Consider the following 56,783-nt stretch of genomic DNA (forward strand, 5'->3'; position numbering starts at 1 on the left):
TTCCGACGCCCAGCAGCCGACCAGTTTCACTGCGGCGTCATCGACGGCCGTTCGCTGCTCCAGACAAGCCATGGCAGTGGCGACAGTGCGCACCCGCACGGTGAACGTGATCAATTCGTACAGTTTCATGACAACCTCGATTCAGGACCAGACAAATGCATGGATGACCTGCATCCACCACGGAAAAACCGACGCAGCCATAACGGCGCGCCGGTTGTGCAACCAGGTCGTGAAGCTGTCGCGATCACACGTCAGCTTCCGCGCTCAGGACGTTGCCACGCCACCGTTGAACACCGGCGACAGCCCCATCAACTCAAGCTTGCGGGTGAACTCACCCAGCCTCTGCAGTTTGTAGGCCTCCAGGTCAACGTCCTGGTAATCATAAAAACCCTGACCTTCGCGCAGCCCGTTCCGCCCTTGCGCCATGTTCTCGGCAATGACTTTGGGTGGCAGGAAACGTGGATCGATGGCTTCAGCCAGGTAATGGGAGGCATAGAACAGAATGTCGCCGCCGCCCCAGTCGATAAACTCAAGCATCCCCAGCACGGAGAAACGCAGACCGAAACCAACGCGAATCGCGGTGTCGATGTCCTCTGCACTGGCCACCCCCTCCTCGACCATTCGAGCCGCTTCATTCATCGCCAGTGCCTGGATTCTCGGCACGATGTAACCGGCTGCCGGGGAGCATTGCACGGGCACTTTGCCGATGCGCTTGAGCAATGCCATCAGGCGTTGCACCACCTGCGGGCAAGTGTCCTTGCTGCGGCTGACTTCGACCAGCGGCATCAGGAGCGCCGGGTTCAGCCAATGGGCATTGACGAAGCGTTGCGGGTGCGTGACCAATGCCGCCAGCTGCGTCACCAGAAAGGTCGATGTCGTCGATGCAATCACCGTTTCATCGCCACACGCAGCACTCAGCCAAGCGAACGTCAGGGCCTTGAGTTCAAGCACTTCAGGCACGGCTTCGAACACGACAGTGGCACTGTGCAAATCGTCGCCACTGCCTTCGCGATCACTCAAGCGTAAATGGCTCATCGCCTGTTCGACTTGTGCCGGATCGAGTGATCCCAAACGCGCAAGCGATGCCAGTTCGCCGCGCAAGTGGCCCTCGATCTGGCGGAAGTAGCGGTCCTGCGCCACGGGCTCGCGTTGCTTGATATCGATCAGGGTCACCGGCAGTCCGGCGAACATGAACGCCAAGGCAATGCCCTCGCCCATGCGCCCCGCGCCGACGATACAGATGCGTTGCGGATCGGCGCTCATGCCTGCAACCCCTGGTTCATGCACTGCGCCATTTCGCTGCGGCTCAGTTGATCCAGCCCGAGGTTTTCCAGGGTTCGACCCTCGGCGTACAGGTCGATGCCACTGACCACGGTGGCCAGGTTCAACAGGCCCTGAGCGACCGGTGTCGGCACGCCGGCCCAGCGCCCAACCGACACTAGAAACGACAAGCCCAGTCGTGTGTCTTCAAGCATGTAGCGGTGCTTTTGCAGGTCGATGTCTTCACGCCAATCGCCGCTATCGGTCAGTTTGCCGTGAGCGCCGCGACCGTACATCCACTCATCGCCGTCGGTGGCGTAATGATCAGCCAGCGGGAAATGCGGTGCGCCATAGCCCAGTGCTTCACGAACGGCGATACGCTCGGCGTCGAGGGCATTGGTCACGCGACGAATCGAAGGTACAGTCCCTTCGTTGTGAATGTCCCACGTCTCGAAATGCTCAAGTGGACCCGCGTTCATAAGGATCAACGGCGGATGAATGATTGGCCCGGCGTTCATCAGCGCGCCGCTGAGTGCATCTTCGATCGGTTCGACGCTGGGGTAAGCCTCGCGCAATACGGCGAACGCCGACTCGCTCAAACGACTCGGAAAAACTCCGGTCGGCAGACGGGTCGCGTAGCCGCTGATCACCACCTGGTTATCGCCATGCTTACGCGCCAGATAGGGCAAGGTGCCGGTCTCCGCAAACGCCACCTCGCTGTGATTCCCCGCCTTCGCCATTGCCTGGGCGAACATCATGCTGCCAAACGTCCCCGGCGGCAGGAACACCACTTGCCCGTCGCGCAACAAGGGAGCCAGTTCGCTGGCAAGGGCTTCGTGGGAGGTCGACGGCAAGGCAATGACCAACAACTGAGCATCGGCCACGGCCTGTGCCAGATCGGCCGTCAAGGTCAGGGCATCCCCGACCTGCCCCAGGCTCAAGCGTCGTTCGCCACGAAAGTCGCGCACGAGCAGATGGCCGAGGCCTTGCAGTTTTTCCAGCGCGGCACTGTCTCGGCGCCACAACCGCACCGAATGGCCTTTCTCCGCCAACTCTATCGCTGCCGCGTAGCAACCGTGACCGCCGCCGATAACACTGATATTCATGAAAGCACTCCTGTAGAAGAGCCTCGATCCTAGCAACGGCCCCGGCGAGCCACTGCGCGAAACGCGCAAGCGTCATTCCGATTCTGCAACGCAATAAACTGGTCGAGTGCGACCACGATCAGTGTGGGAGCGGGCTTGCTCGCGAAGGGGCCGGTACATTCAACATTGATTTCGTCTGACACGCCGCCATCGAGTAAGCTCGCGCCCACAAATGCTCAAGCGCGTCGTCGCTCGAACACGCTGTCGCTGTCAAGGTGGTTTAGGTGGGTGCAGCCCATCAGGTTCATGGTCCGCGCCAGTTCTTCCGTCAATACGTCCAGCGCCCGGCCAGCACCGTCTTCACCTGCCACCGCCACGCCGTAAAGGGTGGAGCGCCCTAGCAGCACGGCATCGGCCCCCAGCGCGAGCGCTTTGACGATGTCGCTGCCACGCCGGATCCCGCCATCCAGCAGCAGGCTGAGTTTGCCTTTCGCCTGAGGCGCGATGGCCGCCAGTGCATCGAGGCTGCCGAGGGCACCGTCCAGTTGGCGGCCGCCGTGATTGGACACCACCACACCGTCAAGCCCGAGGGCGATGGCTCGCTCCACATCGGCCGGATGCAACACGCCCTTGAGCAACAGCCGCTCGCCCCATTGATCACGCAAACGCGCCAGCATGTCCCAATCGAGCAAGGTGTCCATCTGCTTGCCGACAAACGCCATTGATCCCAAGGGATTGCGCTCACTCGGCGGCAAGTAAGGTTCAAGGTTGCCCATGCCAGGCAGCCCCGATGGCCACATCACTTGCTTGAGCCAACGCGGGTGACGGACAACGTCAAACTTGTTGCGCCATGTCAGCTGTCGCGGCCTGGCGAAACTGCGTCGGTCCCACTCGCGATTGCCTAGCACCATCGCATCACAGGTCAACACCAGAGTCCGGCAACCGACAGCGGCGGCGCGCTGCAACAGGTTTTTTTGCACCGCCGGATCGCGCATGGCGTACAGCTGAAACCACAGGTCGACATCAGGCGCCGCCGCGACGAGGTCTTCCAGTGAAGTGTTGGACGCGGTGCTCAGGCTGAACGGCAAACCACGTGCCGTTGCAGCCTTGGCCAAGTGAATGTCGGCATCGCGGTGCAACAGACCGTTGTAGCCCGTCGGCCCGATCAGCATCGGCATTGGCAGCACCTTGCCGAACAACGCGCGAGACGTGTCGGGCGCATGGCAGGGCACCATGGCTCTGGCGTGCAGGCCATAAGCACTGAACGCGTCGAGATTATCCTTGAGCGTCAATTCGGCTTCCGCGCCGCCGCTGAGGTATTCCCAGACGAAGTAAGGCACGCGTCGCCGAGCCATGTCGGCCAGTTCGGCAATGCTGTGCACACGATTCAAGTCAGAACCGGTATAGAAACGACGCATAGGTCATCCTCGTAGGGCGGATAAAAACCGCTGCGAAAAAAAGCCCGGAAGGAGCGATCCGGGCAAAGGAAAACCAGTGTTGAAAAACCTTTGCCCGATGCGCGGGCAACCCGGAAGCCGCGAACGGCTCCCGGGGGATTTCAGAACTTCCAGGTGTAGGTGGTGATCAGGCGGTTCTCCTGATAGTCCGCACCCGACGCACTGCCATTGCCATAACGCGTCTTAACGTCAATGCGGCGCCATTCGAAACCCACATCTTTGAGCGGACCGCTTTGCACCACATAGCCGAGCACGATGTTGCGTTCGCTTTCGACGTTTTGGTCGAGGGCATTGTTGCCCCGGTCGACACCCGTGCCGCGCATGTAACGCGTCATCAATTTCAGACCCGGCAAACCGATGCCCGCGAAGTTGTAGTCATAACGCAATTGCCAGGAGCTTTCGTTCGGCTTGACGAACGCCACTGTCGACCAGTTCACCAAGTAAGGCTGCGGTGCATAGCCGTTGAGCGTCGGGAATGTCGACTCGCCAAGCATGCGCTGATAGCCGACACCGAAAGCATGGGCACCCTTCTTCAGGGTCGTCATGATCCCGTAGGACCTGTTGTCGATGTCGCCGTATAACGCCTTGCCGTCCTCGCTGTTATTGAAGTAACGGAGGTCGGTCTTCACGCCGTAACCGGCCCCCAGATCATAGTTATAAGTCAAACCGAGATAGTGTTGTTTGTAGATATCTTCCAACTGGCCGAAGAAGTAAGTGCCGGACAAGTTCGGCGTAAACGCATACGTGGCGCCCCCAAAGTTCAAACCGTCACTGCGACGTTTAACGTCGGGCCCATTGAACAAGTACATCTTCTCGGTATTGGAAGACTCCCGGGAGCTGATCTCGGTAAAACGGCCACCGGTCAGCGTCAGGTTGTCCACGTCTTTCGATTCGAGCTGCACGCCGTGATAGGTGGTGATTAATTGCCGGGAGTCGTCGATGTAAGCCACCGGCAACGTCGGTCGAAGTTCACCTATCTTGAGTTCGGTTTTGTTGTAACGAACCTTGCCGGTCAGCGCCGCACGGCCATAGTCCCGGACTTGTTCGCCCTTGCTGGTGTCGTACGGAATGATGCTGTCCGGACCACGGCCACCGCCGCCGTCCAGGCGATAGGCGTACTGCGCCGAGAGGTCCAGGCCAAACTGTAGCGTGCCTTCGGTGTAACCCGAGATCGCCCGAAAATCGAAGCCTTGGGTCCAACTGCCGATCCGCGATTGCGGCGCATCATGCTGTTTGAAATCGCGGTCGATATAGAAGTTGCGCATCCCCAGACTGACTTGGCTGTCGTCTACGAAGTCAGCCTGCGCAACCACAGGTGTGAAGATCCCCATCACGGCCGCGGTGGTGACGCCACGGCTTACCCAGCTCTTCTGGAACATCAAACTTTCCTTCTTTTTTACATGCACGAAGGCACGACTAGTGGAAGCAGATCAATTCAGCAAAAGTGAAACTTTGGCAGTCAATCCGCAGTATTATTTTTATAACCACTTACTGCAAAAAAGTCGTAACGCAGTCGTTCGCCAGAACAGCGAAAACCGCTTTATAGTTATTTTAAACACTCAACGATCATGGAAAGTCTTATCGTTTTTTTGGGGCAATCCAACATCAGGAAGTTGCTTTAGAGGCATCCCCCAAACGGTGGTAGGCGCGATTGAAATACACAAGGCCTTCCTGGCTGTCGCCATTACGGATGCCCAATACTTCGCAATAGAAAATTGTGTGCGATCCCACTTCATGAGCCTGGGCGATACGGCAGTCGAAACTGACCAGTGACTCATCAAGCAACGGCGCACCGCTCTCCAGGGTGCTCCATGATGCGCAGGAAAAGCGCTGTTCGGTATCGAGATTGCGGTTGGAAAAAGCCCCCGACACCTCCTGATGCCCAGGGGTCAGCACGTTGACGCTCAGCACACCGTTGCTCTTGAAATGCACGTTGGAAAACGACGAGCGATTCATGCACACCAACAGCGTCGGTGGCTGGTCAGTCACGCTGCACACCGCCGAAGCGGTAAACCCGAAACGACCCGCAGGACCATCGGTGGTGATGACCGAAACCGCGCCACCAAGCATTGCCATTGAGTTACGAAATCCAGTTGTATCGACCATGGTCTTACCCTCCGGTCTATCAGATATCCAGCACCAGTTTCTTGGACTTGGCCCGGGAACAGCACACCAGAATCTGGTCATTGGCAGATTTTTCGTCATCCGTGAGATAGATGTCGCGATGATCCGGTTCGCCTTCGATAACGTCGCACAAGCATGTGCCGCAAACGCCTTGCTCACACGACACTTCAATCTTGATGCCCACGGCAGTCAGCGCATCGACGATGCTCTGGCCCTCGGCAACCTGTACGGTCTTGCCGCTGCGCTGGGCGACCACTTCGAAACCGGCGCCCGAAGCGTCGACTTCGACCTGGAAGTATTCGCGGTGCACATGATCGTCGGCGTACCCCGCTTCCAGGACCTGGGCAATGACCCAGTCCATGAAACCGGCCGGTCCGCAGACATACACGTGTACGCCAGCTTGTGGAGTGCCCAGCACTTTTGGCAGGTCGAGTTTCTGGTCGGCGGCTTCGTCGTCAAAGTGGGTGTTCAACCGCGACGCAAACGCAGCGTTACCCAGCTCCTCGAGAAAGGCGCTGCGGCTGCGTGAACGACCGCAATAATGCAGTTCGAAATCGCTGTCGTGGGCATTCAGCGCGTAAGCCATGGCCACCATCGGGGTGATGCCGATACCGCCGCCGATCAGGATCGAACGCCTGGCATCGCTGGCCAGCGGAAAGTGATTGCGTGGCAGGCTGATCTCGATTTCACGACCTTCCTGTAGCAGTTCATGCACCGCCACCGAACCGCCACGCGAGGCGGGATCCTTGAGTACGCCCAAGCGATAGGCGCCTGCGTTGGCCGGATCACCGCACAGCGAATACTGGCGAACCAGACCGGTCTTGAGGTGGATATCGATATGCGCGCCCGCCTCGAAGGCGGGCAAAGGCTGTCCCGCAGGATCACTCAGATCCAGTACGACAACACCTTCGCCCTGTTCTTCGCGCTTGCGCACGACGACTTTCAATAATTGATCGCTCATACAGGACCATCCCGATTTCGTTGTAAGGAGGCGCATCTGGGCACCCCCGACTGCTTTTTCAAACCGTGTAACCGTGGCCTCAGCGCATGAAGATCCCGCCGTTCACATCCCAGGTCGCCCCGGTGGTGAAGTAGGCGTCTTCGCTGGCCAGTTGCACAATCAACTTGCCGATGAACGCGGCGTTACCCAATTGTTTGACCGGGATCGCCTCTATCAGTTTTTCCAGGCGCTCGGGCGGCACGGCGGCGCGCACCGCCGGTGACTCGATAGGGCCCGGGGCGATAGCGTTGACCGTGACACCGGACGCCGCCAGCTCCTTGGCGAAGATCTTGGTCAAGGTAATGATGGCGCCCTTGGATGCGGCGTAATGCGCGCCGGTTGCGGTGCCGCCGTTCTGCCCGGCCAGGGAAGCCATGTTGATGATCCTCCCGTAACCCTGGGCCGCCAGATAGCTGCCGAACACCTGGCAGCCGACAAAAGTGCCGCGCTGATTGACGCTCACAACACGGTCGAACTCTTCCGGGCTGATCTGCATCACCGGTGTGGTCATGGTCATCGCAGCGTTGTTCACCACCACCTGCAATTCACCCCAATGCGCCACGACGGCCGCCAGCGCGTCTTCGAAATCGGCCTTCCTCGATACATCGAGCTTAAGCGCCAGGACCCGTTCACCCGTGGCATCGAGTTCAGTGGCGGTGACCTGTGCTGATTCCAGCGAACGGTCGCTGATCACGACCCGATAGCCGGCGTTCAGCAGTTGCTCGGCAATACTTTTGCCCAGCCCCAGGGCCGCGCCGGTGACCAATGCAACCTGTGTCATGGCAACGTCCTCAGAGGATGTAGCCGATACCGGCGAGGGTATCGGTGGAGTTGATCAGCTGGATCACCTTGCGCTGAATCTTGAAACTGTCACCGCTGCGCACCAGTTCAAACGTGACATCGGCGGTGTACTGCTTGAGCACATCCTTGCGGAACTCACGCAGGTTCTGCGCACAACGCACGGTGACAATTCCGTCTTCATCTGAAAGCACGCGAAAGCGCGACTGACTGCGCACGGTGCGTGCCCGCGGGGTGGTCGAAATCGATTCGCCGCTGGTCAATCGGGTGACACGCAACTGACGCATGTGGTGATCATCGTAGGCGTAGTTCAGGGTGTTCTCGAAGTCGGTTTCCAGCGGATCGATCGGGATGATGTAGGTCGCGTTCTCGGTCCACAGATCGAGCCAGTCGACGAAATCGCCGTGATCGAGCATGTCCGCTTCCTGCCAGATGAAAGCGCTGACTTGGTTGAGCAATTGCAGGTTGTTCATGGTGTTCTCCGTCACTCAGGCCGACATCATCTTTTTCCACTGCTGGTAACCAGCGCGCATGCCGGTCTCGGCGCTCACATCGCTCACCCGCCCATCTTCGGATGCCTTTTCACCCGGCAAGCCGCGGTTGAGCATGATCCACAGATCAGTGCCGGCACTGGCGCCGCGCTGTACGCGCTCCCAGGCTTCGGAATCGTCCGGAGTACCAAAACCCATCGGGCCCTGGAAGTGCTCATGCAGACGCAGACGATAACGGTTGGCCACCGCCGGGCCACCGTCCATGGTGATGACGGCGTGATGGATTTCGGTTTCGTTCACCGCGATCGGTTGCAACACCCGGAAGAACGCCATGGAACAAGCGATGTTCGGGAACAGGTTGAGGTTGAAGCCCGAACCGCCGACCGCACGCACGATGCGACGGACCGATTCTTCGTCCTGGCCTTCGGCGCGCAATTGCGCGGCCAGGTCTTCGAAACGCTCAGGGATCGGCAAGTCGAGGTTGGCTTCCAGGTCGACCAGGTCAGGGATCATCACCATCACGCTGTGTCCGTTGCCGAGGTCTTCGACGTAGCCCGGTCCTTCGACGAAGTCGAACAGCTTCAGGGTCTGTTCATCCACGGACGACAGGAACGACTTGTGCACCAGCGGGAAGTGGTAGGCGTCGGTGGTGTTTTCCAGCTGGATCTTCCAGTTGCCGGGGAAGCGGAAGCGGTGCTCGCCACCCACTTTGACGGGGTAGCCGGCGCCCTGCTTCATGAACAGGTCGATCCACTTCTTTGCCGGGCCGAGGAAATCAGCGAGGGGCTCGATGTCATCCTTGAAGGTGGCGAAGATCATGCCGTTGTATTGCTCGACACGCAGGCTGACCAAAGGCAGTTCGCCCTTGTCCAGGCAATCGGCGTAGCTTTCCGGGTGCGGCACACCGCGCAAGCTGCCATCCAGGGCATAGCTCCAGCCGTGATAAGGGCAGACAAAACTGTTGGTCTTACCCTTCTTGTGTTCGCACACCGTTGCGCCACGATGGCGGCAGCGGTTGAGCAACACATGCACTTCTTTCTTGCGGTCGCGCACGACGATCACCGGCTGCTTGCCGATATAGGTGCTCTTGTAGCTGCCGGACTCCGGGATCTCACTCCCGTGAGCGACCCAGATCCAGGTGCTGTAGAAAATCTTGTCCAGCTCCTGATCGAAGATCTTGCCGTCGGTGTACAGCGACGTGTGAACGCGGTCATGCAGGACCAGATCGGAAGGACTGGCGTCGAGCGTTACGGTGTTTATCAGGTTACTCACGATCACTCCTCGTCGGCATTATTCGCCGACTCTAAGAATTCTGGGTGTTACTTTCAGGACTGGCCGGACTTACCAGGTACGGGCAGGTGCGCGGCATTGTTCCAGGTGTCTACCGGTCGGCTGAACAGGTTCTCGGTCTGAAAATGCGCCATGTGCCACTGCCCTTTTTTCTGGGCGAACCGCACGGTCAGGCGGGCGCTGTTGAGGTGCGAGGCACCCGAGGCAAAGGTCGAAGTCTGCAACATCACCCAACTGGCATCTGCGGTCTCACCGCTGACCCGGATCAGTTCCGAGGTCAGGAAGTGCACGTTCAGCGAAAAGTGCGCCGGTTCGACCATGTAGGTTGCGAACATCGCTTTGATCGCCTCACGCCCGTGGTAACCGCCAAAGCTATTCTGGTACTTGGCACCCTTACCTTCCCAGATCGCCTGCTCGGTGAACAACCCGGCCAGTTCCTCGAGCGGGGAATCCACGCCCAGCTCGTCGCACAAAGACATGTAGCGATTCATGCAGGCGCGGATCGCGTTCTCGCTTTCCAACTGCTCGAGCCGCTGTTCCAGTGCGCGCAAATGCTCTTGTGATGACATGGCGACTTCTCTCGACTCAGCGCTGGATGATCAGTTCGCGACCGGTACGGGCCTCGACCTTGCAATACTTCCAGAGTTTGTAAGGGCCATTGCCGACATCCGTGGTGCGAAACAGATTGCAGGCGGCGTGGACGGTTTCGATGTCGGGTACATCGGCCAGCAAGTAAGTCGTCCAGGGCCAGCCGGCAGACGGGCCGACCATGCTCTGATCGTCGTCCATGTTGCCCAGCACGGTGACGCCTGGCAGGTCGGCGATGCCGTTCCACATGGCGCCGAAAGCGGCCCAGACTTCCAGCGCTTCAGGACGCGGAGCATCGAAAAAGTTTTGGTTGATGCCTATGCAGAACAAAACTCGCAGGGCTTTTTTATCGGTCATGGGGTTCACCAATCAGTAGGAAAAAATTACAGGTAGCCAGGCAGCGGCTTATTGCCGAAGAAGATCGCGCCCGCGTTCTGGTAGGTCATATCGCCCATGAAGGCGTGCTGGGTAATGACTTGGGTGTCGTTGACAAAACGCGACAGAGGACTGGTGCGGTACACCCCGCTCATTCCCGATAGCATTTGCGCGGTGCGCGCAACATCGGCGGCGACACGCGTGGCGTGGGTCGAAGACAAGCGCAGCATATTGGTCTGCTCGACGCTCACCGGGTCGCCGGCCAGAACGCTGGTCCAGGCATCGTCGATGGACTGGTAGAACCACGAACGTGCAGCGCGCAGCGACGCTTCGGCCTTGGCCATCTCGACCTGGGCCAGCGGCCGGTCGGACAACGACGGCGCACCGGTCACGGAGATTCGGCCACTGGCCATGCCGCTCAACTCATCAAGTGCCGCACGAGCAACGCCCAGGCCAACCACAGACAACACCTGTGTGGCGAACGACAGTGACGGATAGCGGAAGAACGGCTCGTCAAGACTCGATGGACCGCCGCGTACGAAGGTCCACTCCTCCGGCACCACCACGCCTTCGACGACGACATCATGGCTACCAGTGCCGACCAGGCCGACGACATTCCAGGTTTCCTCGATTCTGACCTTTTCCCGAGGCATCACCGCCAGTCGTGGCAGGCCGAGCATCTCGCCATTTTTCGGGCTGATACCCACGCCGATGAGCGACGCGCCCATGCAACCGCTGGAAAATTTCCAGCGCCCATTGACCTCCAGGCCACCGTCAACAAAGGATGCAGGCTGCGGAGGGAAGATCCCGCCGGCGAACACCACGTCAGGCGAATCGGCATAGATTTTCTTGATGGTTTCCAGCGGCAACGCCGCCAGGTAAACCGGGCTCATACCGAAGCTGGCGACCCAACCGGCGGAGCCATCGGCGAACGAGATATCTTCCACCATCTGGCAAAACTCGGCCGGCGAACGCTCGTCGCCGCCGAAGCGTTTGGGCACCAGAGCCCGATAGACGCCGAGCTTGCGGAACTGCTCGATAACGTCCTGCGAGATGAATTTTTGTTGGTCGAATTCTTCGCTTCGAGCACGCGCACGAATCTCGACCAGCAGTTTCTGAAACGCTTCATTCGCCGTGATCGGCACGCAGCGCTGGTGATTCAGCTCGCTTGGCGCAGTCATGGGTTTCTCCATAGTAAGCATCACGATTACTCTTCCAGGCGCCGGACCAGTTCGCGGGCGACTGCACACAGCAGTTCGTCCGCGCCATGGGCGGCAATGAGTTGAAGGCCGACCGGAAGTCCCGAGGCGCTTTCCAGAGGAATGCTCAGAGCCGGATGACCGGAAAGGTTGAAAGCACGCACCAGGGAGGTCATGCCCAGGGCGGCGCGAGTGTCGGCCGCGTCGGCGACCAGCAACGGGAAGTCGGGCATGGTCGGCATGGCCAGAATCGGGGTGATGGCCAAGGCTGCGTCCACTTCTGCGATAAACGCGCGACGGATGATTTCGGCTTCTTCAACGGACTCGGCCGTGGTCAGACTGGCCGCGCGCAGACGGTCGGCGACATCGCTGCCAACCCGACCGGTTTGCAGAAGATGGCCACACGCTGCCCAGGTTTCGGCGTTGATGATCACCATGCCGGCGTCATACGCGGCGGCCATGCCAGGCAGCTTCTGCTCAAGTAACTTGAAGCGCGAACGGCCCAGCGCCTGGTTCACCACCGAGTGGATTTGTTCGTTGGCCTCTACCGCGACCACGCCGATAGCAAGATGCTCAGGCACCGGGATGGAGGCGAACGAGGGATCAATGATGTGCATCGCTTCAATCAAGCGTTCCATATCCCGTGCCAGGGGACCTACGCAATCGAGGGTACTGCGCGCAGGCATCACACCCTGACGGCTGACACGACCAAAGGTTGGCTTGAGACCAAATACACCACAGCACGCCGCTGGAATCCGTACCGAACCGCCGGTATCGGTGCCCAGCGCGAAGTCGCAAAGGCCTGCCGCCACCGCAGCTGCCGAACCACTGGAAGAGCCGCCCGGTATATAGCCCGGATAGCGCGGATTGGAGGCCGTGCCAGTCCATGCGTTGAGGCCGGTGGTGCCGAATGCCAATTCATGCAGGCTGGTTTTACCGGTGATCCGGCAGCCCGCATCCAGAACAGACTGGACCACGCGTGCATGTTCGCCTGCCGCCGGCGCATCGGCCAGGGCGCTGCTTGAAGCGCGGGTCGGATAGCCGGCGATATCGATGGTGTCTTTCACCATGACCGAAAGGCCATTCCCTCCTAAGGCTAAATCCTCAACAACGATCGACATGTTCTTTACCTGCTCGTTATGTGTCACCAGAACGGATGACCTCGGCACGAGGGCCGGGGAAAACGCTTAAATCTAAAATCGTAATATTTACGTGAAATGTCAATTGAATTTTACCAAATAAAAGAGTGTGTATTTTCGGTGCAGACTTTCTCTTTTCGCACCAACGGCGTGCAGTTTGGTAACACTGCCGTAAAAACGAAAAATCCTGAATATTTTATATTTTTACCTTATAAATCAGTTAGTTAATTGTATTTAACGAACAGAAAGCATCGAAACATTCAGAAAAATATTGAGCAGAGGCCTCGCTGAAAAAGCAAACAGGAAAAAATAAATCAGCCCAAAAATTACAGCCAAAAACAGCGTAAAAAATCACTGTTTTTTGATTTTATTATCAGGTGGTTTTTGGTCATTTGAGCGCTTCCTTGATCCAGATCAAAGCCTTGTTTGATATGGCGTGCTGCGGGTTTTTCCCGCCCTTAACATGCCCCACTGCCAGCCCTTCGGATCACCTTGGCCGGCCCGCCTCAAAGCGTTCGCATCAGGCATCGCAGTAACGGCTTTCTGCCTTGCACCGAAAAATTTCTGGCATGCAATCTGCTTTTGCCCTCTTCGCCTTCGACCGATCGCTCATGGTCGAGCAGCACCCTGATGGCTCGGTAACAAACCATGGGTGTCGCCACAGTTCGATAACTAAAACAGGGCCGTACTCGCACCACGTCGTGGTCGGGAAGGCTGGCCATTAGCCTTTTGCAGCGTTGCAACTCTTCGGAGAAAGTCATGCTTTTCAGAAAAGCCGTGCCCACGTTGTTGTTGAGTGCCGCCTGCGCCGCCGCTGCGCAGGCGGATGTGAAAGTCGGTGTCATTACCTCCTCCACCGGACCGATCGCACTGGTCGGACTACCACAGAAAAACACCGTGCCGTTGCTGCCGACCCAGGCCGGCGACCAGGTGGTGAAATACATTTCTCTGGATGATGCGAGCGACCCGACCGCTACGGTGAAGGCGCTGAAGAAGCTGATCGACGAAGAAAATGTCGATGCCATCATCGGCCCGAGCGGCTCGCCCAACGCCATGGGCGTGATCCAGTTCGTCGCCGAGGCAGGCGTGCCATTGCTGGCACCGGTCGGCACCGCTGCAGTGGTGCTGCCAATGACCGAGCAGAAGAAATGGGTATTCAAGACCACGCAGAACGATGACCTGATCGCCAAGGCGCTGTTCGAACACATGTCTAAAAAAGGCGTGAAAACTCTCGGCTTCATCGGCACCGGCGACCCTTATGGCGAGAACTGGGCCAAGGTCATGGCCGGCCTGGCAGCGCAGCAGAATATCAAGGTCGTGGCCAACGAGCGCTTTCAGCGCCAGGACACTTCGGTCACCGGGCAGAGCCTGAAAATTCTCGCCACCCGCCCCGATGCAGTGCTGGTCGCAGCGCCGGGCAGTTCGGCGGTGATGCCGCAGACCACCCTGTTCGATCAGGGCTATCGCGGCCAGGTCTACCAGACCCACGGCGCGGCGCTGCAAGACTTCCTCAAGCTGGGCGGCAAGAAAGTCGAGGGCACCATTCTGGCGGCCAGCCTGATGCTGGTACTGGATGAAATCCCGGACAGCCATCCTTCGAAGAAAATCGCCAGCAACTACACCACGGCCTACGAAAAGCTCAACGGCAGCAAGCCGGCGACCTTCGGCGGGAACACCTTCGATGCCGGTCTGCTGCTACAGCAGGCGATCCCGATTGCAGCCAAAAAAGCGGCACCGGGCACTCCCGAATTTCGTGCAGCCCTGCGTGATGCGCTTGAGCAAAGCCACGAACTGGCCGGCACCCAAGGCGTTTACAACATGACGCCTCAGGACCACAGCGGCTTCGACGAGCGCGGTCGCGAATTGATCGTGGTGAAGAACGGCAACTGGATGTTGTTGCACGACAACTGATCGAAACCCGGGCGCACAGCCCACTGCGCGCCCTGCCCGATTGCCGGCGAGTCAACCCGCGCCGGCAATCGGGCCTGATATTCAATCTGTAGAAAAGAGCTCTCATTATGAATTTCCAGATAGCCATGCTGCTGGGCCAGGACGGTATGACCAACGGCGCGATCTATGCGCTGTTGGCCCTGTCGATCCTCCTGGTGTTCACCGTGACCCGGATCCTGTTGATTCCCCAGGGTGAATTCGTGACCTACGGCGCCTTGACCATGGCCACGTTGCAGAGCGGTCACCCGACTGCTCTGGTCTGGCTGCTGCTCGGCCTGACGCTGATCGACTGTGCACTCGATGTATGGGGCGCGGCACGTTCAAGCCAGGCCTTTCGGTTCCCCGTGCGCATTCTCTTCAAGCTTGGCTATACAGGCCTGCTGGCGGTGTTGATCAACACCTTGCCGTTGGCCGAATTGCCGATGGCGGTCCAGGCTTTGTTGACGCTGGCGTTGGTTGTTCCGCTGGGCCCGCAAATCTACCGACTGGTGTTCCAGCCGATCGCCTCGGCCAGCTCATTGGTCTTGCTGATTGTATCGATCGCCGTGCACGTCAGCATGGTCGGTATTGCGCTGTTGCTGTTCGGCCCTGAAGGCGCCCGCACCCAACCGTTCTCCGAAGCTGGCCTGGAACTGGGCCCGGTCACCTTCAACAGCCAGACGCTCTGGGTGCTGGCCGTGTCCCTGGGGCTGATCGTCGGGCTGTACCTGTTCTTCGAGCGCACGCTGTATGGCAAAGCCCTGCGTGCCACCGCGGTCAACCGCATGGGTGCCCGGCTGATGGGTATTTCGCCGACCCTCGCGGGCAAGTCGACCTTCCTGCTCGCCGCGCTGATCGGCACGCTGTCGGGGATCCTGATCGCGCCGATCACCACGCTGTATTTCGATTCCGGTTTCGTCATCAGCCTCAAAGGCTTTGTCGGCGCGATCATCGGCGGACTGGTTAGCTATCCGGTCGCCGCGCTCGGCGCTCTGGCGGTGGGCCTGATCGAAGCATTCTCGATGTTCTGGGCCAGTATCTACAAAGAGATCATCGTGTTCACGCTGATTATTCCGTTCCTGCTTTGGCGTTCGTTCACCAGTCGTCATGTGGAGGAAGAAGAATGAATTCGCGCTATCTGTTGCTTGCCCTGTTACTGGTGGTGGGCGTCGCGCCGCTGCTGTTGCCGCCGTACTACGTCACCCTGCTCAATTACATCGGCATGTACGCCATGGTCGTATTGGGGTTGGTGCTGCTCACGGGTGTCGGCGGCATGACCAGTTTCGGTCAGGCCGCGTTCGTCGGGCTGGGCGCCTACACCTCAGCCTACCTGACCACCACTGAACAACTGCCGGCATGGTTGGCCTGGGCCGGAGCGTCACCGTGGCTGACGCTGCTGGCGGGCGTGGTGCTCACCGCCTCAGTGGCACTGATTCTCGGCGCCCTGACACTCAAGTTGTCAGGGCATTACCTGCCGCTGGGAACCATTGCCTGGGGCCTTTCGCTGTACTACTTGTTCGGCACCCTGGAATCCCTCGGCGGTCATACCGGCGTCGGCGGCTTGCCATCGATTTCATTGTTCGGCCTGAAGCTGGATAAGGGCGAGAATATTTTCTACCTGATCTGGGCCCTGCTGTTGCTGGCAATCGTCGTCACGCAGAACCTCCTGAATTCTCGCGAAGGCCGCGCCATTCGCGCACTTAAGGGAGGCCAGGTAATGGCCGAGTCGATGGGGGTCAACACCTTCCGCTCGAAGATGGTGATCTTCGTCATCTCTGCGGTGTTCGCGGCCATTTCCGGCTGGCTCTATGCGCACACCCAACGCTTCGTCAACCCGACGCCGTTCGGTTTGAACATGGGCATCGATTACCTGTTCATGGCCCTGATCGGTGGTGTCGGCAGCGTGTGGGGCGCCCTGCTCGGCGCGGGCGTCCTGACCATGCTCAAACAATGGTTGCAGGACTGGTTGCCGCACTTGCTGGGTAACACCGGCAACTACGAAATCATCGTATTCGGCATCCTGATCGTGGTGCTTATGCAGCGCGCACCGTGTGGTCTGTGGCCCTTGTTGACGCGCCTGATACCGGCCCGGTTCAGGGTCCGCGCCAAGGTCCTGAATGTCGACGCCAAGGCTGCACCCCTTCCCCGCCGGCAACTGCCCAAACATGGCGAGCTGATCCTTGAGGCGCGGAATGTGACCAAGCGCTTCGGCGGACTGGTGGCCAACAACGACATGAGCCTGGAAATCCGTTCGGGTGAAATCCTCGCGCTGATCGGTCCCAACGGTGCCGGCAAAAGCACCATGTTCAACCAGCTCTCCGGCGTCGATACACCGAGCAGCGGCGATGTGCTGTTCATGGGTCAAAAGATCAACGGCCTGAACTCCCGGCAAGTGGCGCGCATGGGCATGAGTCGCACCTTTCAGCACGTGAAGCTGCTGGGCAACATGAGCGTGTTGGAGAACGTCGCCATTGGCGCGCATTTGCGTGGCCAACAAGGCGTGCTGGCGGCGGCCCTGCACCTTGATCGTCGCGAGGAAGCCGAACTGCTCGGCGAAGCCAGACGTCAGCTTGAGCGCGTAGGCCTGGGCGACTATTTGTATGAAGAGGCAGGGAGCCTGGCACTCGGCCAACAGCGGATTCTAGAAATCGCCCGCGCCTTGTGCGCCGATCCGTGCCTGCTGCTGCTCGACGAACCCGCCGCTGGCCTGCGACTGAAAGAAAAAGAAGCCCTTGGCATCCTGCTCAGTCGCCTGCGCAGCGAAGGGATGGCGATTCTGCTGGTCGAGCACGACATGGACTTCGTCATGGGCCTGGTCGATCGCGTGGTGGTCATGGAGTTCGGTCAGCGGATCGCCCAGGGCTTGCCCGAAGACGTACAGAAGGATCCGGCCGTGCTGGAAGCCTATCTGGGAGGAGTTGAATGATGAACATGCAAGTGGAACCGCACCTCGCACCGCGCAACCAAGTCGACGACGCCGTGCTGGAGATCAAAGGCCTGAGCGTGGCCTACGGCAAGGTCGAAGCGCTGAGCGACGCCAGCCTGACCGTCGGCAAGGGCCAGATTGTGACGGTGATCGGCCCCAACGGCGCCGGCAAGACCACCCTGCTTTCGGCCATCATGGGCGTGCTTGGCTCCCGGGGTCAGGTGCATTTCGACGGCAGCCTGGAAACCTTGCCGGAAGTTGAAGTGATGGTCTCGCGGGGCCTTGGCCTGGTGCCGGAAAAACGCGAATTGTTCACCAGCATGAGCGTGGCCGACAACTTGCTGCTCGGCGCTTTTCAACGCCATCGCCGGGGCGACCGTCGCTACAGAGAAACGCTTGGCGAAATCTACGAACTGTTCCCGCGCCTGTGGGAGCGCCGCGAGCAATTGGCGGCGACGTTGTCCGGCGGTGAACGGCAGATGCTCGCCGTGGGCCGGGCGCTGATGGCCAAGCCCAAGCTGCTGATGCTCGACGAGCCGAGCCTGGGCCTGGCGCCGCTGATTACCCGGGAGATCTTCCGCATCATCACCGCGCTGCGTGAGCAAGGGGTATCGATTCTGCTGGTCGAGCAGAACGCGCGTGCCGCCCTGCGGGTAGCCGATTACGCCTATGTATTGGAAACCGGTCAGATCGCCATGCAAGGCCCGGCGCAGAAACTGGCTGATGACCCACGCGTGATCGAAGCCTATCTCGGCCTGGCCAGCAAGCATCAGGAAATGCTCGCCAACTGACACCGCGCCCTTGCAGGAGCTGGCTTACTAGCAAGCCGGCCTTCCTACAGGGGACTGTTGTTGTGTTCAACAACCTATCGCCCCCTTGTGAATAATCCGGAGTCACGATGAACGCTTCCTCCTTGCGCATCGGCATCGCCGGCGCCGGTGCCATCGGCTGCACCCTAGCGGCCCGTCTTGCGGGTAACGGCCATACGGTCAACGTACTGGCCCGAGGTGAAACCCTGACCGCCATCCGCCGTGACGGCATCCACTTATCCGATCTGGACGGTCATCATCATGTGCGAGTCGAGGCCAGCGACAACGCTGCCAGCCTTGGCGTGCAAGACCTGATTTTTCTCTGCACCAAGGCACAAGCCCTGGCCAGCCTGCTGCCACAACTGCAACCGATGATCGGCGCCGAGACGGCGGTGATCCCGGTGATCAACGGCGTGCCGTGGTGGTACTTCCACGGTGAAGGTGGACGCTACGAAGGGCAACGGGTGAGCGCGGTTGATCCGCAGTCGACACTCAACCAGGCCCTGGACCTGCGCCACGTGATCGGCTGCGTGGTGTTCATCACCGCGCACTGCCCGGCCAACGCCGTGGCTGAATCGAACACCCCGCACCTGATGATTTTCGGTGAGCCTGACAACCGCCTTAGCGCCCGGCTGGAGCGTGTGCGCGCACTGATCGAAAGTGTCGGCATAGAAGCACGAGCCACCGACCGCATTCGCGACAATCTGTGGACCAAGATCATCGCCAACCTCACCTCCAACCCGCTCTCAGTGATTACCGGCGCGACGCTTGATCAACTTTACAGCCTGCCGGAGTTGCGCGACCTGGTCAGCAGTTGCCTGCACGAAGCCTTGCTCACGGCCGCCGCGTACGGCGCGCGCGTGAGCATCGATCCACGGACCTTTCTCGAACTCGGCGCCGGCATGGGCGCGGTGCGCACCTCGATGCTGCAGGACTATGAAAAAGGTCGCCCTCTGGAGTTGGCCGCCATCGGCGACGCAGTGCTGGAGTTGGCCGATGGCATGGCGATCCCGATGCCCGTTACTCGACACCTCATTGCCCTGGCACGCTTTCGCGGCGAACAGGCCCGTCACTGACTCACTACGACAAGGACTCCGACATGGACCACACCCTAATGGCAAAACCGCATGCGTACAGCGACGAGGAATGGGCACTGCGCGTGCAACTTGCGCACTGCTACCACCTGGTGGATTTCTTCGGCTGGACCGAGACGATCTTCAACCATATTTCCGCACGCCTTCCTGGCCCGGCGCACCATTATCTGGTCAACCCGTTCGGCCTCAATTACACCGAAGTGACGCCAGAGAACCTGCTTAAAGTCGACCTGCACGGCAAGAAGCTCGAGGACTCGCCCTACGACGGTAACCCAGCCGGTTTCGCCCTGCACAGCGCGGTGCACGGTGCCCGTTCGGACATCCAGTGCCTGATCCATACGCACACCACGCCGATATCGGCCATCGTCATGAAGAAGGCCGGTTTTGCCCATAACGACTTTTACGGTGCGCAACTCTACGGACGGATCGGTTACCACACCTTCGAAGGCATCACGCTGTTCGACGACGAAAAAGCGCGGATGATCGACAGCCTTGGTGACAAGCACATCCTGGTGCTGCGCAATCACGGCATTGCCGTCGGCGAAAGCAGCATTGCCAAGGCGTTCTTCCTGCTGTGGACAGTGCAGCGCGCCGCCGAAATCCAGTGCCAGGCCGGCGCTCTGGGCGGTGAGGACAATCCGCTGCCTGAAGCGATCAGCCAGAAGTGTGCCGAACTCACGGCCATGCTCATTCGGGACAGCGGCTTCGCTGTAAAATTTTTCGACGCCATGGTTCGCAAAATGCGCGCCGAACGCGGCCAGTGCTGGTAATCGCGGGAGCATTCAGTGGCTAAGTCAAAGGAATACACGCCACCGGTCATCGTTGCGGCGCAGCCAGAAATCCCGATCTCGCGCCTGGATACTCTCGGCCATCTGATGGCCTGCAACGATGCCTATGTGGCGCTCAGTGGTTACGCCCGAGAGGAGCTGCTGAACCAACCGCACGAACTGATCAATCATCCGCTGATGCCCAAGCGAGTCATTGATCGTATGTGGGAGACCTTGCGCAGCGGCGTGCCCTGGACAGCGCCCATGATGGGTCGCGATAAACAGGGCACGACGTTCTGGTGCAATCTCTATGTGGTGCCACTGCTGGAGGGCGGTCAGCTGAATGCGCTGGGTACGGCGTATCACCCGATGGACGCCGCCCAAAGCCTGCGAGCGGAAAAACTCTATCGACGCTTGAATGACGGCCACGGCCCACTGACTTTTGCCCGGCGCATGCAGGAGCATGCCAGCACTCAGGGCATCGCCTGGCTGCTGGGGTTTGGTGTCACGGGCGCCATGGTTGTCGGACAGATCGACCTGGCACCCGGCCTTCTGGTGCTCGGCGGAGTATTCGCCGCGAGCTGGCAATGGCGAGCCAGACAACATGCGGACGTCCGCCGGATCATGGCCCGGCACGATCAGGTCTACAGCGACGCGTTGCTGGCCCCGCTTCAGGAAGGCAGCGCCAGCGTTGCCAACCGTTTTGACATGGCCCTTAACAGCCAGAACACGCGGATGCGCACGGTCATGTCGCGCATCCGGATCAACGGCGAGACCGTGCGTCAACGCGCGCAAGAATCGTCGACACTGGTGCAGACCCAATCCGGGCACCTGCAACGGCAACTTGAAGAAGCCGAGCAGTCCGCCGCGGCGGTCCATCAAATGAGTGCCACGATCCAAGAGCTGTCGCGCAACCTGCAACACGCGGCCGAAGCCACCCAAGCCGTCGACCGCCTGGCTCGCGATGGTGACCGGATGTCCGGGCAAAGCCAGCGTTCGATGACCGGCCTGTGCACCTCGGTCGAGGAAATTGGCCAAGCCGTCAGCCGCCTCGCGGAATCGATCGAATCAATCAGCGGCGTCGCGCATGTGATTCGCAGTATCGCCGAACAGACCAATTTGCTGGCGCTGAACGCGGCCATCGAAGCGGCACGCGCCGGCGAGACCGGACGCGGTTTCGCAGTGGTCGCCGATGAGGTACGCAGCCTCGCGACCCGCACCCGCGAATCCACTGAACAAATCCAGCGCTCCATCGAGCAGTTGCGTGAAGGCAGCGCCCTGGCCCTCGCCACAGCGCAACGCGGCGAATCGGCCGCGCGGGAATCAAGCGAAGACGTATCGCAGGTCCAAACCGCGTTGCGGCGCATCTGCGAGGAAGTCGGACAGATCTCCGGCATGAGTTTGCAAATGGCCTCGGCCATCGAACAGCAAGGTCAAGTCGCGCAAGAGATCAACGGCCAGATTTCCCAGATCGTGAATTTGGCGCAAACCAGCAGCGATCAGTCCCGACGCAGTACCCAGATCGGCGAGGAGCTGCATCAACTGGCCAACTCCCAACTCGACCTGGCCCATCGGTTTCTACAGGGCTGAACGATTCATCCTCATGCATCAGGCCTGACGTCGCAGGGTCTCGGAAGGCAGGCAGCCGTACTGTTTGCGGTACTGCATGGCGAAATGACCGAAGCTGGCGACAGCGTGACGCAACAGGATATCCGTCACGCTGTCGGTCGGGCCAGCCTGCTGCAGGGCTACGTGAACCAAAGCCAGCCGACGAGTGCGGACATAGTCGCTGGGGGTTTGCTGAAGAAACCGCGTGAAGCCATTTTGCAAGGTGCGGATCGACACGTCGCAGAACTGCGCCAGGCCCGCCAGCGCAATCGGTTCGGCCAGGTGCTGTTCGATGAAGTCGCGGGCCTTCTTGACCTGGTGAGGCATTGGTTGGCGCTGGTCTTGCAGCAGATCGACCGAATAATTGTGCGGCAACTGCGTCAGCAGCACCGACAGCAGATAGTCCGACAGGCTCCCGCCCATGGTCGAGGTCAGCAGCGTCTGGCTGGCGTCGCCATAGAGCTTGCAAATGTAATCCAGGGTGGTCCTTACCGTCGCCATGCCCTGATGCTCGGCGTCGACCTGAATGTCGAACAGCAACGGCTGACGCAAACGCCGGTTGAGCAACACTTGCAGCTGACGCTCGAGGGCTTGGCGATCGACGCGCAAAATCAGGTTGCGGCAGTCCTTGTCGATACGAATAAAACTGCGTTCAGAAGGCGAAGAAATGGTCAGCCCACCCTTGCGCAAAATCGCGCTCTGCTTGCCCAGGCTGACCATGCCGCTGCCTTCCAGGGTGACCCGAATCAGGTAGTAGCCACTGATATCCCCGGCGTCGATTTCCACCGGTGCACCGTAGTGCAGATCGAACAACGCCGAGCTGCCGAAAAACACGCCATACAGCTGCGATTGCAGGGCGCCGCCCTGCTGCATTTTCATCTGGTGGGGCTACAGGTAATGACTGACCCGATCCTTGACCTCGCCAAACCCGCCGGAACTCAGAAGGCAATGATGACGGAGCGAAGAGTGTTGATCGAACATGCTGAAGCACCTCCAGAAAATGACACCGTTACCCGCAGGCACGTCGATAATTTAGTGGAAATGGAAAGCAATTTTCACGCCACGCAAACGCTTTCTGCGCGCCCGGAACAGCCTCTGCGCCTGATGCATAGAGTCAAGGCAAACAAGGGCTTGAAGCTGGATGCGGCGGGTAATGTCCACGCGCCCAGCATGAAACAGGCATTCAAGTTCCTGACAGTGCACCGCAAGACCTTTTTCTGCCACTACCTGGGGTTTTCGTTCTACGCGATGACACTGTTCTGCATGCTCAGCTGGACCCCGGCCTTCTATATGCGCAAATTCGGCCTTGCCCCTAGCGATACCGGCTACATGCTCGGGATCGTGGTGCTGCTGACCAACACCAGTGGCGTGTTTTGTGGCGGTTGGCTGATCGACTGGCTGGCGAAAAAAGGCTACAGCGATGCGCCGATCCGTGCGGGAGTCATCGGAGCGATCGGCATGGCCGTGCCCGCCATCGCGTTCACCAAGGTCAGCGAACTGTGGATGTCCGTGGCGTTGCTGGCACCGGCGATGTTCTTCGCTTCGTTCCCAATGCCGGCCTCGACCGCGGCCATGCAAATCCTGCCGCCGAATCAGATGCGAGCGCAGATCAGCGCGCTGTTCCTGCTGATTTCCAATCTGATCGGCCTGGGTCTTGGTACCACGCTGGTCGCGCTGCTCACCGACCGGCTATTCAAAAATCCGGCCATGGTCGGCTCATCGATTTCCCTGCTAAATGCCTTCGCCGTCGCACTCACCCTGCTCTTGCTGATCAAGGGGTGCCGCCACTTCCGTGAGAGCCTCAAACACGAAGGCCTGGCCTGACGTCCTCACCTGAGGCACGCTACGGCGTGTCTGCTGGTTTTTTGCCGCGGGCGGCGCGACAATGACGCCCGCTATCAAACCCGCTCACCTGAAAGACTACGCCAACCTTTATGACCACCCCGAAAAAGCGCCTGAGCCGATACAACCCCGCCAGCGAAGACTTCAAGAAGGAAGAGTTTCCCTTCTACTGGCTGGCTCGCCTGCACGGTCGCTACTCCATGGCCATGGAGAAAGCGCTGAAAAAAATCGATATGGACATACCGCGCTGGCGGATTCTGTTCATCCTCAAGGAAAATGGCGAGTCGAGCATTTCGGAAATCTCCATCCACGCCATCGCGAAGCTCTCGACCATCACCAAAATTGTCTATCGCATGAAAGCCGACGGCCTGGTAGAAACCAACACCAGCGCCAGCGACGGACGCGTGACTCAGGTCTCACTCACCGATGTCGGCCGCCATACCATTGAAGAAATCCAGCACGGCACCAGCGATATCTTCCGCACCAGTTTCAAAGGCCTGACCGAAGCCCAGATCACCAAACTGAACGGAACGCTGGAAAAAATATTCAATAACCTGCCGGAAGACTGACCCGCGATGGGCATTGGCGATAGTTTGCACGCCTTGAATAGCGGCCGTGTACAGCAGAAATCCGATGATTTAGATTTCTGCTTTTTATGGGCACAGCATTCACCATCGATAGCTGATCCCTTTACAGGCAATCGCGCAGTGCGTGAATTACAGAGCGACCAAAGACATGACCTTGCAGTACTACTACGGCGACGGTGTCACCAAAGGCAAGGTCGACAGTCGCCTGAGCAGCGCGCAATTCACCTACCTGGTGAACGGCCCCACCTTCGCCGCCGGCCTGCAACAAGTCAGCGGCGACAGCGATGCAGTCTGATTGAGCCAGGGCGACGGCTCGACCGCCTGCTTCATGACTGAATCGATGATCGGCAAGTTCCAGCGCGCCGGGGAAACCACTTGGCTGGCTCGCCATAGCTATGACTTTGCGAAAGTCGGGATTCCCGGCCCGAGTTTCCTGGGCATGTACGAAAGCGACTCAAACATACGTACTCCCACTGGCGACAAAAGTGAGTGGGAACGTAACCTGACCGTGAGCTACGTGGTCCAGTAGGGCCCGCTGAAGGACCTGAGATTGCCCTGCGCCACGCCTCACTGCGCACCGGAGTGTCCACGCAACGGGACAGCGATGAGCATCGCTTCTGAGGAGGCTCTTACCGCTGGATCGCGCTGCATTAGCGTGGTCGAAATCGTCGATCCAGCTCACTTATCAAGCTGGACCAAAGCCCTGCCCGGAACAAACACCGACCTTGGAATCAGCTGAGGATTCCACCCAGAGCCAGTCGTTTTGTAGGGGTAAAAACGACCAAAAATAAAAAAGGGTCGCGAGATAAAATCTCGCAACCCTTTGAATTATATGGTCGGGACGGAGTGATTCGAACACTCGACCCCTAGCACCCCATAAAGGTGAATAACCGTCCAATAGAGCCCTACAAAATCCAAGCTTACAGCTTACCCCCTTGAAATTACTGGACAATCCTCTTACATACGTCCATTGGCATCCGCTATCATCCGCTTAAAGCTCCTCTCAATTCACTACCAATTCACTACCAAGGATATAACCGTGGCCAATCTCACAGATAAGGCGATGAAGGCGAAGCCTGGCCACACTCATAAATGGATGAGTGAAGTAGCAATTTGGGGCCATGGCTCCCTTTTGGCGCGAATCACCCCGGCCGGGGATCGCCTTTTCTATTTCCAATACACAAACGAGGCAGGCAAGCGATACGCTCTGCCAATTGGTACGTATGGTCCGGGGGACGATGCCGCTACCATGACTCTGTCGGATGCACGACAAAGAGCAATGGAACTCGCGAGCCTGCACAAAACAGGCATCAAAAATATCCGTGAACATCTTGAGTCCGAAGAAGCCGCACGTATCGCTGCCCGCGACGCTAAGGTGGCACAGCTAAATGCTGAGAAAGCTACTGCAGCAACCGAGCTCGCCCGCCAAGCTGCCCGAAAGAGCGTTACTGAACTATTTGAACACTGGGCCAAAGTCGATTTGATCAATCGCAAGGACGGAGGCGCGGAGGTGCGCCGAATGTTCGAAAAAGATGTACTACCTTTTCTAGGCAACATCGCGGTAGCTGACGTGAAAAAGGGACATATCACAGAAGTAACTGATGTAATGCTCTCGCGTGGCGTCAATCGTGCTGCAAAAATAGCCTTCTCCCTTATGCGTCAGATGTTCCGATTTGCAGTAGATCGCGACCTGATCGAACACGATCCCAGTGCTGGGATTCGCAAAGCCAAAATTGGCGGTAAAGATGTCGAGCGTGATCGAGTCTTAAATGATGACGAGATACGCAACCTTTCCCAAAAAGCTCCGGAAGCCGGTCTGCTGGTGACAACCGAAGCGGCCATCTGGATTGCACTATCCACCTGCTGTCGTATTGGTGAGCTGCTGAGCAGCAGATGGGAGCATATCGATCTTGAGCAGCGCACCTGGTTAATTCCCAGCGAAAACAGTAAGAATGGAAAACCACATCTCGTCAGCCTGTCGAACTTTGCAGTTGCCCAGTTCAAGCGAACACAACAGATTAACGGCAAATCAACCTGGTGCTACCCAAATACAGATAACAGCGGCCCTGTCAGCTCCAAGACCGTGACCAAACAACTAGGGGACCGTCAACGCCAGCCTGAACAAGGGACTCTGAGCCGGCGCAGCTCCAAAGCCCAATCCCTGCTACTACCAAGTGGCAAATGGACACCGCACGACCTACGTCGCACAGGGGCCACTCTGATGACGGCACTGGGAGTATTACCAGAAGTAGCTGAGCGCTGCCTGAATCACACTGAAGATAACAAAATGAAACGAATCTATCAGCGGCACAGCTACGCCACCGAAATGGCCACCGCCTGGAATTTACTTGGCGAGCACCTGGAAACACTCAGAAACTTTGAAGCGGGTAACCCTCACGCGCCAATATCGATCTCCGCTGAGACGGAGAATTAATGCGACCGTTCTAATCGAAGCGCCTGTTGCTGCACCCGCTCGACGAGGAGATTCGTAAATCCCAAAACGGCAAGATCCGCAACATTCCTATTCGCGTGCTGTTCAATGAGCCCGATCTGAACTTCCGCGCAGAGTACAGCCTGTTCGACCGTAACACTGGACTACCGCTGTGCGCAGGCAATGGCGAAACGTGTAAACGCCAGTGTGAGGACGGCATCAAGTCCCTGCCCTGCCCTTCGCCGGACGCTTGCTCTCTGGCGAAGGGCAATGCCTGCAAACCATATGGACGATTGAACGTAGTGATCGGAGACGATGACCCACTAGTGGCCTGAGCGGCTAGTCCATTAATTTATTTTTTATCACGCTCAGCTTCGCCTTGTGTACCGAGCTAATGATGGCCTCAGCCGTTTTATTCCACTTGAACGGCTTGGCTGAATGCTCATTGTGAGCCTCGATAAATTGTCGGATAGCCGCCCTCAGGTCGGCGACGCTGGTGAAGGCGGCCCGGTACAACGCTCGTCTTTCCAGCTGCGCAAACCAACCTTCCACGGCGTTCAGCCAAGACGCGCTGGTCGGTGTGAAGTGCAATTTGAAACGCGGGTGCTTTTCCAGCCACTGCTTGATTGCAGCAGTTTTATGGGTCGAACTGTTATCCAGAATCACATGCAGATCCAGTCCGGCTGGCGTGCTGCGGTCAATCTGTTGCAGAAAAGCCAGAAACTCCTCGGCTCGATGGCGCTGGGTAATCCGTCCGATGATGGCCTGGTGGAGTGAGCATATCCAGAAGGCGGCCACCGCCAGCCTGTTAGCATATGCGATCAATCAAACCAAGGACCGCAACGTCGTGCCGATACGCTAAAGGTCTCCCGGATAGCTCCGGCACTGGGATGCCACCCAGCGTGATCAGCGGCAGGCTCATCCATTGCTTCAGAATCGAGTAGGAGGCGAATTTACACCCGCCGTCCGTATGCGTCCGGGCATCCCGTCTTGCGCAATTAAAGCGGACGCCATTTATGCGGTAGCAGCTCTTCAATCTCACTCGCCCGTTGCGTCGGCAGGCGCGTAAGGACGCCCTTCAAATAAGCATACGGATCATGCCCATTGAGCCGCGCCGATTGGATCAAACTCATGATCGCCGCTGCCCGTTTGCCGCTGCGCAGCGAGCCCGCAAACAGCCAATTCTTGCGACCTAGCGCCCACGGCCGAATCTGGTTGTCGGGTAGTCAGACGCGGTTACCCGCGTCCAACCCCCTAAGAACCGTGCATGCGAGTTTCCCAGCACACGGCTCAAGCCTCTACAAAGGCACTGTTAAGTACCCGGCTATACCTCTTGAACATTGGCGTACTGCTGATCTCTGGGGCAACGCAGGTGATAGATCTCAAGATTGACTGCGGCGTCCGTTCCCCCGTCGGCCAACTTTACGATGTGGCGACTATGCCACGGCGTATCTTTGGTAACGGGCTTATGACAAACAGAACATAGACCGCCTTGCTGTCGCCAGACGCGATAAAGCTTCGCTCGTCCCTTCGTTGATTTGAGCATTTTCTTGCCCCATCGGAACTCGAAATACTCATCCCAATGGGGGTCATGCGAGTTGGCAGCAGACTTGATCTTGATGTGCCGCACTATCGGCGTATCCGATTCTTTCAGTAAGGTGTATTCCCTTACCTTACCGTCTGCGGATTTTTCAACGGTGGTGAACACCCAGCGGCGCGATCCTCGGACTTTAAAATACCTGTCCTTGACCCACCGTGTTCCTTTGCGCGGATGTCGTCTCACCGCCCAGCGCCAGAGCATTATCCAGACTTCGCTATCCACCTGATTGAAGACTTTCTTGGCGACCACGTGGCTGTGATAGTTCGCCCATCCCCGTAAAATCGGATTGAGCAGCCTGATCAAATTGACCTGTTTGATCGCCTTGTTGGTCTTGATCACTTCCCGGAGCTTGGCTAGGTGAGCGCTGATATTTGCTTTCGATGGCTTGATCAGGAGCTTTCCGTTGTACTTGCGCAAGTTCCATCCGAGGAAGTCGAACCCGTCCTCTATGTGCGTTATTTTGGTTTTTTCCGCAGAGAGGACAAGTCCACGCTCTGCCAGAAACTCAACCAAAGCGGGCCTGACTTCATTCTCCAGCCATTCTTTCGAACAGCCAGTGATGATGAAATCATCTGCATAACGCACCACGCGCATCTTTCGGCCTGTCCACTTTGCATTGGGAAGTTTCTTCGCCAGCATCGCTTCCAAACCATCCAAGGTCATGTTGGCCAACACCGGAGAAATAACGCCGGCAACAACAGAGCAAACTCTCGGATAAAATGGGGGCTGCGCATTGCCAGGGACAGTTTCGCCCCAAGGCATGCAGGATGCCCCCACGTCGAAATTGTTCTCGTCATTGAGGGCATTACCCCCACTGATGGGAGACTTCAGTCATGAGCCGAAAGTCGCGTATCTGGCATATTCGTCTGGCTTTTGAGCCAAATCGGTTCTCTTGTGAGCAGCTCGAGAGGGCCTACGAGCAGCTTAAGCCGACAGAATCGCGGGCTTCCTCAGAATTGTCGCCATCCCAGCCCTCTGTGACAAAGCCTCGTGCTGCCAAGCGAGGTGAGCAATGAGCGAGACTGTGATGGTGGCGCTCTACGCCCGCGTGTCCTCTGACCAACACGCTCCATCACCACAAAATCCCTGCCGTTTTCGCTGAATACTTGCCCATTACTGGTCATACCCAAACATTGGTAATGACGTACCCTCTCTTTCCTCGCGTTGCACCATATCGTGGTGATTTTTTTGCGCTGCAACTCGGTCATGACATAAGCCAACAATCTCTCGGTCAAGCCCTGGCCTTGATGGCTTGGAAGGGTGGCGAGCTTTCTGAACTGTACTCTGTCGGACTGGATGAACACCGACATCACACTGATCAGCACACCCCCCTCGAATAAACCGTAGTGTGTGCCCGCGCCTTCAGCGTGGGCCACAACACCCGCAATACCTTGGTCATACCAAGTCACCGCGTTGATCACCGTCAGGGTTTGCTCGGCGCTTATCTCTCGCATTGAGATATTCATTGCTATCAAGAAAGCGCAGACAGACCGTTTTCTTGACGCGTTAGGGCTATCAACTCTCGATAACCGTCCTCCAGCGTTCGGTGCTGGATATCCAGCTCGCGCTCCATGCGGCTGCTGTCGATGGCGGGAACCGGCATTGCAGGCGCGCGTTCATTGAAGCTGATCTGCATCCCGGGCATCAGCGATCGGCCGATATCCGCAAGCTCCCCGAACGAAACATAACGCCCACCAATCTGGTAAACCTCATGCGGCAACGTCGGCGCCAATAACGCCTTGGCAAACACTTCAGCAATGTCATCGACATGGGCCAGTACGATGTGTTGCTCAGATGAATAGGGGAAGTTAACTGGTAACCCCATGCCGCCCTGCGTACCTATCAGATTCACCCCGCGCGCGCCCACTTTGACACCCGGTCCATACACACCGGGAATACGAAAACTGACGATGTCTGTCTTCAATAGACGGTTGTATTCGTGGGCCAGGTGCTCACACAAGTGCTTGCCGATCCCATAAGTCGTAGAAGGCAATGCCGGTGATTCTTCGGTGATGGGGCCAGGAATCGTCCACGGTTTTTCCAGCCCATGGTATTGCACTGAACTGGGGAACACGACGCGTTTGACACCCGCCAGCCTGGCCGCCTCAAACAGATGAAAGGTGCCGGTATTCATGATCATTTGCTGCTTATATAACTGATCGGCTTGCTCTGGCCGTTCACTGACACCGCGCTCTTGGGCCGAGAAAAACACCATGTGCGCGATACGATCAATCTTGTACTCACTGAGCGTGGCAGCAATCGAGTCGTAGTCCGTTATATCACCGACGACCATACCGATTTTGCTAGCGAGATCACCCAGCCTGCCGGGTGAATCCTTTAGCTCAAGACACACCACCTCCTCGCCCCGTTCCACCAGATTCTTGATGACGCTGGCGCCAATAAAGCCCTTACCACCTGTTACCAAAATAGCCATGCTATCTCTCCTTCTTTCTATAAGTAGCTTAAATACGCGCGGGTGATCACTCGCTAACACGGGCGCCACAGACAGGGCGCCCCGTCAAAGCATCAAACAGTTGTCAACGAACGCCATCGCTGCGCAGCGCGTTGGGCGAAAAATCGTTGGCCGAGGTTTTTAAGCCATACTGAACCGAGTTTTTTTCCTCGTTGTTCATGCCAATGGCGATATAGCGGCCGGCGACCAAGTCACACAACGCCTCAAGCGCGTAAATCGGCACTTGCTTGTCGTACTGGGTGTACGACTGAGCCTCGCCGACACGCCACAACTGTCCACGCCCGTCGTAAAGATCCGATTCGGCGATTTGCCACGTGTCCTCATCCAGGTAAAAGCGACGCTTACCATAGATGTTGCGATCACTCGGTTTCAGGGTCGCCTCCACTTCCCATATCCGGTGCAGTTCGTAACGAGTCAGGTCCTGGTTGATATGCCCTGCCTTGAGAATGTCGGCGTACTTCACCTTGGGCGAAGCCAGGCGAAAATTGTTGTAGGGGATGTAAACCTCTCGCTTGCCGATCAGTTTCCAGTCGTATCGATCAGGTGCGCCGTTGAACATATCGAGGTTGTCTGAAGTTCGCAGGCCATCGGCGGCAGTGCCTGGACTGTCATAACCAATTTGTGGCGCCCGACGAACCCGACGCTGGCCAGCGTTGTAGACCCAGGCCATACGCGGCACCTTCACCTGGTCGATGGTTTCGTGGACCAGCGAAACGCCTCCGGCCAGACGCGCCGGGGACGTTATTTTTTGCTTATAGAGATAGAGGATGTTTTTCGCCATTTCCGGATCAAGATCAGGAAGGCTTTCAGGCATTGCCACTTCATCTTCAAAAGTGACCAATTGGTAATCGCCGCCGGCTTGCGGCGTTGCCTGCACAATGCTGCGTTTGAGGGACCCACCGCGATAACGGGTGATGTGATTCCAGATCACTTCAAGTCCGTTTTGCGGAATCGGGAACGCGTAATAGCGACTGTCCGTGAAGTTACTGAGGCCACTGCCACCTTCGAGAAGCCCTGTTTTGGCGGCACTGATTTTGGCGGCATCATAGATTTTCTGGGGTAGAGCAGCCGTTCGATGGGTCACGAATATCGGCAGGTGATAAGTCTGCGGATAGCGTTGAAACATCGCCAACTGGCCGGCGGTAAGCTTGTCTTTGTATTGCAGGGCGTTTTGCGCCGTGATGGTGAACAGCGGTTTTTCATTGGGAAACGGATCGCCCACAAAACCGTCGGTGACCGGCGCCGCGTTGAGCGGCAAGCCACCGGTCCAGGCGGGAATGCTGCCATCGGAATTGCCGGCTTTTTCCGCGCCGATGGGTGTCAGTGTGGTGCCCAGCTTTGCGACTTCACTGGCAGGAACGGCAGCCATTGCGCTACTGGCGACCAGCGTCAGTGCGCTGAGCATTTTTATTGTTGTGTGCAGGTGCATATGCGTCCTCATTGACTGAAGTGCGTCTTAGAAATTCACGCCGAAACTGAGAGATAGAAAGTCGCGATCGATGAGCGAGTTGTATTCACCCCCGGAGAAATCGGTGTAAGACAGGTTGGCCGTATAGGTGTTCTTGTAATCGGCATCGACACCAAAACTGAGGGCCTTGGCGCCCTGATTGAACAGGCCGTTCGGCCCATAGCCATGCACATCTTGGGACCAGGACACATTGGGTTTGAGGTTGATCCCCGCAAACACGTTGTTGTAATCCCAGATCCCGCGCATCCGGTATCCCCACGAACTGGCGGTCACAAAACCGCTGGTGCCGTACTCGGCCAATTGCGTCGGATCATCCGGGCTGCCGTAGGCAGGGTCACGGCCGTAGCGCATTTTGTCGGTACTCTCCAGACCACCGACGTAGGTAAACGCAGCCTCACCTACCAACGTGAAGCGCTCCGCGCCCATGACTTGATCGAAGAAGTGGGTGAACGTGGTCTGGGCCTGATAGATCTGCTTGCGGTTATAACCCCGGTTGTAAGCGCCTTCGGTCGAGGCGACAGGTGACGCCGTGCCTCCGGTCAAGGGGTTCAGGGTGGCGCGAGTCATGTCAGTGGGGTTGATTTGCAGGGGTGCGTTGGGCCGATAGCTGAACTCACCCGACCACGCCGTGCCCTCGGGCAATGTGGTGGCGAAACTCAGGCCGTACAGGTGAATATCTTCAGGGTATTCGAGGAAGTAACTGTCATTGCCCAACGTCGCGCTTTGCAGCAATGAGCTGGTAGCACTGGCGAGCTGAGCACGCGCCGCCGCCGGAATGCCAGGATTGGTCAGGCAGTTAGCCGGCAGCAGTTGGCTGGCACAGACCCCGCTGGCCAATGCGCCCGCCTTGGCCAGTACACCCGACGCGGTGCGCGTGGAGATAAACGGCGTTCGGCTGTGGTAGTTCATGTAGTACGCGTCGTACTCGGTGTTGTCGCCCTGCCAGCGCAAGACCAAACCGAACTGCCCGGCGTTGCGCGGGTCGTTGTCGCTGCCCCGTGGGATCTCCACGCCTTCACTGTTGACGTTGAAACCCAGTCCAACCGCATTGGCGATCGGCTCAAGGGGCGCGATGGCTGGGCTGCCAACACGGTTGTTGGCGTTACAACCCCGTGCCGCGACATCGGTGGATGAGAAGAATGTACCGCAGTTGTCCAGGACTGTTTTTTCCCAATTCAGCTGATAAAAACCTTCGACGCTGAGCTTGTCAGTCACCCCTTGAGACAGGTACAGCATGTTGACCGGAATCAGGCCTTCCTTGATCTCCGCACCCGGCCGCCGAAACGCCGAGACGTCGATCGGGTTGATACTGTTGATCGAGTTGCCAATGAAGGTACTTTCGCCCCAACTGACCACCTGCTTACCGGCGCGCACGCTGCCGGGTAAATCGGTGATGCTGTAGTTGTGATAAACAAAAGCATCGAGAATTTCCCCACCGGAAGACTTGGCACCTTCATCACGGTGATCATTGCTGATGGATTTGAAATCGCGGTCGCCGTCCTCCAGCTCAAAGTCGTACCAGTACTTGCCCCGAACAAAGACGCCGGTATCGCCATACTTGAGTTCAAGGTCGTGGATGCCTTTGAATATTTTCGAAAAAGCGTCGCCGCGCTTGAAGTTCAGACGGCCATCGTCGCCAGTTGCTGAGAATGCTTTGCCGCCGTTATTGATACCGACCAAACTCTTGTTGATCGCCGAGGTGCCCCGACTGGCGCCCAACGACAGTGATGAGTCAAATTGGCCCTGAATGTCTCCCATGTCGAAACTGACCGCGTAAGCCGGTGCGGTCATGCCTACCGCTATCGCGATGGCCAGCGTGCGCGTAGGAAACGTGTCAGGCCGTATTGTCGTTGTCATTCGGCACTCCTGATTATCGATATTATTTTTGTTATAAACGGCCACGTTTGGTGGCCGGATCAGTTGTCTGTTTTGCGTCTATGGCTAAGTGTTTACAGGGTTCAGAAAGGCTTTTGAGAATCAGCTTTTTTCACGCCACGAGCCTTCGGCTACACGGGTGCCCGCATTGATCAGCGCCTCCTTGAGCTCATCCAGCGTCAACGACACACAATATGCCGGGCGAGCGCGTTCGAAACGCCAACCCTCGGCCAGAGGGCCTGCGTCCAGAACATCAAAACCGAGTTGGTCAATGAGGTCGGCGACGACCTGTTTTGCCTCTTTATCGTCCCCCGCAATCGGCAGCGCACGGCGTCCTGGCGTGCCCGCCTCCTGTGCACCGGATTCGATATCGCGCTCAAGGATGGCGTTGAAAGCCTTCACGATCCGGGCTCCTTCCAAGTGTTTTGCAACCAGCTCACTGGTGGTAGTGGACTGGGTGTCGAGTGCGTCGACGTTGCCGTCGCGCTGGGGGTAATAGTTGTTGGCGTCGAGCACGACTTTGCCTACCAGCGGCGTGGGATCGATGTCTTGATAGGCAGAAAACGGAATGGCAACCAGCACGATATCGCCGAACCGGGATGCGTCCGCGGCACTACCAATTTTGCATCCCACCGAAATCATGGTGCTGGTCAGCGGCACCCCTCGGACAAAAAGGTCGCATCCAGGTGCTAGGCGTGTGATTTTTCGCTCAGTCGGAACACCACCATTTCCACGTCCATTTCGGCGTTGTATTTAAAAACCGCCTGAGTCCCTTTGGGTATGCTCGGAAAACGATAGGTATCAGACCCTCCTGTCATGCCGCGAATGGGCAGCTTGAAAGGTGCTCTTGATTCAAAAGGCTCTCCGTACTGGGATCGTATTCCCCCCTGATTCATTCGGTTTTTAAGTTCGTAGGGCAGCTTGCCTTTGTAAGTTGGCTCTCCTTCGAAGCTTTCCTGCAAGCTAATAAATAGAGTTTCAAACCGTTGATTGCTGGCCCAGAATCCCAGCTCGATACCCGGCTCAGGCGACCTTGATAAGGTGTCGCTGTCCTCAAAAATACCTTTTGGCGGGCCGCCTGGAAGATACATTCCGGATGCGATCAGTTCGGGGTAAGCGCGTCCGAGACTTTTCACCAGGTCATCAATCATTGCTGCGTTCATATCAATACCAGCCTTGTTCCTGATGGAGGTTGTGCAGGTCGGTGCGTGCCGTTTCGATCTGCTCGTCGGTAAAGCCTTCTTCCAGTAGGTAAGGCTTGGTATCACCTTACATTCCTTACATTGACACTGCCAAACCGCCCGGCATCCCTGGCTATAACAGCTATATCGGCAACCATAAGTTGACTGTCAAACTCGACACTAAGTATTGACACATACTGATGCCGGTCAGGAGCTGGTTTGACACACATAGCGGAGCGAGTTAGCTCTAGGACTGTTGTTGCTGATGCAAATTTGACCCACAGGGGATGCGGCGGAAATCTTGGACTACCTGGAGGTAGTTCATGTATTCATACGAAGACCGTATCCGAGCGGTCAAGCTCTACATCAAACTGGGCAAGCGAACCGGGGCAACTATTCGTCAGTTGGGCTACCCGACGAAGAACTCTTTGAAGAGCTGGCACGCAGAGTACGAGCGATGCCTCGACCTGCCGCGTGGCTGCGAGAACTCGAAGTCGAAGTACTCACTGGCCCAAAGGGAAAAGGCTGTCGGGCACTATCTCGAATACGGTCGCAACATCGCCGCTACCATCAAGGCGTTGGGCTACCCCGCGCGGGATTCGTTGCGTGCCTGGATTTACGAAATGCACCCCGAGTTGCATACGCGTGTTGTCGGTCGATCAGACGGGTTAGCCCGGCCGCCAGCGGTCATCGCGCTGTGCACGCGAAAAGAAAGTGCGAAAGCCCTGGCTCAAAAGCTGGGCGTGTGCAGGCCGACCTTGTACAACTGGAAAAAACAGCTACTCGGCCCAGAGGTATCCCCATCCATGAAGTGTCGACTTGAACCCTCATCGTCACCGGAACGAGAGGAGTTGCAGCGGCAACTCGAATCTCTCCAGCTCGATGTTCGCCGTTTGCAGCTTGAACATGACCTGTTGATGAGGGCGAATGAACTCATAAAAAAAGAGACGGGCATCAACCGGCAAGTCCTGACCAATCGGGAGAAGACATTGCTGGCTGATGCCCTTAGGCAGAGGTACTCCTTGCTAGAGCTGCTTGACGCGTTGGGCTTGGCCCGAAGTTCCTATTTCTATCATCGAGCCCGAATGCAGGTCGCGGAAAAGTACACCGAAGTGCGTCGTGCCATGGCGGACATATTCGAGCGCAATCATCGTTGCTATGGCTACCGTCGGATGCGAGCTTCGTTGAGCAGGCAGCGTGTGCGCCTTTCAGAGAAGGTGGTGCAGCGCTTGATGAAGCAGGAGAGCCTAGTCGTCGCCAAGCCGAAACGGCGTCGATACAGTTCCTACCTCGGGGAGATCAGTCCGGCGCCGGAAAACCTCCTCAACCGCGACTTCACGGCCCTAGCTCCGAATGAGAAATGGCTGACCGACATCTCGGAGTTCCAGATCCCGGCCGGCAAGGTGTACCTGTCCCCCATGATCGACTACTTCGATGGGAAGGTAATCAGTTGGTCGATCGGCACGCGTCCCGACGCCGAGCTTGTGAACACGATGCTGGATGCCGCTATCGAAACGGTGGCCAGCAACGATAAACGGCCTGTTGTTCACTCCGATCATGGCGCTCACTACCGCTGGCCCGGCTGGTTATCGCGCATCGCTGATGCGAAGCTGATTCGTTCGATGTCGCGCAAAGGCTGCTCACCAGACAACGCGGCTTGTGAAGGTTTCTTCGGCCGACTGAAAACGGAGCTGTTCTATCCTCGCAACTGGCAGTCAACGAGCATCGAGCAGTTCATTCAGGCCTTGGATTCATACATTCGCCGGTACAACGAAAAACGTATAAAGATTTCCCTCGGCGCGCTCAGTCCCATTGAGTATCGTGAAAGCCTAGGCTTCGCGGCATAACCAGTCCAAGTTTTTGTCCGCATCCCCGCATATCTGACGACGTTTATCTTGGACTTTTCACGCGCGCGTTTCGTCGGTCCCACGCTGGCATGCACTGCCGCTTCCAGTCCGTCTAACGCCATGTTTGCGATCACCGGTGAAATGATTCCCCCCTGCGGGGTACCGGCCTGCGTCGCAAACAGAGTTCCTTCATCGATAAACCCAGCCTGAAGCCATCGCCGCAGGATCGTCTTATCCATCGGTATATTCTTGAGCATCCATTCGTGGCTAAAGTTATCGAAGCAGCCACGGATATCACCCTCAAGTACCCACACTGGCGACTTACGTTTGGCCAGCGTGATGAAACAATATTCGATGGCGTCGGCGGTCGAACGGCTGGGTCGAAACCCATAAGAGTTTGGATCCGCTAAGCTTTCTGAAACAGGTTCCAGAGCCAGCTTCCACAGTGCCTGCATCGATCTGCAGAGCATGCGGGGAATTCCCAGCGGACGCTTCTGGCCATTGCTCTTGGGGATGTAAATACGTCGAAGCGGCAACGCCCGGTAGCTGCGATGTCGCATTGACTCCATCCCGTTCCACTTGGCCGCCGGGGTCGCCCAGATTTTGCCATCGACACCCGGCGTTCTCTTGCCACGATTTTCTGTCACTCGTTTGACGGCTAACATCTTGCCGCTGTGCGAGTGGGTCAACAGGTGTTGCAAGGCTTTCACCTTGCCCCACCGGCCTTCCATTGTTGCCTTAGCGATACGCCCTTGGAGTCGTTTCACGTCTTCTTTGATGAGGCCCCAGTTTGCCTGAAGCCACATCCTTTCAGCGTGCGAAGGCGCACCAGTACCGATCGCCGCTGCTTTCACAGTGCTACCAATAGCCGTCATCTGCTTTCCTTCGAGTTACGATTAATCAAGTTCTCTCGCCATGAATGACCCTACGGAAGTCTGCCCACTTTCGCGTCGAGCAATATTTCAGCCCGTATCCCGCCCATTACAGGCAGGCCTTCGCTTTTTCCGTATTCCTCTACCCGCAGCACCCACAGCGTTCCTTGCGGTCCACCTGCCGTTTCCGGCGGCACTACGGGCTTACCCTGTTCCGTCTGAATTTCTGAGCGGGGCGGCCCCCTCCTATTCGCCGGCGGCCTGCTGTCCATGATGACCCAGGAATCAAGGGGTTCATACCTGGCCGCGTACCGTTTTGGTTCAAGCCTGTCAGCACATTTGGCTTGTTGAGCATGACGACGTTTAACAGAGGTTCACATATGTTGGTCGTAGCCGCTCGTTCCTAGCCCCTCACCGCCTTTGTGCTGGTAGATTCCGCTTCCCCTCGCGGGTAGGCGTACCGAAAATCGGCGGGTACATTGTCCCCAGAGCTTCACACCGAGCTGTTACCGGCCCCGCATGTCCAGGTAGGAAACGGTTGATGGAACAACCGGTTTTATCAGGAGAAAACTCTCCAGTAAAACAGAAATTCAGACGACCTCAGGTCGCACGGTTCCGTTGCTCCCCAAACCCCTCCGATAACTCTTGGCACAGAATGGTGTTTTCCACCTCCTCATGGAGTGCGCTGTCCATGCAAAGTAGCCATTGGTCGCGTTCGGACTCACTGATGGAAAAAGGCAGGTGGCGCCGGCGCAGCATGGGATCGCCATATTCCTGCACATAAAGCGCTGGTTCGCCCATCCAGCCACACAGATATTTGAACAGTTTTTCCTGTGAGCCTTGCAAGTTTTCAGGGTGCAGATGACGAATGCCATAGGACTCCGGCAGTTCGTCCATGATCTGGTTGAAGCGCGTGACCAGCGCGCGTACCTTTTCAGCACCCCCGATTCGGTTGTAGTGCGTCGTCACTTTTAAAATCAGACTGAAAAAGAAGATCCGCAGCCGCAAGTTGACGTCGCGCCCGGATTTTTGATGACGAATTGTGCCCCTTCCAGGTCATTCTTGTAGTCGATTTCTGCGCCGACCAGGTACTGGTAACTCATAGAATCGATGAGTAATTGAACGCCATTTTTAACCATCGTCGTATCATCTTCATTGACTACTTCGTCAAAAGAGAATCCGTACTGAAACCCTGAGCAACCACCTCCTTGCACAAATACGCGCAGCTTCAAGTCCGCATTTCCTTCTTCCTCAATTAATTGGGCGACTTTCGTTGCTGCATTATCACTAAAAATGACCGGTGCTGGCATTTCAACAATTGCATTCATTTGTTGCTCCAAGTAAATATTAAAATTAAACCGCTAATGCTGAGCTTGTATCGATCATCAGACTACTCCTGCTCTGGCTGCCTGCTCATCGGCATGGTATGAACTGCGCACCATCGGGCCGCACGCAGCGTTCACAAATCCCATATTGTAAGCTTCTTGCTCATACATCTTAAAAGTGTCCGGGGCCACGTAGCGGCGCACCGGCAGGTGGCCGCCGGACGGCCGCAGGTATTGGCCAATGGTCAACATAGTGACGCCGTGCGCGCGCAGGTCGCGCATCACTTGCAAGAGTTCGGCATCCGTCTCGCCCAGCCCAACCATGATTCCGGACTTGGTCGGTATGCCTGCATGCCTATCCTTGAAATGTTGCAACAGGTTGAGTGAATTTTGAAAATCGGCGCCGGGACGCGCTTCCTTGTATAGGCGCGGCACGGTTTCGATGTTGTGGTTCAAGACGTCGGGCGGAGCGCTGCTGAGGATTTCCAGCGCCAGGTCGAGCCGACCACCGAAGTCGGGCGTCAGGATTTCGATGCGCGTGTTGGGTGACTGCGCGCGGATCTGACGGATACATTCGACAAAATGGCTGGCGCCGCCGTCGCGCAAATCATCGCGATCAACCGAGGTAATGACCACGTAATTGAGTTTCATTAACGCAATGGTCTTGGCGAGCCGTTCCGGTTCGTTGGCGTCGAGTGAGTCGGGGCGGCCAGTGCTCACGTTGCAAAACCGACAGCGCCGCGTGCATTTGTCGCCCATAATCATGAAGGTCGCGGTGCCTTTGCTCCAACATTCGCCAATATTGGGGCAGGATGCCTCTGAGCATACGGTCACCAGTGCGTTGGTGCGTACGATGTCCTTGATGTCGCTGTAGCGGCCCGACGATGAGGGGGCCTTGGCGCGGATCCAGCTTGGCTTTGGCAATCTTTCGCCTAGAAGGACTTCGTTCCGCTTGGTCTTCTGCGAGCCTCTTTGCTGGTCCGGCCGATTATGGAGATGATTGGTCTCGGATGGATGCGGCAGTACAGATACAATATTTCTAAAGGTGATGGTTTCGGTGGTCATGTTACTGGTGCCCTCACTAATTTAGTTATCAATCCCAGCGATCGTCGCGCACCTGAATCTCGCTGTTTTCGATGCGTACCGGGAAGGTGCGGGTCGGGTCGTAAGCTGGCGCAGACAATGCCGCGCCGGTGCGGATGCAAAAACGTGCACCGTGCCGCGGGCAAACGATCTGGTCGCCTTCGACGGTGCCGCCCGTGAGCTGTCCACCATCATGGGTGCAGACGTCTTCGATGGCGTAATACTGGCCGGCGAGGTTAAATACAATGATCTGCGTGTCATCCACATCTATAACCCGCCGCTCGCCTGGCCCGACCTCTTCGGTCCGTGCTACCGTGATCCATTCATTCATTCATTCATTGCATTCCTTCATTCATACACCGACCCCGCCACATTGCGTGTTCGGTACGACCTTGTGTCATAAGAGATCCGCTCCCTCGTAACGCCGAATCGGATCGGGCGGCGTGGGCGAACTCAGGTTTGGTGCGCATTAAATTTTCAGCCGCCGATATAAGACATCTCGATTTTCTTCGTCCGCGCAGTCTCTTCTGTGCGAATTTCTGAATACCTGTCTTCGCGCTGATTCCAGATCAAGCCTATGGCAGCGGCAATCTGCTCGTCGCTCTTGCCCGAACGCATGAGCGCGCGCAAATCATGGCCGGACTGCGCGAACAGGCAGGTGTACAGCTTGCCATCGGTCGAGAGCCGGGCGCGGGTGCAGGTGGCACAAAAGGCTTGCGTCACGCTGGAGATGACGCCGATTTCGCCGCTGCCATCCGCATAGGCCCAGCGCTCGGCGACTTCACCGATGTAGTGGGGTTCGGCTTCGATGAGCGGCATCTCGGCGCTGATCATGCGCACAATCTCGGCCGAGGGCACGACATCGTTCATGCGCCAGCCGTTGGAGGCACCCACATCCATGAATTCGATGAAGCGCACGATGTGGCCGCTACCCTTGAAACGCCGCGCCATCGCAACCACATCCTGATCGTTGACACCTTTCTTCACCACCATGTTGATCTTGATGGAGGCAAAACCTGCGGCGTGCGCAGCGTCTATGCCCTTCAATACATCGCTCACCGGAAAATCGACGTCATTCATAGCGCGAAACACCGCTTCATCGAGCGAATCGAGCGAGACGCTGATGCGCTGCAGGCCTGCTGCCTTGAGCGCGCGGGCTTGTTTGGATAGCAGCGAGGCGTTGGTGGTGAGGGTCAGATCCAATAGTTTTCCGTCATGCGTCTTGATGGCGGCCAGCATCTCGATCAAAACCTCGATGTTTTTGCGCAGCAGGGGTTCGCCGCCGGTGAGGCGGAGTTTCTCGACGCCGTGCGCAGCGAACAGGTGCGCCATGCGCGAGATTTCCTGGAAGCTCAACAGCTCGGTTTTAGGCAAGAATTTGTATTCTTTGCCGAACACTGCCTTGGGCATGCAGTAGGTGCAGCGAAAATTGCAACGATCTGTAACCGAAATCCGCAGGTCGCGCAACAGCCGGCCGCGTGTGTCCGCAAGCGTGCCGCCGGGCACGAGTAGAGGTCGACTTTGCTCCGCAGACTGTCTCGAATGAGAGGTCATACGTCTTTACCCTCTCACTCGGGAGTCGCTCGGCGGCGCCCACAAGGCGAGCGCTGGGTTGATCTCGACTGCATGAAACACCCTGGCTTGCGGCCCCACTGCATTACCGGCGAAGCGTCCGAGCCGCGTTGCGCAGCCGAAGAAGCCCGGCGCTGGCAAGCCGCCGCACGCCTTGCTGATGACCCTTGCGACCATGAACTGCTCCAGCGCCTCGGTGACCTGATGAATGGTGTTCAGCGATGCGAGTTCTTCCCATCCGAGTTCATTAGTCATTTTTATGGCTCCTATTTTCGATCATCGTGAACTGAGTTTTCGATACGGCGGGCGTATACGGTCATTTCCTTCGCGGCTTGTTTGTCGCCCTTCGCTTCAGCCACGGCGATGCCTTCGCGGTAGGCGAGCAAGGCCTCGGCGGGCTGGCCCGATTCGACTAGCGCGCGAGCCAGCAGCTTCCATGCGGCGGAGTATGTTGGATCCAGTATCACTGCCTGCTTCAGGTGGTTTGCGGCACTGGCCGGGTCACCGGCCTTAAGGTATTCGTTGCCCAGGGAGAAACGCAGCAACGTACTGTCCTTGCCGGCGGCCAGCATTTTCTCGAAGCTCTGAATGATGGATGTGGTCATGGGTATTCCAGGTTGTGGCTTTTTTGTCGAACCAGATTGATCAGACTGCCCGCCAGAACCATTTCAACCTGGCGCGGCGTCATCGGATGTTCGGTCTCATAGGTCTCGTTCTGGGTCAGATTGATCACCTGCACCCGATTTCCGTTGCGGATGGCATTTCGCACATCCGCGATGGCAAGCACATCACCTTGGGCGATTTTTTCCCAATCCTGCGGATCGACAAAGGTCAGGGGCAGGATGCCGAAGTTGCTCAAATTCTGCTGATGTATCCGCGCAAAACTTTTCGCAAGAACCGCCTTTAGGCCCAAATAGCGGGGTCCCAGGGCTGCGTGCTCGCGGCTCGAACCCTGCCCGTAATTGGCGCCGCCCACGACGAACGAGCCCTGCTGCCGACAGGCCATGGCCCTTGCATAGTAGGTCTCGTCGATCTGACTGAAAGCAAACTTGCTGAGCTCCGGGATATTGCTGCGCCAAGGCAGCGCCTTGGCCCCGGCCGGCATGATGCTGTCCGTGGAAATATCGTCCGCCATTTTCAATAGAACCGGCCCTTCGAGCTGATCGGGCAGCGGCTCCAGAGTCGGCAGCGGTTTGATATTGGGACCCTTCTCCAGCTCATACGACGCACCTTGCGGCGCGGGAGCAACCAGCATCTCGGTATTGAGTCGGTTGTTCTGCGGCTCCTTGAAGCGGGGGTAGGCCATGCCCAGCGTGCGCGGATCGGTGATCACGCCGGTCAGGGCCGAGGCGGCGGCGGTTTCCGGGCTGCACAGATACACCTGATCTTCCTTGCTGCCCGAACGGCCAGGGAAATTTCGCGGAACGGTGCGCAGGCTAATACGCCCGCTGGCTGGCGCCTGTCCCATGCCGATGCAACCGCCGCAACCCGCCTGATGCAAGCGCGCACCGGCGCGGATGAGTTTGCCGAGAACACCCAATTCGATCATGTTCTGCAAAATCTGCCGGGACGTGGGGTTGACGTCGAATGAAACACGATCATGTACCTGTTTGCCCTCCACGATCAGGGCGGCAATGGCAAAATCGCGCAGCCCAGGATTGGCCGATGAGCCGATGTAGGACTGATAAATTTCCCTGCCCGCCACCTCGCGCACCGGCACCACATTGCCCGGACTGCTGGGCAGCGCGATCAGCGGCTCAAGCTCCGACAGATTGATTTCGCTGTACTCGTCGTACTCTGCATTTTTGTCGGCGACGATTTTCCGCCAGGCATCCACGCGCCCCTGACGCTTGAGGAACACTTTGACCACTTCGTCCGATGGGAACACCGTCGCGGTGGCGCCCAATTCGGCGCCCATATTGGCGATCACGTGCCGGTCCATGGCGCTCAGAGTCCTCAAACCGGGACCGTAATACTCGATGATCTTGCCGATTGCGCCGTCCACATCGTGGCGCCGCAGCATTTCCAGGATCACATCCTTGGCGCTCACCCAGTCGGGAAGCTCACCGACCAGCTTGACGCCCCATATTTTCGGCATCTTGACGTAAAAGGGCTCTCCCGCCATCGCCATCGCCACCTCGAGGCCACCCGCCCCTATGGCCAGCATCCCCAACGAGCCGGCTGCACAGGTGTGGCTGTCCGAACCCAACAAGGTTTTCCCCGGCACACCGAAGCGCTCCATATGCACGGGATGGCTCACGCCGTTACCGGGCCGGCTGTACCAAAGACCGAACTTCTGGCAGGCGCTGCGCAGAAACAGATGGTCGTCTGGATTCTTGAAGTCTTCCTGGAACAGGTTATGGTCCACATACTGAGCGGAAAGCTCGGTGCGCACGCGCGAAATTCCCAAGGCTTCAAATTCCAGCATGACCAGCGTGCCGGTCGCATCCTGGGTCAGTGTTTGATCGATTTTCAAACCGATTTCTTCGCCGGGCGTCATGTTGCCTTCGACCAAGTGGCTTTCAATCAGCTTCTGCGTTACGTTTTTGCTCATGGCTGGCGCTCCTGTCGGTTGCATCCATAAACGGCTGTAGATTTCTGCGAATCCAAGCTGGACAGCACGAGGCTTCGATGTTCGCCGGCGCAAACCAGGGTTGGCCCCGCGGCGGCGACGACCGTTTAGAACGTGCGAATATCCAGAAATTCTCCGCTATGTTCGTGACGCTTTCCTGCGTCGTCGTACCAACAAAGACGATTGCCGTCCTCGTCCTTGGCGAGCTTATGCGCTCCGTCGCAGAACGGCTGATTCAGGGATAAGCCGCATTGGCATAGATATTTTTCTTCGCCGCCAATAACTAGCTTGTAAGGGCTACTGTGAGTGCGTTTTACCATGCGTGGCATCATGATCTCCGGTGGTATGTCTGCGTGTTGCTTTGTTGCTCATCGTATTGCTTGCGATATGGGCGCTTCTATAAAGCCCCGCTATCAAGTGGGTGTCCGAGTCTTCAGACGGTCGACGGCATGCACCGGGCCCTTGTCACCGTTTATCAGATCGGCGATGGCGCCATACACCAATCGCTGGCTCTGGAGCATGTTCTTGCCGGCGAACACTGCCGAGATCACCTCGATGTTGTAGTGACCGCTGCCGCCGCTCACTTCGGCCTGTGAATCGGGGATCTGGCGCTCGATGGCTTCGCGTAGCGCGTTGATGACGCTACCTTGGAACTCAGTGGGATGGGATGACATGCGGGTCTCCTTTATATAGATGATCTGTTCACGATCGAGCATTGACGCAAGTTTGGCTGCGCGCAGTTGTTTCACCCTTGGTCCTTGACCTGCACACCGATGAGCTGTTGGAGTTCTCCGGATGCATGCATCGCGTGGACGATGTCGCAGCCGCCGACGAACTGCCCATCGATGTAGAGTTGTGGAATTGTCGGCCACTCGGAGAACCGCTTGATTCCATCGCGGATCTCGGCAGAACTCAGTACATCTACCGTTTCGTAGCTTGGCTGCAGCTCGTCGAGGATCTTCACGACCTGGGCGGAGAATCCGCACTGCGGCATGTGGCGAGTTCCCTTCATGAACAGGACGACTCGGTTTTGCGCCACGAGGTGGGTGATCTTCTGGCGCAGAGGTTCGTTTAGGGACATGGTTGCTCCTTACTGGTTGGTTGTGGTTCTGTCCGGATTGTCGGAACAGTGCGTGGAATGATCATCGTTCTTCCTGGAAGTTGTAGGCAGGCAATGTGCTGAGTCGGCTGTCTTCAACCGGAGCGCCCACGGTGAAGTGGTAGAAACTCTGCCACTCGCATGAACCGATCCCGAAGGCCGCGTGGACCGGATCGTCGAAGTAGCAGCCGATCCCGGTGGCGCGAATGCCCGCCTCTTCGGCCTCCAGGTAAAGCAGCTGGCCCACCATGCCGGCCTCCCAGAACAGGTTGCGGTAGAAGGCTGCGCCGTACGTGGCCAGGCTGTCCCTGTAGTCGGCAATCATGGCCAGGCTGAAGGCACCATCGCCGGCGATATCCTGGCCGCAGGAGACGGTGCTCGACAGCGCTCGACAGTCCCCCTCCTGGAGGAGGTACAAGGGGAGCCCGGGCGGGCAGTCGGGTACGCGCTGCCAAGAAAATTCTGAACCCATCACTGCCTTGAGAATATCGACCTTGTCCGGGTCCCGGGCGAGCGCGTAGAGGCCAGGCACCAAGCCGTCGACGCTGTGGACGAAGAGCCCGAGGTGGATGCGTGGTCGCCAGGGGATCGCGTCCCAAGGCATCGATCGCCGCTCATGTGTCGGAATCAATCGAGCGAGCATGCGGAAGAAGGCTGCCAGAGAAATCGCCGTCGAGCCATCCATCGCTACCGCGCTGCGGCGGCCAAGAATGGCCTGCTCTGCGCTGAGTAGGCCCTGACGGACAGGTGTCCTGAAAAGTGCATCCTCCGAAGGGAAGCCGGAGAAGTCTTCCTGGATAGGCGCGCTTTCACAGTGGCGCGTCGCCCGCGCAACCTCGTCGATCACGGGCCACTCGGCGCTGTGTTCGGGGCTCAGCGTGTTGGCCAAGCCCTGCCAATGCACGTCACCCCCGTGCGCTGTCAGCGGCTTCGAGTCGGTCGCAAGCGGCGTCGAAACATCCGGTGTAATCAACACCAGCAGCTCAGCTTCCTCCCGCTCCGCCGCCGCAAAATCCGCATCTCGGTCAAGCCCCAGCAGGCTGGCGAGGGTGCTGTTGCTCACGCCATCCAGAAGCACCAATTTCCAGCCGAGCGCCGCTGCCGCGATACTCAGGCAGGCCAGCGCGTGCCCAACATCGTGCTGGCAGTAGCGGAACGCGCGCTCGCCGTACTTCCAGGCTTCGCGCCAATGCACCGAAGACAGACCCACGAGAAAGGAGCCATCAGGGAAAGGCGCAACCAGCTCGGCCCAGCGCTTCGCGGGTAGCACCGCGCGCCGTTCAAGCGCGTGTTCCCTCGGTGCATAGTGGTACACGGCGGCCGTCTCGCCGAGCCGATCAAGCGCAGGCAGTACCGCATAGCCCTCGGTCGGATGCAGATTGCCGCTCGACGGATTTGCGCGCAACGGCCACTGGGTCTCGCCGACTTGCTTCCATGCGGTCAGCGAAAGTGCGTAGCGAAAAAACAGTGACACCGATTCCAGCGACAGTGACGCCGGCGGCACGGTCGGGCTCGCATAGAGCTGCCAATAAGGCAGTGGGCGGCCCGCTTTGGGCAGTGGGAGGCGAACCAGGTGCGCCCCCCCGTAGCGCCGAAACGGATCTGGCTGCGTCGCCCAGTCCATATAGCCCTGCGCCGCAGCGTGGCGGTGGAAATGGTGCTTGGTGCGCTCGTGGTAGGCGACGACCCCCTCTTCGGGAGAGGCCGCTCCCGCAAGAAGGCTCGCTCGCTCCAGCGCAGCTGGCTCCCCCGATAAGGGTGAAAGACGATGCGGCGTGAGGGTAATTTTCGTCATACGGTGAAGTACTCAAACAGTGCCTTTGCGCTCGTCACCGGCAGGTCACAGCTGCGGATTCGGTACACGTAGGCAGCGGGCTGGCCGCCGACCGGGTACCGGCCCTGACCGATCAGTTTTCGAAAAATCATGACGAGCAGCTCATATACGACAACCCCGCGACCTCAAAGAACTCAGACGGCTTGGGCCTATAGTATTTCTCCTCCACCTCCTTCGACTGCTCGGCGTAGGGCTGCGTCATGACTTCCAGCAGCTCTCGAACTAGAGAGTAGTTCCCCGCAGTCGCTTGGCTGTACGCAGGCACAACGAACCACTCTCGCAAACTGTATTTTGGGTTGACGAGTTTCATCTGCCTAGAGAGCTCCTCACGGGAAGGGGGCTGCGCAGCATTCGCATCGGTCGTGCTGGCGCTGACTATGAGAGATTTCCATTTTGCGAGCCACTCTGACCAGCGCTTGTCCATCCCTTCGGAGTCTTCGTAGAAGCTTTTTTTGAGTGGGCCAATTTCGTCGGGTACCATCGAGAGCTCGCGGAAGAAGAGGGTGTAATCGACAGGAGTTTGCACCATGAGCGTTTCGAGTTCACTGAACAACGCCGCGTGAAAAGTGCCGAGTCCAAGTTTGGCAGCCCACATCTTCTCCATTTGCGCTTGCATCACTGTCGCAAAGCCACTTCGAATCTCGTCGAGCTGTCGCAGATAGTCCTGATGCGACGTCAGTGATGTCAGCAAGGGCCGCAACGCCGTACAAAACATGTGGAAGTTGCGTTCCGCTGCCACGGTTTGGTTCAGGAACGCGAAGTGATGTCCGCCACCCGTCCATGGCTGGTAGTGCGGGTTGAACACATCGCAGAATCCGAATGGACCGTAGTCGAGTGTGAAGCCACCGGCCGCGCAGTTGTCGCTGTTGAAGTTGCCCTGGCAGTAGCCGACGCGGATCCAGTTCGCCACAAGCGACGTCAGGCGGCTGCGGAACTCGCGCGCGAGCAACACCCCTTTTTCGGCAGTGCTTAGTTTCTTGTCGATGACGTCAGCGTACTCACGATCGATCAAGTGCAACACAATCTGCTCGAGCTCCTCCATCGCTTTCGGGTGTTCCTTCTTGCGCGCACGGCGACCGAAGAGCTCGAGTTGACCGACCCGAATGAACGACGGTGCGACGCGCGTCGAAATGGCGACTGCCTCCGATATAAGCATGTCGGGATCCTGCGAGCTCGAGCCCTGCGAATACCACGGCCGCTTGACCTTCTCCGTTTTTGAAACATACAAACTCAGAGACCGTGACGTTGGCACACCGAGCGCATGCATGTGCTCTTGCGCTAAGAACTCCCGGACACTTGAGCGCAGGACGGCGCGACCGTCCGCGCCGCGGCAGTATGGCGTCCGGCCGCCACCTTTTAGCTGCATTTCCCAGCGGCGACTGTTGATGACGGCCTCAAGCACGGAAACTGCGCGACCGTCGCCGTATCCGTTGCCGGTTTGGAACGGGCACTGTTGGGTGTATTCGGTACCGAAGATGGACAATGCGTACCCACACGCCCAACCCACCTTGCGCATCGGCTTCGGAACGTGCGAGATGTCGCCGGAGAACATGCGGACGAAGTCGGCCGACTGAGCCATGCTGTCGGCGAAGCCAAGTTCGCGGAAAAAGTTTTTGCTGTGAGCGACGTACTCGGGGTCTTTGATTGGCGTGGGATTGATGGGGACATAGTGGCCCGTAAAAACTTGTCGCGGCGCGTGGTCGGCTCCGTCTGCTTTCGCGTCAGGATCGCAGTTGAGCGTGTCCATAAGCGAGTAATTTGCCAACTTTGCAAGATCGTCGAGCGTCGCGATGGTTGGGGAGGTTTCTTGGGACAGTCGATTTGTCATAGGTCTACTCATGGCTCGGGTAGAAAGGCTGCTTACCTGCGGCGTGATCCGTGACATCGACGATTTCCACGATTTCTGGAGCGACTCTTTTCACCATCACTTCCAAGCCCTGCCGCAGGGTGACTTGAGAAGACCCGCAGCCCTGGCAGCCGCCGCTCATGCTGATGAAAAGCTTGCCTTGGCGGACGTCCACGAGTGAAATCTTCCCACCGTGGTTCGCGATGGAACGATTGACTTGCCTGTCCAGCAGTTGCTGAACGACCACGCCAAGCTCGACGTCGGACCTTCCTTGAGTGCTGGCATAGGCAGCCATCTCCAGGATCACCGGCACGCCGCTGAGCAGCTGCGTCCGGATCGCCGTGCCGATGGCCGCTTTCAGTCCAGACCAAGAGGCGTTAGGTTCCTTGCCGATGGTCACCACGTTTCCGGCAATGAGCACGTTGGCCACACCCGAAAGCCCGAACAGTCGTTCGCCGAGCGGCGACCCGGCAGCCCGCTCCCTGTTGCCGAAGAAGAAGGGGCCGCCGGGATGCAAGCTGCGGCTCACGGTGAACTTGCAGCTGTCGGGGTCGGCGAGCGAAGTCTCCGCGCGGATGCTGACCGGCTGTTCCGCCAGCGTCGGATTTGCAGACGCCCTATCCACAGTCAGGGCTTCAGACATTTTCGACGTTCCTCGCCGCAGCGCGCTCGCCCGAGGCGCGCAGGTCGTTAAACGAATGGATGCCGCTGTTGTGGCCATCGCTCCAATGGAAGCCGAGCGCGTAGTTGCCCACGCTCACGATCTGGAGCGGGCTCACATCAGCGCGCACCGTCTTGGGAACGAGCAGCTTGCGTCCGCTCATCTCCTCGACGCAGAGGGCGCAATGACACGCTAGGCGCAGGTCGCGCACGTCGAAGTCGTCGCGATGACCGTCCTCCCAGAGGATCGACAAGGTACGCGGATCGCGGCGCAGGAGGCCGATGGGCGTGTTGCGCGCTCCCGCAGGCCGCACCGCGTCTTCCAGCCAGGCCGGCGCCCCCTCGTTGCTGTCCCACTTCCAGACAAAGGGCTTGAGCGTCGCGACCGCCGCCTGGAGCTTCTCAACCAGCGCTGCGGCGATGGCGGCGTACACCAAAGAGCTGACCGACTTCGGTTGGTCCGCCACGATGGGTCTGCCCTCATCACCGCAGGTGACGACATCGGCATCCAGCGGTAAGGCGCCCAGGAACGGGACGCCAAGCTCCTGGCTCATCTGCTCGCCGCCGCCCTGACGGAAGATATCCGTGTTCTCACCGCAGTGGGAGCAGGTGAAGGTGCGCATGTTCTCGACGATCCCGAGAATCGGCACCTGTACTTTCTCAAACATGCGCAAGCCGCGTCGGGCGATCTTGAGACTCACGGCCTGGGGTGTGGTCACGATCACCACGCCCGACAGCGGCATGCTCTGCGCCAGCGTCAACTGGGTATCGCCGGTGCCGGGTGGGAGGTCGAGGATCAGATAGTCCAACGGCCCCCATTGCACGCCGCCGACGAACATATTCAGGTATTTGCCCACCATCGGCCCGCGCAGGACGGCCGGGTTATCGTCGCCGGTGAGCATGCCCATCGACACCACCTTCAGGCCGTGCCGCTGCGCCGGGATCATCCTGTTGTCCGGGGTCATCGCTGGAGGCTCACCCGTCGCAATGCCCAGCATCCCGGGGATGCTGGGGCCAAGGATGTCGGCGTCTACTATTCCGACGCGCAACCCTAGCTGCTGCAGCGCGAGCGCCAGATTGACGCTCACCGTGGATTTCCCGACGCCACCCTTGCCGCTGCCGACAGCGATGATATGACGGATTCCGGGCAACTTCTCGGGCCCGACGGCCGCGTGGGATGAGGCGCCTGGCGCGGGCTGTTGGCTGTAGGATTGTTCAGTGCTCTGCATGGCGAAGCCCCTTGTATTAAATTGCGCTGAATCCGTCGTCCCGCCGCTTAGGACTCGTTAGGGATTGCGCATGCAATCCCTCTAAAATTGGTCGTGATTCAATAGATCGGTATCGCGCTGTCAACTTGCTGCGACCACGCATGGACGCCACCTGTCAGGTTTCTAATATCTGTAAAACCATTCCGTTCTAAAAATAACGCAACCTGCATGCTGCGAACGCCATGGTGGCAGATGCAGACTATCGGCTGCTGCGTGTCCAGTTCGGACAGCCTGGCGGGAATGGTATTCATTGGCATCGCCAATGATCCGTCAATATGACCGGCTTGAAATTCCCACTCCTCACGTACGTCGAGTAACACGGGCTTCAAACGCAGGTCAGTCGTAAGCCAATCGGCCAGTTCAACGGGTGTCAAATTTTTCATCTTCATCTTCATCTCATCTCTAAACAGGCAAGACTTCGATCTCCGGTTCAATCGTTCGAAGCAGATTTTCGATGCCTTTGAGCGTGCCGGATATCGAGCTTGGACAGGTGCCGCAAGCGCCCTGGTAGTGCACGCTGAGTTGGTTGCCGGCCAAGCCAACCACATGCAGATCGCCACCATCGCTTTTCAGATAGGGGCGTATCTGGGAATCCAGCAGCACGTTGATATGCTCAAGGCGCTGCTGATCTTCGGCGCAGAGATCAAGGGTTGCCGTGCGCGCCGCGAAAACTGTGGCGGCCGATTGCGCCGCCGCTGCCGGTGCGGCGCGCAGTGGCACGGCAATCAGGCGCACCAGCTCCGGCCAGTCGGCAGCGCCATCCTGCGTGACCGTGAGCCAGCGATCCACGTAAAACACATTGCTTACGTGCTCAATGTCGAACAGCGTGGAGGCGAGCACATCGTCCCTGGCTTGCTCTGCGTTCTCGTAAGAATGCGAAATGCCCCAGGTCAGCGGCTCATGGAGCGTGAACTTCACCGCATTCGGGTTGGGCGTATCTTCGATTTCAGCAATTTTTGGCATGGTAATTTTCTCAAACTTATTCCACTGCTGCTTGCAGCAATTTTTGCAGTTCACCCTGCTCGAACATCTCGCGCATGATGTCCGAACCACCGACAAATTCGCCCTTGATATAAAGCTGCGGAATGGTCGGCCAGTTCGCGTAGGATTTTATGCCATTGCGGATTTCCGGGTCGGCCAGCACGTCCACAGTGAAGAGATCCGGCCCGCCACAAGCCTTGAGCATCTTGATCGCCGCACCAGAAAAGCCGCACTGTGGGAACTGCGGCGTGCCCTTCATGTACAGCACAACCGGGTTCGTCGTTACTTGTTGGTTAATTCTTTTCTGAACATCCATCATGATTATTCTCCAAAGTGATTTAGTTGCCGTCTTTGACCCAGGCTTCAGGCGTGAAGGTTCGTATCGATAGCGCGTGAATCTCTGAACGCATGCGCTCGCCCAGTGCCCGATACACCAGTTGATGCTGCTGCACCATGTTCTTGCCGGTGAATTGCGGGCTGACGATCACCGCTTCAAAGTGCTGTCCGTCATCACCGCGCACTTCGATGTGATCGCTTGGCAGGCCATCCAGGATGTAGCCTCGTAAGTCAGTTGCTGTCAGCATCGCTTTCTCTCAATACAAAGTTGGATTGGCCCAGATAAGGAATGCAGGAACGGAGCAAACCTGAAACATCTCTGCGTTCTTTGAAGAAAAATATTTTCATCTTCAGGCATCACCGATAGTCATGTGCATCGGATCATGCTCGGCCTCGGTCGATATGTTATCAACGGCGCTGAATGCGGCGCGCAGTGTGTGCCACGGCAAAATTGCGCATTTGAAGCGCACCGGCAGGTCGCGTATGCCGGCAAAAACCATCAGCCGTCCGAGGTGGTGATCGCCGTTCAGATCGAGCTTGCCGGTCGCCATATCGATAAATTCCTGAATCAGCAGTTCCGCCTCAACCCGGGTCTTACCTTTGATGGCCACCGTCATCATCGACGCCGACGCCTTGCAGATGGCGCATGCCTCACCCTGAAATGCGATGTCGTCGACGCACTCGCCACCGAGTTGCAGCGCCAAGTCGATATGGTCGCCACACAGCGGGTTGTGGCCCGCGGCGTGGTGGTTCGCGTGCGCGAGCGCGCCGTAATTGCGCGGCTTCTTGTTGTGGTCGAGGATGACCTCTTGATACAAAGTTCTGGGATCGGCCATTATGAAAACACCTTCTGTACGGTGCGGATGCCAGCGATCAGCGCATCAACTTCTGCCAGGGTGTTGTAAAACGCAAACGAAGCGCGTGACGTTGCAGGCACCTTGAAGCGCTGCATCACCGGCTGCGCGCAATGATGTCCGGTACGCACTGCGACGCCCTCCTGGTTGAGCAGGGTCCCCAGGTCATGCGGGTGCACATCGTCGACGATGAACGATATGACCGAGGCCTTGTCGCGGGCGGTGCCGATAATGCGCACGCCTGGCAGTCGAACCATCTGCTCGCTGGCGTAGTCGAGCAAGGTCATCTCGTGCTCGCGTATGGCGCCCATGCCGATGGCAGACAGATAATCAATGGCGGCACCCAGTCCGATCGCAGCCGCAATCGGCGGTGTACCGGCCTCGAATTTATGCGGAATCGTGTTGTAGGTGGTCTTTTCAAAGGTGACCGACAAAATCATGTCGCCGCCGCCCTTGAAGGGCTGCATCCGCTCTAATAACGCAGCCTTGCCGTAGAGAACGCCGATGCCGGTCGGGCCGCACAGCTTGTGACCCGAAAACGCGTAAAAGTCGCAGTCCAGATCCTGCACATCAACCTGCATGTGCGGTGCGGCCTGCGCCCCATCGACCAGCACCGGCACCGGCACGCCGCGAGCATGGGCCAAGGCGATCATCTGCTTGATCGGGTTGATCGTGCCCAGTGCGTTCGAGACGTGCATCACGCCAACAAATTTGGTGCGCTCGTTAAATAGCTTTTCGTATTCGTCTATGAGTAGCTCGCCAGCGTCGTTAATCGGTACCACACGAATCGTCGCGCCTTTTTCCTCCGCCAGCATCTGCCACGGGACAATGTTTGAATGGTGCTCGAGCGTGGTCAGGATAATTTCGTCGCCGGGCCCAATGAACTTGCGGCCGTAGCCGTGCATCACCAGATTGATGGCTTCGGTGGTGCCGCTGGTGAAGATCACTTCGCGTTCTTCACGCGCATGGATGAAATGCTGCAACTTGCGCCGTGCTTCCTCGTATTCGTTGGTCGCGATCTCTGACAGGGTATGCACTGCACGATTGATATTGGCGTGCTGCGTGGTCTGATAACGCACCATGCGATCAATCACCTGCTGCGGCATCTGGCTCGACGCCGCGTTGTCGAGGTAGACCAGCGGCTTGCCGTTGACCTGCAGCTTGAGGATCGGAAAATCGGCACGAATCCGCTCTACGTCGAGGCATGGCGCCGTTGGTACTTTGCGTGCAGTCTGAAGGGCGTTCATGGCATGCTTCCAGTTTGTTCGAGCACCGCCTGCTCGAGTTGCCGCTTGAGTGATGCGATAGGGATGCGGTCGATGATCTCGGCGCCAAACGCATAGGTCAGCAGGTTACGGGCAGCGACCTCGGTCAGCCCGCGGCTTTGCAGATAAAACACCTCCTCGCTGTCGAGCTGGCCAACGGTCGCACCATGCGTGCACTTGACGTCAGAAGCAAAAATCTCCAGCTGCGGCTTGGTATCGATGTGCGCCTTCGCGGTCAACAGTAGATTGCGATTTGACTGCTGGGCGTCGGTACGCTGCGCGCCTTCGCGCACCATAACCTTGCCGTTGAAGACCGCATGGGCACTGCCGCCGATGATGCATTTGTGCAGTTGGCGGCTGCTGCCGTGGGCATGGGCATGGTCCATGCAGCTATGGGTGTCGGCCAGTTGCCTGCCGGAGATCAGCGTCAATCCGTCAAGCGCACAGGTGGCGCCCTCTGCCGTTTGCAGCACGTTCAGGTTGTAGCGTGAAATGCGCGCGCCCAGCGCGACGCTCACCGACTGGTAATTGCTGGCGCGCCCGAGCGACACCGAACAGTTTGCAATATGAAACGCTTGACTGCCTTCGCGCTGAACCCGGATGTGCGTCACATGCGCATTGTCTTTCAGTACGACTTCGGTGACAGCATTGGTGAAGTGGGCATCTTCTTGCCAACGCGGCTGGTACAACACAACGTAATCCTCGATCACTGTTACGGCGCTGCCCGCCTCGGCAAGCACCAGGCAACGCGGCGTGCTCACAACATCTTTTTGGGTCGCAATAAACAGCAAATGGACTGGGGCTGCCACCGATACGTCACGCGGGACGATGACCACTGCGGCATCGTGCAGAAATGCGGTATTTTGCGCGGCGAATGCATCCTTGCTAAATGGTGCATGCTGGCCGAGATGCGGCTTGATTACCGCCGCGTGCGTTGCCATCGCTGCCGTCAGGTTGGACACCACCACGCTGCTGTCGGTACTCGCACTGGACAACTGCGGCGCATAGATACCATCAACAAACACCAGTCGGGTGTTCGCTTCTTCAATAAAAAAGTGAGCAACATCTGCCGCCTCCAGACAAGTGGCACTGAGCGCTGACGCAAACGAGGTCTTGCTGAGTAGAGAAATATCGGTAAAGCGCCACTCCTCGTCTCGCGTGGTTGGAAGTTTCAACACGCCCACGCGCTCGACCGCCTCCGCACGCAGCGCCTTGAGCCACGCCGAGGGACTCGCCGCCTGCTGCGGCTGTCCTGCCAAAAGGCTTTCCAGATAAGGCCCGGCAATCGCCGGAGTCGGTGTGGTGGCTGCACTCATGCGGGCACACTCGCTTCAGCCTTGTGCTCGGCGCTAACCCACTCGTAGCCGCGCGTCTCAAGCTCCAGTGCCAGCGCCTTGCCGCCGGTCTTGATGATGCGTCCGCCTTCCATCACGTGCACGTAGTCGGGCACGATATAGTTCAGCAGACGCTGATAGTGCGTCACCATCACAATCGCATTGTCCTTGGTGGAAAGCTGGTTGACGCCTTGGGCGACAATTCTGAGAGCGTCGATGTCCAGGCCGGAATCGGTCTCATCTAGGACCGCCACGCGCGGCTCTAACAACGCCATCTGCAGTATTTCGTTGCGCTTCTTTTCGCCACCGGAGAAACCTGCGTTGACGCTGCGGTCAAGGAAATCGGGACTCATTTCCAGCAGCTTCATCTTTTCGCGCACGAAGTCGTCAAACTCAAGCGGGTCGAGCTCGTCCTTGCCGCGCTGTTTGTGGATTGTGTTGTAAGTCAGGCGCAGAAACTGGCCGTTACCGACGCCGGGCACCTCGATCGGGTACTGAAAGGCCAGAAAAAATCCGGCTTGCGCGCGCTCTTCGGGTTTCAGCTCAAACAGGTTCTTGCCTTCGAACAGCACGGTGCCGCCCGTCACTTCATAGGCAGGGTGGCCCGCGAGTACCTTGGCGAAGGTGCTCTTGCCGGAA

At 58.0% G+C, this 56,783-nt stretch carries 57 protein-coding genes and 5 pseudogenes (2 of these 62 cut by a window edge); 13 read left to right on the forward strand and 49 right to left on the reverse strand.

Annotation, left to right across the window (positions count from 1 at the left end; genetic code table 11):
- From QN399_RS14415 to QN399_RS14480, 14 genes are all read right to left on the reverse strand, one after another.
- Nucleotides 1-129: the 5' end (the start) of an NIPSNAP family protein gene (locus tag QN399_RS14415; RefSeq protein ID WP_330201084.1), read on the reverse strand. 495 nt of this gene lie to the left of the window's left edge; 129 of the gene's 624 nt are visible here — the first part of the coding sequence; it begins with the start codon at nt 127-129; its stop codon lies off the left edge, out of view.
- 135 nt (nt 130-264) lie between these two features.
- Nucleotides 265-1,263 (reverse strand): 3-hydroxybutyryl-CoA dehydrogenase, encoded by a 999-nt coding sequence (locus tag QN399_RS14420; RefSeq protein WP_330201085.1) that lies wholly within the window; start codon nt 1,261-1,263, stop codon nt 265-267.
- Nucleotides 1,260-2,366, reverse strand: a complete 1,107-nt coding sequence (locus tag QN399_RS14425) for an NAD/NADP octopine/nopaline dehydrogenase family protein (RefSeq protein WP_322178809.1) — start codon at nt 2,364-2,366, stop codon at nt 1,260-1,262. The genes QN399_RS14420 and QN399_RS14425 overlap by 4 nt, the downstream gene beginning before the upstream one ends.
- Before the next feature lie 215 nt (nt 2,367-2,581).
- On the reverse strand, nt 2,582-3,763 hold the full coding sequence (locus QN399_RS14430) for an alpha-hydroxy acid oxidase (RefSeq protein ID WP_330201086.1): 1,182 nt from the start codon (nt 3,761-3,763) through the stop codon (nt 2,582-2,584).
- A gap of 140 nt (nt 3,764-3,903) precedes the next feature.
- A complete protein-coding gene (locus tag QN399_RS14435) occupies nt 3,904-5,181 on the reverse strand; it encodes an OprD family porin (RefSeq protein WP_330201087.1) in 1,278 nt (425 codons plus the stop codon).
- Nucleotides 5,182-5,407: 226 nt separating this feature from the next.
- Entirely contained in the window at nt 5,408-5,908 is a 501-nt protein-coding gene (locus tag QN399_RS14440; protein WP_150632634.1) for a flavin reductase, read from the reverse strand.
- A gap of 19 nt (nt 5,909-5,927) precedes the next feature.
- Nucleotides 5,928-6,887 (reverse strand): PDR/VanB family oxidoreductase, encoded by a 960-nt coding sequence (locus QN399_RS14445; RefSeq protein ID WP_330201088.1) that lies wholly within the window; start codon nt 6,885-6,887, stop codon nt 5,928-5,930.
- A 79-nt stretch (nt 6,888-6,966) separates the two neighbouring features.
- Nucleotides 6,967-7,707 carry an SDR family NAD(P)-dependent oxidoreductase gene (locus tag QN399_RS14450; protein ID WP_322216850.1) on the reverse strand — a complete coding sequence of 247 codons (741 nt, stop codon included), beginning with the start codon at nt 7,705-7,707 and terminating at the stop codon, nt 6,967-6,969.
- Between the two features lie 10 nt (nt 7,708-7,717).
- Nucleotides 7,718-8,197 carry an aromatic-ring-hydroxylating dioxygenase subunit beta gene (locus QN399_RS14455; RefSeq protein WP_322178805.1) on the reverse strand — a complete coding sequence of 160 codons (480 nt, stop codon included), beginning with the start codon at nt 8,195-8,197 and terminating at the stop codon, nt 7,718-7,720.
- A gap of 15 nt (nt 8,198-8,212) precedes the next feature.
- Entirely contained in the window at nt 8,213-9,487 is a 1,275-nt protein-coding gene (locus QN399_RS14460) for an aromatic ring-hydroxylating dioxygenase subunit alpha (protein ID WP_330201089.1), read from the reverse strand.
- 53 nt (nt 9,488-9,540) lie between these two features.
- The gene (locus tag QN399_RS14465) at nt 9,541-10,074 is read right to left on the reverse strand and encodes a nuclear transport factor 2 family protein (RefSeq protein ID WP_322216854.1); all 534 of its coding nucleotides are present in this window, start codon (nt 10,072-10,074) and stop codon (nt 9,541-9,543) included.
- A 16-nt stretch (nt 10,075-10,090) separates the two neighbouring features.
- Nucleotides 10,091-10,450, reverse strand: a complete 360-nt coding sequence (locus QN399_RS14470; protein WP_084317862.1) for an IacB protein — start codon at nt 10,448-10,450, stop codon at nt 10,091-10,093.
- A 26-nt stretch (nt 10,451-10,476) separates the two neighbouring features.
- A complete protein-coding gene (locus QN399_RS14475; RefSeq protein WP_322178802.1) occupies nt 10,477-11,649 on the reverse strand; it encodes an acyl-CoA dehydrogenase family protein in 1,173 nt (390 codons plus the stop codon).
- 26 nt (nt 11,650-11,675) lie between these two features.
- On the reverse strand, nt 11,676-12,788 hold the full coding sequence (locus tag QN399_RS14480; RefSeq protein ID WP_322216856.1) for an amidase family protein: 1,113 nt from the start codon (nt 12,786-12,788) through the stop codon (nt 11,676-11,678).
- Between the two features lie 777 nt (nt 12,789-13,565).
- Here QN399_RS14480 and QN399_RS14485 point away from each other — a divergent pair.
- The 7 genes from QN399_RS14485 to QN399_RS14515 all read left to right on the forward strand — a co-directional run bounded on the left by QN399_RS14485 (nt 13,566) and on the right by QN399_RS14515 (nt 21,921).
- Nucleotides 13,566-14,717, forward strand: coding sequence for an ABC transporter substrate-binding protein (locus QN399_RS14485; RefSeq protein ID WP_330201090.1), 1,152 nt, complete (start codon nt 13,566-13,568; stop codon nt 14,715-14,717).
- A 107-nt stretch (nt 14,718-14,824) separates the two neighbouring features.
- Entirely contained in the window at nt 14,825-15,862 is a 1,038-nt protein-coding gene (locus QN399_RS14490) for a branched-chain amino acid ABC transporter permease (RefSeq protein ID WP_322178799.1), read from the forward strand.
- Nucleotides 15,859-17,661: a branched-chain amino acid ABC transporter ATP-binding protein/permease gene (locus QN399_RS14495; protein WP_330201091.1), complete on the forward strand. Its 1,803-nt coding sequence runs from the start codon at nt 15,859-15,861 to the stop codon at nt 17,659-17,661. The genes QN399_RS14490 and QN399_RS14495 overlap by 4 nt, the downstream gene beginning before the upstream one ends.
- Nucleotides 17,658-18,452, forward strand: coding sequence for an ABC transporter ATP-binding protein (locus tag QN399_RS14500; protein ID WP_322178797.1), 795 nt, complete (start codon nt 17,658-17,660; stop codon nt 18,450-18,452). The genes QN399_RS14495 and QN399_RS14500 overlap by 4 nt, the downstream gene beginning before the upstream one ends.
- Nucleotides 18,453-18,559: 107 nt before the next feature.
- Nucleotides 18,560-19,546 carry a 2-dehydropantoate 2-reductase gene (locus QN399_RS14505; protein WP_322178796.1) on the forward strand — a complete coding sequence of 329 codons (987 nt, stop codon included), beginning with the start codon at nt 18,560-18,562 and terminating at the stop codon, nt 19,544-19,546.
- 23 nt (nt 19,547-19,569) lie between these two features.
- Nucleotides 19,570-20,334 (forward strand): class II aldolase/adducin family protein, encoded by a 765-nt coding sequence (locus QN399_RS14510; RefSeq protein WP_322178795.1) that lies wholly within the window; start codon nt 19,570-19,572, stop codon nt 20,332-20,334.
- Nucleotides 20,335-20,349: 15 nt separating this feature from the next.
- Nucleotides 20,350-21,921 carry a methyl-accepting chemotaxis protein gene (locus QN399_RS14515; RefSeq protein ID WP_322178794.1) on the forward strand — a complete coding sequence of 524 codons (1,572 nt, stop codon included), beginning with the start codon at nt 20,350-20,352 and terminating at the stop codon, nt 21,919-21,921.
- Between the two features lie 18 nt (nt 21,922-21,939).
- Here QN399_RS14515 and QN399_RS14520 read toward each other — a convergent pair whose 3' ends face one another.
- Complete coding sequence (locus tag QN399_RS14520) at nt 21,940-22,818, reverse strand: AraC family transcriptional regulator (RefSeq protein WP_330201092.1); 879 nt, start codon at nt 22,816-22,818, stop codon at nt 21,940-21,942.
- Between the two features lie 87 nt (nt 22,819-22,905).
- Between QN399_RS14520 and QN399_RS14525 the strand changes: the two genes are divergently transcribed.
- The 5 genes and pseudogenes from QN399_RS14525 to QN399_RS14545 form a co-directional block, all read left to right on the forward strand.
- On the forward strand, nt 22,906-23,763 hold the full coding sequence (locus tag QN399_RS14525) for an MFS transporter (protein WP_330201093.1): 858 nt from the start codon (nt 22,906-22,908) through the stop codon (nt 23,761-23,763).
- 110 nt (nt 23,764-23,873) lie between these two features.
- The gene (locus tag QN399_RS14530) at nt 23,874-24,350 is read left to right on the forward strand and encodes a MarR family winged helix-turn-helix transcriptional regulator (RefSeq protein ID WP_084317873.1); all 477 of its coding nucleotides are present in this window, start codon (nt 23,874-23,876) and stop codon (nt 24,348-24,350) included.
- A gap of 181 nt (nt 24,351-24,531) precedes the next feature.
- Nucleotides 24,532-24,989, forward strand: a pseudogene (locus QN399_RS14535) (OprD family outer membrane porin); the annotation flags it as partial.
- Nucleotides 24,990-25,407: 418 nt separating this feature from the next.
- Nucleotides 25,408-26,802: a tyrosine-type recombinase/integrase gene (locus tag QN399_RS14540; protein ID WP_322178785.1), complete on the forward strand. Its 1,395-nt coding sequence runs from the start codon at nt 25,408-25,410 to the stop codon at nt 26,800-26,802.
- A 26-nt stretch (nt 26,803-26,828) separates the two neighbouring features.
- Nucleotides 26,829-27,125, forward strand: a pseudogene (locus QN399_RS14545) (hydrolase or metal-binding protein); the annotation flags it as partial.
- A gap of 13 nt (nt 27,126-27,138) precedes the next feature.
- Here the strand turns inward: QN399_RS14545 and QN399_RS14550 are convergent.
- The 9 genes and pseudogenes from QN399_RS14550 to QN399_RS14590 all read right to left on the reverse strand — a co-directional run.
- Nucleotides 27,139-27,561: pseudogene (locus QN399_RS14550) on the reverse strand (IS630 family transposase); the annotation flags it as partial.
- A gap of 236 nt (nt 27,562-27,797) precedes the next feature.
- Nucleotides 27,798-28,019 (reverse strand): annotated as a pseudogene (locus tag QN399_RS14555) (transposase domain-containing protein); the annotation flags it as partial.
- Nucleotides 28,020-28,123: 104 nt separating this feature from the next.
- Nucleotides 28,124-29,161 carry a group II intron maturase-specific domain-containing protein gene (locus QN399_RS14560; RefSeq protein ID WP_322178749.1) on the reverse strand — a complete coding sequence of 346 codons (1,038 nt, stop codon included), beginning with the start codon at nt 29,159-29,161 and terminating at the stop codon, nt 28,124-28,126.
- Nucleotides 29,162-29,349: 188 nt separating this feature from the next.
- The gene (locus QN399_RS14565; RefSeq protein ID WP_322178748.1) at nt 29,350-29,853 is read right to left on the reverse strand and encodes a GNAT family N-acetyltransferase; all 504 of its coding nucleotides are present in this window, start codon (nt 29,851-29,853) and stop codon (nt 29,350-29,352) included.
- A 17-nt stretch (nt 29,854-29,870) separates the two neighbouring features.
- Nucleotides 29,871-30,833, reverse strand: coding sequence for an NAD(P)-dependent oxidoreductase (locus QN399_RS14570; protein ID WP_322178747.1), 963 nt, complete (start codon nt 30,831-30,833; stop codon nt 29,871-29,873).
- A 103-nt stretch (nt 30,834-30,936) separates the two neighbouring features.
- Complete coding sequence (locus tag QN399_RS14575) at nt 30,937-32,301, reverse strand: DUF1329 domain-containing protein (RefSeq protein WP_322178746.1); 1,365 nt, start codon at nt 32,299-32,301, stop codon at nt 30,937-30,939.
- A 27-nt stretch (nt 32,302-32,328) separates the two neighbouring features.
- A complete protein-coding gene (locus QN399_RS14580; RefSeq protein ID WP_322178745.1) occupies nt 32,329-34,197 on the reverse strand; it encodes a DUF1302 domain-containing protein in 1,869 nt (622 codons plus the stop codon).
- A gap of 120 nt (nt 34,198-34,317) precedes the next feature.
- Nucleotides 34,318-34,857 (reverse strand): NADP oxidoreductase, encoded by a 540-nt coding sequence (locus QN399_RS14585; RefSeq protein ID WP_323569459.1) that lies wholly within the window; start codon nt 34,855-34,857, stop codon nt 34,318-34,320.
- 47 nt (nt 34,858-34,904) lie between these two features.
- Entirely contained in the window at nt 34,905-35,366 is a 462-nt protein-coding gene (locus QN399_RS14590; protein WP_323569458.1) for a DUF6392 family protein, read from the reverse strand.
- 353 nt (nt 35,367-35,719) lie between these two features.
- On the opposite strand from QN399_RS14590, the gene QN399_RS14595 reads away from it, so the two are divergent.
- On the forward strand, nt 35,720-37,243 hold the full coding sequence (locus QN399_RS14595) for an IS3 family transposase (RefSeq protein ID WP_322178742.1): 1,524 nt from the start codon (nt 35,720-35,722) through the stop codon (nt 37,241-37,243).
- A gap of 26 nt (nt 37,244-37,269) precedes the next feature.
- Here the strand turns inward: QN399_RS14595 and QN399_RS14600 are convergent.
- The 25 genes and pseudogenes from QN399_RS14600 to sufC all read right to left on the reverse strand — a co-directional run.
- Nucleotides 37,270-38,049, reverse strand: a pseudogene (locus QN399_RS14600) (reverse transcriptase N-terminal domain-containing protein); the annotation flags it as partial.
- Between the two features lie 666 nt (nt 38,050-38,715).
- On the reverse strand, nt 38,716-39,123 hold the full coding sequence (locus QN399_RS14605) for a group II truncated hemoglobin (RefSeq protein WP_322178741.1): 408 nt from the start codon (nt 39,121-39,123) through the stop codon (nt 38,716-38,718).
- Nucleotides 39,093-39,443, reverse strand: coding sequence for an iron-sulfur cluster insertion protein ErpA (gene erpA, locus QN399_RS14610; protein WP_322178740.1), 351 nt, complete (start codon nt 39,441-39,443; stop codon nt 39,093-39,095). The genes QN399_RS14605 and erpA overlap by 31 nt, the downstream gene beginning before the upstream one ends.
- 57 nt (nt 39,444-39,500) lie before the next feature.
- Nucleotides 39,501-40,505 (reverse strand): lipoyl synthase, encoded by a 1,005-nt coding sequence (lipA, locus tag QN399_RS14615; protein ID WP_322178739.1) that lies wholly within the window; start codon nt 40,503-40,505, stop codon nt 39,501-39,503.
- 28 nt (nt 40,506-40,533) lie between these two features.
- Nucleotides 40,534-40,854: a non-heme iron oxygenase ferredoxin subunit gene (locus QN399_RS14620; protein ID WP_322178738.1), complete on the reverse strand. Its 321-nt coding sequence runs from the start codon at nt 40,852-40,854 to the stop codon at nt 40,534-40,536.
- 146 nt (nt 40,855-41,000) lie between these two features.
- Complete coding sequence (gene moaA / locus QN399_RS14625) at nt 41,001-42,029, reverse strand: GTP 3',8-cyclase MoaA (protein ID WP_322178737.1); 1,029 nt, start codon at nt 42,027-42,029, stop codon at nt 41,001-41,003.
- 54 nt (nt 42,030-42,083) lie between these two features.
- On the reverse strand, nt 42,084-42,350 hold the full coding sequence (locus QN399_RS14630; RefSeq protein ID WP_322178736.1) for a hypothetical protein: 267 nt from the start codon (nt 42,348-42,350) through the stop codon (nt 42,084-42,086).
- An 11-nt stretch (nt 42,351-42,361) separates the two neighbouring features.
- On the reverse strand, nt 42,362-42,700 hold the full coding sequence (locus QN399_RS14635; RefSeq protein ID WP_322178735.1) for a tetratricopeptide repeat protein: 339 nt from the start codon (nt 42,698-42,700) through the stop codon (nt 42,362-42,364).
- Entirely contained in the window at nt 42,697-44,649 is a 1,953-nt protein-coding gene (locus QN399_RS14640; RefSeq protein ID WP_322178734.1) for an aconitate hydratase, read from the reverse strand. Before QN399_RS14640 ends, QN399_RS14635 begins: the two co-directional genes overlap by 4 nt.
- A 125-nt stretch (nt 44,650-44,774) precedes the next feature.
- Nucleotides 44,775-44,999, reverse strand: a complete 225-nt coding sequence (locus QN399_RS14645; RefSeq protein ID WP_323568260.1) for a CDGSH iron-sulfur domain-containing protein — start codon at nt 44,997-44,999, stop codon at nt 44,775-44,777.
- Nucleotides 45,000-45,080: 81 nt separating this feature from the next.
- Nucleotides 45,081-45,341 carry a BolA family protein gene (locus tag QN399_RS14650; protein WP_322178733.1) on the reverse strand — a complete coding sequence of 87 codons (261 nt, stop codon included), beginning with the start codon at nt 45,339-45,341 and terminating at the stop codon, nt 45,081-45,083.
- 71 nt (nt 45,342-45,412) lie between these two features.
- The gene (grxD, locus tag QN399_RS14655) at nt 45,413-45,748 is read right to left on the reverse strand and encodes a Grx4 family monothiol glutaredoxin (RefSeq protein ID WP_322178732.1); all 336 of its coding nucleotides are present in this window, start codon (nt 45,746-45,748) and stop codon (nt 45,413-45,415) included.
- A gap of 61 nt (nt 45,749-45,809) precedes the next feature.
- Entirely contained in the window at nt 45,810-47,561 is a 1,752-nt protein-coding gene (locus QN399_RS14660; protein ID WP_322178731.1) for a SagB/ThcOx family dehydrogenase, read from the reverse strand.
- Nucleotides 47,558-47,692: a hypothetical protein gene (locus QN399_RS14665; RefSeq protein WP_322178730.1), complete on the reverse strand. Its 135-nt coding sequence runs from the start codon at nt 47,690-47,692 to the stop codon at nt 47,558-47,560. Before QN399_RS14665 ends, QN399_RS14660 begins: the two co-directional genes overlap by 4 nt.
- Entirely contained in the window at nt 47,689-49,428 is a 1,740-nt protein-coding gene (locus QN399_RS14670) for a protein adenylyltransferase SelO family protein (protein ID WP_322178729.1), read from the reverse strand. Before QN399_RS14670 ends, QN399_RS14665 begins: the two co-directional genes overlap by 4 nt.
- Nucleotides 49,429-49,432: 4 nt before the next feature.
- Nucleotides 49,433-50,089: a NifU family protein gene (locus tag QN399_RS14675; protein ID WP_322178728.1), complete on the reverse strand. Its 657-nt coding sequence runs from the start codon at nt 50,087-50,089 to the stop codon at nt 49,433-49,435.
- Complete coding sequence (locus tag QN399_RS14680) at nt 50,082-51,335, reverse strand: P-loop NTPase (protein ID WP_322178727.1); 1,254 nt, start codon at nt 51,333-51,335, stop codon at nt 50,082-50,084. Before QN399_RS14680 ends, QN399_RS14675 begins: the two co-directional genes overlap by 8 nt.
- A 98-nt stretch (nt 51,336-51,433) precedes the next feature.
- The gene (locus QN399_RS14685; RefSeq protein ID WP_322178726.1) at nt 51,434-51,763 is read right to left on the reverse strand and encodes a rhodanese-like domain-containing protein; all 330 of its coding nucleotides are present in this window, start codon (nt 51,761-51,763) and stop codon (nt 51,434-51,436) included.
- A gap of 13 nt (nt 51,764-51,776) precedes the next feature.
- Nucleotides 51,777-52,337: a NifU family protein gene (locus QN399_RS14690; protein WP_322178725.1), complete on the reverse strand. Its 561-nt coding sequence runs from the start codon at nt 52,335-52,337 to the stop codon at nt 51,777-51,779.
- Between the two features lie 16 nt (nt 52,338-52,353).
- Nucleotides 52,354-52,671, reverse strand: coding sequence for a Grx4 family monothiol glutaredoxin (gene grxD / locus QN399_RS14695; protein WP_322183104.1), 318 nt, complete (start codon nt 52,669-52,671; stop codon nt 52,354-52,356).
- A 22-nt stretch (nt 52,672-52,693) separates the two neighbouring features.
- Nucleotides 52,694-52,939 carry a BolA/IbaG family iron-sulfur metabolism protein gene (locus tag QN399_RS14700; RefSeq protein ID WP_322178724.1) on the reverse strand — a complete coding sequence of 82 codons (246 nt, stop codon included), beginning with the start codon at nt 52,937-52,939 and terminating at the stop codon, nt 52,694-52,696.
- A gap of 102 nt (nt 52,940-53,041) precedes the next feature.
- Nucleotides 53,042-53,527: a Fe-S cluster assembly sulfur transfer protein SufU gene (gene sufU / locus QN399_RS14705; protein ID WP_322178723.1), complete on the reverse strand. Its 486-nt coding sequence runs from the start codon at nt 53,525-53,527 to the stop codon at nt 53,042-53,044.
- On the reverse strand, nt 53,527-54,792 hold the full coding sequence (locus QN399_RS14710; protein ID WP_322178722.1) for a cysteine desulfurase: 1,266 nt from the start codon (nt 54,790-54,792) through the stop codon (nt 53,527-53,529). The genes sufU and QN399_RS14710 overlap by 1 nt, the downstream gene beginning before the upstream one ends.
- Nucleotides 54,789-56,126, reverse strand: coding sequence for a Fe-S cluster assembly protein SufD (gene sufD / locus QN399_RS14715; RefSeq protein WP_323569515.1), 1,338 nt, complete (start codon nt 56,124-56,126; stop codon nt 54,789-54,791). Before sufD ends, QN399_RS14710 begins: the two co-directional genes overlap by 4 nt.
- Nucleotides 56,123-56,783, reverse strand: the 3' portion of a protein-coding gene (gene sufC, locus QN399_RS14720; protein ID WP_322183102.1) for a Fe-S cluster assembly ATPase SufC. It continues 110 nt past the right edge of the window; the window shows 661 of its 771 coding nt (coding positions 111-771); its start codon lies beyond the right edge, outside the window — the gene reads right to left on this strand; the stop codon is at nt 56,123-56,125. The genes sufD and sufC overlap by 4 nt, the downstream gene beginning before the upstream one ends.

This window comes from Pseudomonas sp. 10C3, assembly GCF_036346185.1.
Classification (GTDB): Bacteria; Pseudomonadota; Gammaproteobacteria; order Pseudomonadales; family Pseudomonadaceae; genus Aquipseudomonas.

Coding starts and splice junctions, on each gene's coding strand:
- QN399_RS14620 (WP_322178738.1), bottom strand. CDS start 40,854: ATGAATGAATGGATCACGGTAGCACGGACCGAAGAGGTCGGGCCAGGC.
- QN399_RS14590 (WP_323569458.1), bottom strand. CDS start 35,366: ATGATTGATGACCTGGTGAAAAGTCTCGGACGCGCTTACCCCGAACTG.
- QN399_RS14595 (WP_322178742.1), top strand. CDS start 35,720: ATGTATTCATACGAAGACCGTATCCGAGCGGTCAAGCTCTACATCAAA.
- QN399_RS14480 (WP_322216856.1), bottom strand. CDS start 12,788: ATGTCGATCGTTGTTGAGGATTTAGCCTTAGGAGGGAATGGCCTTTCG.
- QN399_RS14530 (WP_084317873.1), top strand. CDS start 23,874: ATGACCACCCCGAAAAAGCGCCTGAGCCGATACAACCCCGCCAGCGAA.
- QN399_RS14445 (WP_330201088.1), bottom strand. CDS start 6,887: ATGAGCGATCAATTATTGAAAGTCGTCGTGCGCAAGCGCGAAGAACAG.
- QN399_RS14430 (WP_330201086.1), bottom strand. CDS start 3,763: ATGCGTCGTTTCTATACCGGTTCTGACTTGAATCGTGTGCACAGCATT.
- QN399_RS14685 (WP_322178726.1), bottom strand. CDS start 51,763: ATGAAGATGAAAAATTTGACACCCGTTGAACTGGCCGATTGGCTTACG.
- QN399_RS14580 (WP_322178745.1), bottom strand. CDS start 34,197: ATGACAACGACAATACGGCCTGACACGTTTCCTACGCGCACGCTGGCC.
- QN399_RS14500 (WP_322178797.1), top strand. CDS start 17,658: ATGATGAACATGCAAGTGGAACCGCACCTCGCACCGCGCAACCAAGTC.
- grxD (WP_322178732.1), bottom strand. CDS start 45,748: ATGTCCCTAAACGAACCTCTGCGCCAGAAGATCACCCACCTCGTGGCG.
- QN399_RS14640 (WP_322178734.1), bottom strand. CDS start 44,649: ATGAGCAAAAACGTAACGCAGAAGCTGATTGAAAGCCACTTGGTCGAA.
- lipA (WP_322178739.1), bottom strand. CDS start 40,505: ATGACCACCGAAACCATCACCTTTAGAAATATTGTATCTGTACTGCCG.
- QN399_RS14490 (WP_322178799.1), top strand. CDS start 14,825: ATGAATTTCCAGATAGCCATGCTGCTGGGCCAGGACGGTATGACCAAC.
- QN399_RS14690 (WP_322178725.1), bottom strand. CDS start 52,337: ATGCCAAAAATTGCTGAAATCGAAGATACGCCCAACCCGAATGCGGTG.
- QN399_RS14700 (WP_322178724.1), bottom strand. CDS start 52,939: ATGCTGACAGCAACTGACTTACGAGGCTACATCCTGGATGGCCTGCCA.
- QN399_RS14465 (WP_322216854.1), bottom strand. CDS start 10,074: ATGTCATCACAAGAGCATTTGCGCGCACTGGAACAGCGGCTCGAGCAG.
- QN399_RS14670 (WP_322178729.1), bottom strand. CDS start 49,428: ATGACAAATCGACTGTCCCAAGAAACCTCCCCAACCATCGCGACGCTC.
- QN399_RS14630 (WP_322178736.1), bottom strand. CDS start 42,350: ATGACTAATGAACTCGGATGGGAAGAACTCGCATCGCTGAACACCATT.
- sufD (WP_323569515.1), bottom strand. CDS start 56,126: ATGAGTGCAGCCACCACACCGACTCCGGCGATTGCCGGGCCTTATCTG.
- grxD (WP_322183104.1), bottom strand. CDS start 52,671: ATGGATGTTCAGAAAAGAATTAACCAACAAGTAACGACGAACCCGGTT.
- QN399_RS14440 (WP_150632634.1), bottom strand. CDS start 5,908: ATGGTCGATACAACTGGATTTCGTAACTCAATGGCAATGCTTGGTGGC.
- QN399_RS14575 (WP_322178746.1), bottom strand. CDS start 32,301: ATGCACCTGCACACAACAATAAAAATGCTCAGCGCACTGACGCTGGTC.
- QN399_RS14560 (WP_322178749.1), bottom strand. CDS start 29,161: ATGCCTTGGGGCGAAACTGTCCCTGGCAATGCGCAGCCCCCATTTTAT.
- QN399_RS14645 (WP_323568260.1), bottom strand. CDS start 44,999: ATGATGCCACGCATGGTAAAACGCACTCACAGTAGCCCTTACAAGCTA.
- QN399_RS14435 (WP_330201087.1), bottom strand. CDS start 5,181: ATGTTCCAGAAGAGCTGGGTAAGCCGTGGCGTCACCACCGCGGCCGTG.
- QN399_RS14475 (WP_322178802.1), bottom strand. CDS start 11,649: ATGACTGCGCCAAGCGAGCTGAATCACCAGCGCTGCGTGCCGATCACG.
- QN399_RS14585 (WP_323569459.1), bottom strand. CDS start 34,857: ATGATTTCGGTGGGATGCAAAATTGGTAGTGCCGCGGACGCATCCCGG.
- QN399_RS14450 (WP_322216850.1), bottom strand. CDS start 7,707: ATGACACAGGTTGCATTGGTCACCGGCGCGGCCCTGGGGCTGGGCAAA.
- QN399_RS14420 (WP_330201085.1), bottom strand. CDS start 1,263: ATGAGCGCCGATCCGCAACGCATCTGTATCGTCGGCGCGGGGCGCATG.
- QN399_RS14710 (WP_322178722.1), bottom strand. CDS start 54,792: ATGAACGCCCTTCAGACTGCACGCAAAGTACCAACGGCGCCATGCCTC.
- sufU (WP_322178723.1), bottom strand. CDS start 53,527: ATGGCCGATCCCAGAACTTTGTATCAAGAGGTCATCCTCGACCACAAC.
- QN399_RS14425 (WP_322178809.1), bottom strand. CDS start 2,366: ATGAATATCAGTGTTATCGGCGGCGGTCACGGTTGCTACGCGGCAGCG.
- QN399_RS14455 (WP_322178805.1), bottom strand. CDS start 8,197: ATGAACAACCTGCAATTGCTCAACCAAGTCAGCGCTTTCATCTGGCAG.
- QN399_RS14650 (WP_322178733.1), bottom strand. CDS start 45,341: ATGTCATCCCATCCCACTGAGTTCCAAGGTAGCGTCATCAACGCGCTA.
- erpA (WP_322178740.1), bottom strand. CDS start 39,443: ATGAATGCAATTGTTGAAATGCCAGCACCGGTCATTTTTAGTGATAAT.
- QN399_RS14495 (WP_330201091.1), top strand. CDS start 15,859: ATGAATTCGCGCTATCTGTTGCTTGCCCTGTTACTGGTGGTGGGCGTC.
- QN399_RS14675 (WP_322178728.1), bottom strand. CDS start 50,089: ATGTCTGAAGCCCTGACTGTGGATAGGGCGTCTGCAAATCCGACGCTG.
- QN399_RS14510 (WP_322178795.1), top strand. CDS start 19,570: ATGGACCACACCCTAATGGCAAAACCGCATGCGTACAGCGACGAGGAA.
- QN399_RS14635 (WP_322178735.1), bottom strand. CDS start 42,700: ATGACCACATCCATCATTCAGAGCTTCGAGAAAATGCTGGCCGCCGGC.
- QN399_RS14665 (WP_322178730.1), bottom strand. CDS start 47,692: ATGATTTTTCGAAAACTGATCGGTCAGGGCCGGTACCCGGTCGGCGGC.
- QN399_RS14660 (WP_322178731.1), bottom strand. CDS start 47,561: ATGACGAAAATTACCCTCACGCCGCATCGTCTTTCACCCTTATCGGGG.
- QN399_RS14565 (WP_322178748.1), bottom strand. CDS start 29,853: ATGCGAGAGATAAGCGCCGAGCAAACCCTGACGGTGATCAACGCGGTG.
- QN399_RS14520 (WP_330201092.1), bottom strand. CDS start 22,818: ATGAAAATGCAGCAGGGCGGCGCCCTGCAATCGCAGCTGTATGGCGTG.
- QN399_RS14485 (WP_330201090.1), top strand. CDS start 13,566: ATGCTTTTCAGAAAAGCCGTGCCCACGTTGTTGTTGAGTGCCGCCTGC.
- QN399_RS14570 (WP_322178747.1), bottom strand. CDS start 30,833: ATGGCTATTTTGGTAACAGGTGGTAAGGGCTTTATTGGCGCCAGCGTC.
- QN399_RS14470 (WP_084317862.1), bottom strand. CDS start 10,450: ATGACCGATAAAAAAGCCCTGCGAGTTTTGTTCTGCATAGGCATCAAC.
- QN399_RS14680 (WP_322178727.1), bottom strand. CDS start 51,335: ATGCAGAGCACTGAACAATCCTACAGCCAACAGCCCGCGCCAGGCGCC.
- QN399_RS14505 (WP_322178796.1), top strand. CDS start 18,560: ATGAACGCTTCCTCCTTGCGCATCGGCATCGCCGGCGCCGGTGCCATC.